A 57,671-nucleotide genomic window follows, 5' to 3' on the forward strand; every position below is an offset into this window, starting at 1 on the left:
AAACCCAACCCCAATCTACAAGAGCGCAATAAGTAAGTTAATTATCTAAATCATATCATCATTAAAGGAAAATGTGCCCTACAATTATCTACGAGTCGTTGAACACATACATCACGATGAGATCCTTTTGAACGCTAAGAACACATAATTCGATTCCTAATGATAGGATGATAGGGATGCTGATGATGTTCGATCACATAAAGAATAAAATCCTCATAGCCAGTCGAATACAAGTCCGTGCAAATTTTAACGTAAATTTCCTCTTGCTTCTTATCCAGACTTCCATAATTCGTGCCCATACCACTAAGTTACATGTATATCGCCCCTTGACCAAGTGGTTAGTACATCAAATAATGTTTGCAGAACGAAAAAGTCCTTGAAAATCAAGGACTTTTCCTATTAATGTACTTTTGACACTTTTTCAATGGAAATCTCTTTCTCCAGCAGATTCATTTAAGGCGTTCAGCAGAGCAAGAGCCTCAACATGTTCAGGCTCCAGTACCAGTGCCTTTCGCAAGAAATTCGTAGTCTCTTCAGCCAATCCAAGTTCGTAGCTGCATATAGCTAGACAATAGAAGACAGTCGGGACCGACTCTTCTTCATCATTACGTAAAGATAAAGATGTTTCCAAGAACATCTTTGCATCTTCATACATGTCCATCTCGAACAGAAGTAGCCCAGCATCCATAGCTAAATCATAGCGCTGCTTCATCTCGTAGTATGAAGCCCACATAATGTGTATGCTTCTCTGGATATCCAGCCTTTCTTCATCATTCATCTCTGGTAGCAAGTCCGAAAGGTGTTTTGCGCTCTGGATGAAAAACTCCGCATCATATCCGCCCAAACGCCAAAAAGCCAGAATTTGCTGTATTCCCATTGTGTCGAGCCGCCGGTCTACCCATTCCTTCATACTAAAAAATTCATCCGGCCCAAAACGTTCGATAAATCGCCGGTAAGCCAATCTAGTGTTGGCATAACTCATTGGCGATTCCATCATGAATATACATCCGACATTTAAATTTTTATAATGATGCGTGGTGAAGAGTGACTTTGCACCTCTTTGCTCATACACATATTGAATCGCATGATAGTTTACCGTTAATGAGAAACTACCATGATGAATGAACTGGGGTGGCTCCGCAAATTTCCAGTTCTCCAGCCGGTGGTCGCCTTTATCCGCTGTGATCAGCAGAAAGCCTGCCTGAGACAGCTGATTCAGCCGCTCCAAGCATGTTAATCCTGCCATTGGAAACAGGATATACGAATCCTCAAGCTCTTGCATATAAAGCTTGATCAGATTGTGATATTGGTAATTTTCTTCTTCATATTCAATCGCTCTGCGACGCTCGTATTTCAATGTCATTTTTTCCATTACTTCTGACGGCTTTAGTTGCTTGGAATTGTTCGGAAGCTCGGCTAAAACATCGCATTCAAATATTTTACCGTCATCCACATGAATTAACTCTTGCGGAATACTGTCAAAAAAATAATTTGCCACAATCAGCAGCGGCTGCTTCAGATCACCCGGCCGGATGCTTGCTTGAGAAACGACCAAATTTAACTCCGTGTCGTGCACGGCATCAAATACTGCGAAATCCAGCAGTCCCTCTCGAATAAAAGATTGCATTGCAGGGTGTTTTTCCCAAACCTTAACATTTTTTAAAACCAGATCGGTCATAACATAACGAAAAGGAGGCAGAGCAATACCCGCGTAATCTCTCAGTTTACGAAGCTCATGTAATACATGAAATGCGAGACGGCCAGCTCCCGCACCCAGTTCTAGGATGATAACGGGATCAGAATTTTCTCCTCTATGGGATTGGTCTTGAAGAAATCCGAAAATCATTTCTGCGTATGCTGTAGCAATCATGGGATTGCTTGTTATATATTGCGGAACCTGGTCATTACTCCAAGCGTTTAGTCCTTGTTCTTCAAAATAATTGCGCTGTAAATCCCAGAGGGGTGATTCGCTGAAGCGAAATCTTTGTTGTCCATTCTCTGCCATTCATAATAAACCTGCTTTCTGTCATCATTTGCGACAGTCTTTTATCACATAGGATGTTATTACAACATCCGACAGCCACCAAAGAGATGTCTTTTGAATCGTACCACAAGAGTCCCTTATACTGCAGCCCAGGCCGAAAAAATGGTCGTGGTCGGTCGTAAATACGTCTATTGTTTTGTGGTCATTCCCACCTAGCTCTAGCTTGACGTGCGCATGAAACGGATTATTCGGGCACCGGCTCATCCTTCTCCAGAAGCCGTTTCAACCGGCGTCTGAGCCGTTTTTCCTCAGCCCGTCGTATTTTATCCTCTTCCCGCAGCGATTTCAGCAGCGAAACGCACATGCCGAGCAAAATAGCCGCAAAAGGCAGTGCCGCCGCGATCGAAGCCGTTTGTAGACCGCTGAGTCCTCCGCTTAGAAGCAGCACAACGGCGATGGCCGATTGCAGCACGCCCCATGTGATTTTGATGCCGGTTCCCGGGTTCAGATTCCCTTTCGAGGTAAACATGCCGAGAACAAAGGTCGCCGAATCGGCGGAAGTGATAAAAAACATAATAATGAGCAGCGTCGCAATCGAGACAATCACTGTACCGAGCGGCAGCTGCTTCAGTGCTACAAATAGCGCCGTCGTCATATCCTGCTTGACGGAATCAGCTAATTCCAGCCTGTCGAACAGCTCCAGATGCAAGCCCGTGCCTCCGAACACGGAAAACCAGATAAACCCGAAGGCGCTCGGTACCAGCAGCACGCCGAGTATAAACTCTTTAATCGTCCTGCCTTTCGATACGCGAGCGATAAAACTGCCCACGAAAGGAGCCCAGGCAATCCACCAGGCCCAATAAAACAGCGTCCATTCTCCGACCCAGGTACCCTTGGAGAACGGTGTCAGCCTGAGACTCATATTGATCACATTTTGCAAATAGCTGCCCAGCGTCGTAGTTAACGTATCGAAGATAAACGCGGAAGGACCGGTAACCCATACAAAAAGCATCAGGACAACCGCAACGATCAGGTTGGAATTGCTAAGCGTCTTAATCCCCCTGTCCAGGCCGGTCGTTGCCGATACCAGGAACAGAACCGTTACGACCGCTATAATTAATATCTGGACGGAGACGGTATTCGGGATTCCGAACAGGAACCTCAAGCCACCGTTGATTTGCAGGGCTCCAAGCCCTAGTGAGGTCGCGACACCGAAAACGGTTGCGATGACGGCCAGCATATCGATCGCTTGCCCGGCGATTCCCTTGACGGCCCTCTCTCCAAGCAAAGGAACGAATGCCGAGCTGATCAGGCCTTTATATCCTTTACGAAACTGAAAATAAGCGAGCGTCAAAGCGATAACCGTATATACAGCCCAAGGATGCAGTCCCCAGTGAAAAAACGAATATCGCATCGCCAGCCGCGCCGCCTCCGTTGTACGGCCTGCGACCCCTTCGGGCGGAGTCAAATAATGGGACAGCGGTTCGGCTACTCCCCAGAAAATCAGTCCGATTCCCATCCCGGCGCTGAACAGCATCGCGAACCAGGAGATCAGCGAATATTCCGGTTCATCGTCATCGTCTCCAAGTCGAATGTTACCGAATTTGCTGAAGGCTAGGTATAGCGAAAACACAAGAAAAAATAACGTTGCCATCAAGTAAAACCAGCCGAAATTTTGAATCGAAAACTGATAGGCCTGATTGGCGAATGCCGCCAACTGTTCCGGAGCAGCCGTTCCCCAGACGGCAAACAATACGATGACGACGATTGTTGCAATGAAGACCACACGTGTCCCTCCATTCCCTGGGAGTTATACCCGCAGGTCTTCATTATGCGCGTGCCACCGGTCCGTTATACAGCCCAACTTCCATCGTCCGCCGGCTTCTTTGCTATTCGCCCTTTTTTTGCTCCCGGCTTTGCTGCGCCCAGTCATCCTGAACGCTTTTTTTCCATAAGGGGACGCCGGTCCGGTAAGCGGCTCTGCCGTTCAGATGACCCGCTACAGGGGCGGTAACAAATACGAACAAAATGCCCAGCAGCAGCTTGGCGCTTACATGGTCCAAATAAAAGGCAAAGTATAGAAACACGCCGATCAGGATAAGCAAAACTCCAAGTGTCGCACTTTTGGTGGCCGCATGTGAGCGCAAATACACGTCCGGGAGCCGGATCAGGCCGAAGGCGCTCAATGCGCTGATCAAGGCGCCGGCCAATATGAGGATGCCGATCAATGTTTCACCGAGTAGACTCATCGTCTCCGCTTTCAAGGACACCCCCCCTTTCCATGTAACGGGCAAAGGCCGCGGTGCCGATAAACGTAAGAATGCCGATTACCAAAATAATGTCGAAATAAACACTCGTTCTGAGCAGGATACTTATTATCGCGATCATCGAAAGCAGCAGGACGCCGATGAGATCCAGCGAAGCGATCCGGTCGGGGACGGAAGGTCCCTTCAGCAGCCGGTAAATGCAACCGATGATGGCAAGAGCCATCAGTGCTAGCGACAATAGCAGCAGACTGGTTATCAAGGCCGGGTCACCTCCAAAATCGCTTTTTCAAACGTTTCTTTGATTTGTTTGGAAAGCTCGTCTGCGTCCTCGATATCCATCGCGTGAATATACAGGATTTGTCCGTCCTTCGACACATCGAGCGTCAAAGTGCCTGGAGTCAGACAAATCAGACAGGACAAAATCGTAATCTCCCAATCCGACTTCAGCTCCGTCTTTAACGCGAAGATGCCCGGACGAATCGAAAGGCGGGGCTTGACGATTTGTACCATAACTGCAAAGCTGGAGATCAGCAGTTCTTTAACAAATAAGAGCAGCAGCTTTACGATTGCCCACAGACGTTTCATATAAAACTCGTGCGGCCAAAACCGGTGGAGCAGACCGATCAGCAGCACACCGAGCAGATACCCGACAAGGAGCCGCTGGAACGACCAGTCGTTAAACAGGAACATCCAGACGAAGGCAATGATCAGGTTTAATAAAAGCTGCAAGGCCATCTCATCTACTCCTTCAAGACCGAATGAATATACGTATTAGGATGCAGCAGCGTGTCCGAGGCGTCCGTCGCGAACCGGTACACCCATTCCGATCCGATTCCCATCGCGATCATGACGACGAGCAGGAGTGCCGTCGAGACGTAAGCCGTTCGGGGTGAACCCGCAGCGGGAGCCGCAGCGGGCCGCTTCTCCTCCCCCCAGAAAGCCGCCATGAACATACGCACCAGCGAATACAGCACGACAAGACTGGTTAGCAGGGAAATCCCGGTTAACCAGAACGCGTGATCTTTCAGTCCGCCCTGGACGATCAGCAACTTCCCTGTAAATCCGCTTAGAGGAGGGATACCCGCGACGGACAAAGCGGTAATGAAAAACATCCAGCCGATCGCGGGACGGCGCCTGATCAGCCCTCCCATCTGCTCCAGCCGGCTCGTGCCTGCCGCGGCGATCAGCAGCCCCCCTAGCATAAACAGCAGCGCTTTCGCTATCATATCGTGAAGCAAATAAATAACGACCCCGTTCAAGGCTTCCCCGTTCGAAACGGACAAACCGAATCCGATAAATCCGACCGACAAAATGACGTTGTAATTCAAAATCCGGTAAACGTCGGTATAAGCGATCGCCCCTATGGCGCCAAGCAGCATCGTAGCGGCGGACATCCACCCCAGCCACTGATGCGTGATGCCCGGATCGTGATGAAAAATAAGCGTGAACATCCGCAGCAGCGCGTAAAGACCCACTTTCGTCAGCAATGCGCCGAACAAGGCGGATACGGCAGCCGGCGGAACGCTGTAGGAACCCGGCAGCCAAAAAAACAAAAACAAGCCGGCCTTCAGCGAGAATACGATCAAAAACAAAACGGCGATGACAGTTATAATTCCCGATTGTCCGATTTCCGCCACACGAAGCGACAGGTCCGCCATATTTAACGTGCCCACCGTCCCGTACAGATAGGCTACCGCTGCGACGAACAAGGTAGAGGACAGGATGTTGATCATCATGTACTTCAACGTTTCCCGCAGCTGCCGTTTCGTTCCCCCAAGCACGATCAGCGCGTATGAGGCGATCAGCATGACCTCGAAGCAGACGAACAGGTTAAATATATCGCCGGTCAGAAACGATCCGTTCACGCCGACAAGCAGAAACTGAAACAGGGGATAGTAATAATAACGCTCGCGCTGCTCCCCGACCGTACCGAAGGAGTACAACAGGCAAAAGGCAGCGGCGACGGTTGCGGCCAGTACGAGCAAGGCCGCGGTCATATCGGCGACGAATACGATCCCGTAAGGCGGGCTCCAGCCGCCCATATACAGCGTCTGGATACCTTCCTTCCTCACCTGTACGAGCAAAATCGCCGCCGAACCGGTGGTCGCCGATAAACTGACCGCGCTCAGCCATCGTTGAACGAAGATGTTGTTTTTGAAAAAGATGAGTACGGCCGCTGTGCACAAAGGGATCAGTAAGGGCCAGATCAGCAAGTTATTCATGCTCGTCCCCCTTCAACTGTTCCATATCGTCCGTTCCCAGCCTCTGATAAGCTTTGTACGCCAGCACGAAGAAAAAGGAGGTCACGCCGAAGCTGATGACAATCGAAGTCAGTATCAGTGCCTGCGGCAGAGGATCAACGTATACTTCCGCCTTTTGGCCGAGCAGCGGGGCCGCTCCCGTTTTTAACCGGGACATGGTGAGGAGCAGCAAGTGAACGCCGTGCGTCAGCAAAGCCGTTCCAAGTATGATCCGCAGCAGGCTTCGGGTCAGGATCATATAGACGCCTACGGTAAACAACACGCCGATCGCTATAGCCATATAAAGTTCCATAGTTTACCTGTCCCTCCCTATAGCCAAAATAATCGTCATCGTAATCCCCACTACGGTTAAATACACTCCAAGATCGAACAGCATCGCCGTTGCCAGCTCGGCATGCCCGAGCAGAGGCAGATCGAAGTAACCGAACGTATGGCTGAGAAACGGAGCGCCGAACAAGAAGGAGCCGATGCCCGTAAACAGCGCAACCAGGATCCCGATGGCGCTGACGAGCCGGAAATCGATCGGGATCACTTCCTTGATCGTACGCATTCCGAACGCCATCGTAAACAGCACTAGCGCCCCCGCCGTCATCAGTCCGCCGATAAAACCGCCGCCCGGCTCGTTGTGACCCGAGAAGAACAAAAATAACGAGAAAGTCAGAATGATAAAAATAACCAGCTTGGCGATCGTTTTAAAGATCACGTCGTTGCTCCGGATCAGCGTGAGGCTGCGTCCTTCCCGCTGTCCGGCGGGAACCGGGATAGCTTCATCGTCACGCTTCAACCGGATCAGGGCATAGATCCCGTACGATGCGATGCCCAGCACGGTGATCTCCAGCAGCGTGTCGAAGCCGCGGAAATCGACCAGGATGACGTTTACGACATTTTTCCCGCCTCCCAGATTGTAGCTTTCTTTAAGGAAAAAGTCGGAGATTGATTCGAACGAACGGCCGCCCGCAGCAAACAGAGCGATGAGCGTCATCGTGACTCCTACGCCCAGAGCGATCAGGAAATTGGGCAGCCGGAAACGCAATGACTCCAGTTCTTTTTTCAGCTTGGGCAGATGATAAAAACATAATAAAAACAGCGTTACGGATACCGTCTCCACGATCATTTGGGTCAGCGCCAAGTCAGGGGCGCGGAAAATAACGAAAAACAAGGTGACGATATAACCGACCGTCCCGGTCAAAATAATCGCCATCATCCGCGATCGGGCAAACGGCACGGCAATAACGGCCACGATGAGTGCGAAAATGATGACCGCCTCATACAGCGACATCGGGGCGAAGCCGGTAAAATCCCATCTCAAATCGGTAGACCGCGCCATCGTTATTCCGAGTGAACCGATCAGAAAGACAAAAATGTAAATCAGGTATTGACGAATCGAACCGGTCATATATCGGTCGGTCAGCCGCTTCGCGCCGGATACAGCCCCTCTCAACCCACCATCATATACCCCGTTCAGGCTGATCTTTTCGAACAAAGGCTGATGCAGCACTTTCGTACGGCCATGCAAGCGATACAGCAGTGTGCCCACTGCGATTACGCCAACCGTCATCGCGATCTCGGGCGTCCACCCGTGCCAGAGATGGATCGAAACTTCGAATTGCCCCCCTTCTGCAAGCAGCGCCGGATGAATGGCCGCCATGGCGGGCGCGATGAGCGTATACGACAGCAGATTCGGGAACAGCCCGAACACAACCGCAAGTGAGGCGAGTATGACCGCCGGAACGAGCATCCCAAGCGGAGCTTCATGCGGCTGCTTCGCGAGCTTCTCGAACTGTCTTTTCCCCGCGAATGTCCGGAATACGAGCAGCATGCTGTAGACAAATGTGAATATGCTGGCGATCCACGCAACCACAGGGAATATCGCCCCCAATTGCTGCATATTCCAGACGTCCAGCTTCAAGACGCTCAAGACGGCGGTAAAAAACATTTCCTTGCTTAAGAAACCGTTAAACGGCGGCATACCCGCCATCGAGAAAGCTCCGATCAGCGCGATCGTAAAGGTGACAGGCATAACGGACATGAGCCCGCCGAGCTTGCGGATATCCCTCGTGCCGGTTTCATGGTCGACGATGCCGACGACCATAAACAGCGCGCCTTTAAATATCGCATGGTTGATCAAGTGAAAGACGGCGGCCGTCGTCGCCTTGACATACAGCAGCGATTCGCCGGTTTGCGAGTAAAAGGCCGCGGCCGAGCCAATGCCAAGCAGACTCATGATTAGTCCCAGCTGGCTGATCGTGGAGAATGCGAGCATCGCCTTCAGATCCGTTTGCTTCAGCGCCCGGTACGCCCCGTAGATCAGCGTCGCGATACCAGTCCCCGACACAAGCCAAAACCAGACAGGCTCCCCGGCAAAAACCGGGCTGAGACGTGCCGCCAAGTAGATGCCGGCTTTGACCATCGTCGCCGAATGGAGGTAGGCGCTAACAGGAGTAGGTGCCTCCATCGCATCCGGCAGCCAAATATGGAACGGAAACTGGGCCGATTTCGTAAAAGCGCCCAGCAGCACGAGAAGCATGGCAGGGATGAACAACTCCTGCCCGCTTATTACGTCCACGTTCGCTACGAGTTCACGGATACTGAACGTACCCGTCATCATATAGAGCAGCACGAATCCGGCCAGCATCGCCAAGCCGCCGAACACCGTAATGAGCATGGACTTCAATGCGCCGTAAAGCGATCTTTCTCTGCGATGCCAATAGGCAATCAGCAGAAACGAAGATATGCTGGTCAACTCCCAGAAGCCGTACAGCGCTATTAAATTATCGGACAGCACAACGCCGAGCATCGCTCCCATAAACAGCAGCAAGTAGATGTAAAACGGCCCGAGCGCTTCCTTTTGCTTATCCATATAAAAGATCGAATATAGCACGACCAGGGAGCCTATTCCGGATATGAGCAGAGCGAACAATAAGCTGAGTCCGTCCAAATAAACGGTAAAATAAATGTGTAAGGAAGGAATCCATGGCAGTGCGGCGAGCGTGTAGGATTGGTTCCCGATTTCGCTTATTTGTCCGATAAAATAGGCGAAGAGCACAGCCGGCAACGGAATAATCAACCAGCCAACATGCAACCGCCTTGTCCATTTACGCATAAGCGGAACGGCGGCCGCCCACAAAAATGGAATAAGTACAACCACGTGCAAAACAGACAACTTCCATCCTCCTCTTTGTTGAATTGTCTACCCCATCCAGCATCTCCAACTATCCGTCACCAATAGACCTGCAACCGTAAAAAAAGCAAAGAGGAGCCTGCGTTGACAGGCTCCTCCGGTTGAATCCTCATATTCAATTACAACTTGCACCGCTTTACAGTATAGCTTGCCGGGACACGGTTGTCAAAACAAGAATAAGCTGCCCGGACTGTGGGGATAACTTTTAAAAAAGAAAGGAGACGGCCCCCCTTGTTAAAGCGGAAAATTACGATCTCGTTGCTTCTGTTCGCGCTGCTTCTAGCTGCGGGATGGCTAGGGAACGCCAATCTGGCCGGTCCGCGCAGCCATAGCCACAGCGGCGGCTCTTCAACGGTACCGTATACGAATCTCTCGACAATGGAAGCACCGCAAACGCCAAATCGCCACTTGCCTTTTTTCCCGAGAGAGTATGTGAGGATCATCAAATTGAATTCCCCGGCCCCTCCTCTCCCTAAATCCGATTAGGTGCCCGGAATGTCCAAATTTGGGATTATTCCTTCACAAGCAGGCGCATATCCCGTACAATGGAACGTACAATTATATGGGGGGTGGGGGCATGAGTTGGTTAACCGAGCAACCGGAACAGCTGGCCAAGCTGTTGACCTGGGAGTTTTGGTCGTCATTGACGGGGCTGCTCCTTAACAAGTCATTTATGATTGTGTTTATTATCGGACTGACCTGGCTGGCGCTGAAAGTGCGGCAGTTGCTAATCAACCGGGTTTTCCGCATCGCCCGGCTGGAAGAAAAGCAGCGCAATACGCTGGAATCGCTGCTGATGTCGTTTACCCGGTATGTGCTGTTTATTTTGGCCTTTATGATGTGTTTGAGCAATTTAGGACTTGAGGTCGGGCCGATCATAGCGGGAGCCGGGGTGATCGGACTTGCCGTCGGTTTTGGCGCCCAGACGCTCGTCAAAGATTTGATTACCGGATTTTTTATCATTTTCGAAGATCAGTTTTCGGTCGGCGACTATGTCTCGATCAACAACGGGCAAATTAACGGCACTGTAGTCAGCGTCGGGCTTCGCGCGACGAAAATCCGCACATGGGCTCAGCATGTCGTTGTCATCCAAAATTCGGAAATCCGCATCAGTCAAAACTTCAACCGGGAACGTATGCGAGCGATCGTGAATATCACCGTTCCTTATGAACGCGATCCTGCGGAAATCGAGTTTGCCGTGCAAACCGTCTCCTCGCAGATGGTCCAGGAGTGGCCGCAGTTGTTTCTCAAGGACGATAAGGGAGAGCCGGTAGAGCCTCCTCAGCTGTATGGGATTACCGACGTAGAAAACAACGCCCTCGGGGCTAAATATACAATTACGAGCCTGGTTAAGGACGAGCATTACTGGACAGCCTGCAAAGAAATCCGCAAAGCTCTTGTCCGCGAGCTGAGGGGAAAGGGCATCCAAATTTCTTATCCGCGCCGAATCGAGCGCAGAGATCCGGACGTCGGCTACGAATCGGTCACGACCTCGGGATAAGCGGCGCGTGATCCCCACGGCTCCGCTGCTCCGGCAAAGTGCCGGCATGGATAAAAAGTGAACTTTTAGATAAACCGTCCGCTAAAACCACCCGGAGACAATTGCTTGGTCTTCAAACCCCTACGTTGTCGGAGGAAACGGGTAGTAGCTCCAACCGCCGTTGAAGTCGTGTATCTTCATCCCGTGGTATGGCTAACGAACCCAGCATTCGTTATTAGAGCCGAATGAGGACGTTTGAATTTGTAACGAACTCTTGGATCGTTATTCCAGCAAATCGTATCGTTTTTTTCCACTTTCTGCTCGATAACGTTACCCAGATTCGTTAGCCTGCAAAAACGTCGTTTTTCAGCCCATAAGCACAATACGATTCGTTAGTGTTTCGGTGCGTCAGATGGGATTTGGCATGGACAAAAAGCGGTTCGCCTCCTTAGAGGCGTCCGCTTTTTGTCATTAATCGCACAGGTTCCGATCAGGTCCGACTCCTTTCTCCCTCCGTTTCCCCGCCTGTAGTGTTCTGATTCCGTTTCCTATATTCCCCCGGCGTCATACCGGCAATCCGTTTAAACACCCGGATGAAATTTTGCGAGTTGTTGTAGTTCATCCGCTCCGCGATGTCAGCCACCTTCATCTCTGTGGAGCGAAGCAGCTCCTTGGCTTTCTCTACACGGAACGAGATCAAATAATCGGTAAAAGTAAGGCCAACCTCCCGTTTGAATAGCTGGCTCAGCTGCGTCTCCGGCATACCGGTCAACTCGGCCAGCATGCCGAGAGAAAGCTCCCGGTCGTAATGATGCTGCACATATGCGATCGTCTGCCGGATGACATCGTCCTTCACCCCCTCGCGCATCCGTCTCTCCCGCGTTACCTGCTCCACAATCCGGACGAATAATTCCCCCTCCAGCCAACCGGTGATCTCTTCAACCGTTCTAAAGCTCTTCAACCGCTCGTAGCCGTTGTAGGGGAGCAATGAGAGAGCGGGAAGGCTGTTTCCATCAAACAACAGACGCAGAATGGATGCCAGCAGCATCGCAAAAGCCTGATTGGCCTGCCTCTCGTCGATCGTCGGTGCGGCAAGCAATGTATCGACAAAGTCCCTCAGCGCTTGCGCCGCCTTCTCCCGGTCGCCCAGCTTCAACTGCGCCACGATCATTTTCTCCTGCTCAAACGGGTATTCAAGCGGCTCTGCTGTCCGCCTATCCAGCCCGTAGAGAAACAGCTTCCGCTCGGGATCGACCAGCCGCTGTCGGAGCGCACGCTGCGCTTCGTCAAAAGAACCGCTTACGTCCGCAGCCGCTTCCTTTGTTTTCCCGATCCCAACAGATATGGTCGCCAAAGCTTCCAATTCCACGTACGCCAACAGCTCTGCTCCCCAATTTTCCGAAGCCCACTCCGTTGCCGAGTCCGCATCGGTTCGTTGTATCAGTACGCCTGCGATTCGGTCATTTCCCATCCGGATGTAGTGTCCCGACACTTGTTCCGTATTCAACCGCCGCAACAAATCAAGCAGTTGGCCGGAACGGATGCCAGCTTCGATCTCGCCGCAGTCCCTGAGTTCGTCCGCTTCCAGACAAACGGCGGTGAACCGGCGGCTGTATAGTTCAATCCCTAGCCCTTCCAGATGACCGCCAATGTCAGACCCGAACGGTTCATGCAGCCATCTCTGTACCCAATAGGCTCTCAGTTCCGGCTCCGTCTCTCCGATCCGGCGCTCCAATACGGTGTTCTCGAATTGCAGGCGCTCGATTACCCGTCGTACCCGATTGTACAAATTCGTCGTCAGCAGCAATATCGTAACCAGCGAGATTGAAGCCAGTGCAATGCAGATGACCGTTACAATTCGTCTCACCGTCCCTATAGAACGGGTCAGTTCCTCGAACGGAACGACGGACATATAGGTCCATCCTGATTCTGCGGATTTTCGGGCATGCACCAGCCAGTCGCGTCCTCCGACCGTCTCCAGCGAATCCGCGGTTACGCCGTCATTCAGCTTAGCCGAGAGCCACTGCTTAAGCTCCTCCGGCGGAAGGTGCTCCCCGATAAACGTCTGCGTCTCGTCATCGGCATACACATTCCCAGCCGGACTGACGGCCAGCATGCCCCACGCCTGACCGGCATCGGCATCCTCGAGCACATCAAACATCGCCTGTTCCCGAAGCAGCACGACAAAATAGCCGAGCGGAGACGAAAAGGAGGACGGCAGCCGCCTGGCGTAGCCGATGCTTTGAATGACGCCGTAACTGCCCGGATCGGCGGGTGCCGTCAGTCTGTCATGCCAGAACGACAGTTCCTTGTTGCTCTCCATCGCCTGATACAAGGAAGCCCCAAGCGTCCGCTCCGGCAGAGAGTCGATCCCGTCCGAGGTCACAAGCACTTCTTCCTCCGGGACGAATAAATATACCGCTTCCGCATGATCGATCAGCGTCTCCATCGCGGATAAAGCCGTTTTCACCTGTCCCAGCTCGTATTCGTTGCTCAGCAGCGTGCCGTCCTTCAGCAATACGGTCAGCGCGTCGTCCATTACATGCTGCATCACGGCCCGGTCGACCGTTTCCATCATCTTGTCCGTACGCTGCTGCACCTGCTTCATCAGCATATGATTGTAGTTCTCCACCTCGCGGACGAGACTGCCTCTGGCCGCCGTATAGGCGGTCCAGCCGACAACAAGAACGGGAACGATCGCGATCATCGCCGCGAGCATGACGATTTTAAGCCGCATCGCGGTTTTGGCGGACAACCGCTTGTCACCTGTCCGCACCCTGATTGCCGCTTCTAACCGCCGATTACTATCCGCCATCCCGTCTGCCCTGTTCTCCGTTCGACCGGTAGGTTCGATACCATTCATTTACTTCCTGTGTCGCCTCCTTCCCACCTCGATCGAGCCATTCCCGCCGAAACCATGAGAAATCTTGCACCGGCACGTTTCCTTTGACGAAATCGGTTTCGAATCGCTGGATTTTTTTCGTATAAATACTGGCAACCGACAATCCGGTGTTCGGCATAAAGCCTTCCGCCGGATTCGGGATTCCTTTATCCCGTACCAGATCGAGCATCGCTCTTTGCTTCTCCTGCACGTATTCGGGCGCACTCGTGGATACGTAATAATACGGATCGTACGGATTCATTAGCAGCAGCGACCCGAGATCCTCCACCTGCAGCGATTCCCGGTTAATCTGCAGCGTCCCGTCTTCCTTTATGGTATGATGAACGCCCTCCAGACCGAATTTGCGAATCCGGTTCGCTTCTTCGCCGCTTTGCCAGTCCAGCAACTCGACGATCCGTTTTACTTTTTCCTCCGGCACCCGTTTCGGAATAAGAAACAGACCGTAATACCCCGGCCGCTCGCCGAACCCCGATATGCCTTCCGGACCGACAGGCGGCCCCAGCATCAGCAGTTCCGCCTTCGGGTTTGCACTGGCCAGCCTTGCCCGGAACCGCTCGTAATCGGCGATGGGAGCGACGATAATGCCGGTTTTGCCGGAGGTAAACCGGTCCCATACTTGCGACTGCTGCAGCGAAGAGAAGCTTTGGTCGATTCCCCTCTCGGCATAAAGCTTGCGGAGCCACAGCAGCCCCGATTCGCGTTCGGGAGATACCTTGCTCGCTTCCAGCGAACCGTCGGCCCGCAAAATCCAAGAGTTGCCCGCTCCGAACGCCGGAAGCAGGTTGTGCAAAAAGTTCAACCCTTCTCCCGCCGCGAACCCGTATGTATCCTTCCTGCCGTTGCCGTCGGGGTCCGACTGCCCGAACTTGACCGCCGTGTTATAGTAATCGTCGATCGTTTCCGGAACAGGCAGCCGAAGGGCCTCAAGCCAGTCCTTGCGGATCATGACAGCCTGATCGACTTCGGCGCGCGGACGCGGAATCCCGTAATAGCTCCCGTTCAGCTTCACCCGGTTCCAGATGCGCTGCGGAATCGCCGTTTTCAAATTCGCCGAATTCCCGATATATGGCGTTAAGTCGTGAAACAACCCGCTTTCGATAAAATTGATCAGTTCCGACATAAAAGACGTCCACAGAACGATATCCGGAGGTTTCCCCGAAGAAACCGCCATCATCAGCTTCGTGCTGTAGGAAGCAGCCGGTATGGAGACGGGTTCGTAACGAATGTTGAACTTGTTCTCCAGAAGGTCCCAGACTTCCGATCTCTGCGGCTTCCGGTCGTACATCGGCTGCATGATAGAAACGGTCAACCGGTCCGAAGCCTCGCCCGGTCCGGCACTGCCGTGCAGCCGGTATCCCGGCTGGCCCAGAAGCACGGCCGTTGCAGCCAAACCCGCCGCGGCAAGCAGGGCTGTCAATCCTGCCGCCCAGAACCCTCTTCTCATGGTGGTGCCCCCCGTCGACGAATAATCCCCTCATTTCCTATATTATACATACATCACACTTGAATTGTCTCCCGTCGAATACGGCAAACCCCGGCAAACGATGGTTCGCCGGGGTTCGCCAAGTTTATAACAGTCCGAACGCTTGCGCAATATTCATGATGATTTGCGCCGCTTGGGCGCGGGTAATATCGGAATGAGGGTCATACCGTCCGTCGGGATAGCCGTTCACGAGTCCCCGACCGCTCAAATGCCGGACGGCTTCCCCGGCCCACGGCGACAGGAGCTCCTCATCAGCGTATGTTACTGTCTGCCTGCCTCCGCTGGTTGCAGCACCGTTGGCACCGGCAGCCGGACTGCCGGTGCCGGTTTCCGGTACGTGAAGCTTGCCGATGATCCGGTAAGCGATAACGGCAGCTTCTTCCCGGGTTGCCGGGTCGTTCGGCCGAAGCTTCGTGCCGCTGCCTTCGAGCAGACCGATTTGAACGGCGCGCTCCAGCACGGGTGCATACCATGCCGATGTGTCCGCATCGCTGTACCGTTCGAGTGCGGGATAGCCGCCTCCGCTTGAGGCGCCGGAATCCAAGCCGTTGCCCGTAGCAGCACCGCCGGCGAGATCCAGAAGACGGATCAGGAATGCGGCCAGCTCGGCACGCGTCACCGGAAGATCGGGAGCAAAAACCCCCTCGTCTACTCCATTCGTCAACTGCCTCGAGGCCAGCAGGCGGACTGTCTGCTCCGACCAATGTCCGGCCAGGTCAGCGAAGGAAGGGGCAAAGGCCATAACCGCATATACCCCTGGCTGCCCGATGACCGCTTCAAGCCGGCCGCTGTCCGGATCCCATCTCCCGCCTGCATAGTGCCACGTACCCGGCTTATCCGGATCAGCCCGGTATATGGCAAGCAAACGCCGGTCGAGCTGCTGCCATTTCTCTTCATCGATAGACATCCGTATCCGCAAGAATCGTTCGGAATGGGCCGGCCAATCGCCGGATATACCCAGTTCGAAAGCTCCGGCTGCATGAATGAATCGTATATCTGCAGGCCAGCGAACGTCGGAAGCTTCCCGGACCGCAAGTTCGTAATTGCCGGCGGAGGACGTCTGCGGGCCTTCGGCGCGAAGCAGCAGCCTGCCGCCAAGCGCCGGATAATACGTATCGCCTAGAAAGAGATCCCGCCATTTTATCGTCTCTGCTCCATCCGTTACAGCAGGCGGAGTCCCGGGAGGCGTTCCGGCTCCCGGTCCCGTATTCGGATACGATCCGCCTGGATTCGTCCCGGTATCGGAGCCGCTTGTCGCAGTTGTCAGCACAACGGCTTCCGAGCGATTGCCCGATTCGTCGTCCGCCATCAGCCGGATTTCGTACGTCCTTCCCGGCTGCAAACCTATTATCGTATAGCGCTGCTGTCCTTTCACAACCGTTGCGCCACCGCCGTCTTCGGCTTTCCCCCGCTCCCGCCAGTTGACGAGCACTCCGTTCAGATCCGGATCCGCCGGATCGCTCCAGGCTAGCGTAATCTGATCGGTTCCCGCAGCGGCGCTGGCCCCTACGACAGCCGACGGACCGATATGATCGGTTTTTCCCGCCGATAGCCCCGGCTTCTCCCGCAATGCTACGCCGTCGGATCGATTCCCCGCGGCATCGACCGCAACGAGCCGGATATCGTAATCCGTCCACGCTTGGAGGTAATCAAGCTCCGCCAGACCAACGCCCTTGCCGACCGTAAGCTGCCGGTAGCCGGTGCCTGACGTTTCCTTCCATTCGATCAGCATCGATTCAAGATCGTCGCCTTTCGGATCGTTCCATGTGACGATCAGCTTGCGGTGGCCCGGCGTAACCCGCACATTCGTTGCGGGGTCCGGCGGAGTGCGGTCGTCTGCCATCACTTCAATCAGGAACGTCTGATCGTACGCCGTAGCAAGCCCGTTGTAACTAGGCGCTCCCGCCTTCACCGTCACTTCCAGCCGATCTCCGGCGGCAAGACCAGCGCCCGGTTCAGGCTCGAACGACCAGAGCTTTGCGAGAGCACCGTCCGCTGCCGGGGCAACCGGCTTCAGAACGCCGGCAATCAGCGCCCCCCCTCTCTTCACTTGAACGGCAGCCGCGGGAAAACCGTCCGTTCTCATATGCTTGGAAAAGACGATGTCGACCGACCGGCCTCCGTTCTCCGATCGCACTCCGGATACGACTGGCGCAGTAGTGGACGTCATCGCGATATTGACATCAAAATGCGGCGGCAACACGGTCATTTCATGGCTGTATACCGTTTCGTAGCCGTCCTTCTCGTAGCGGACCTTCCATCTGCCCGGCGGCACGTCCCAGCGGTATTTGCCGCTTCGGTCCGTAACTTGCGGATTTTGTTGCAAGAACCATTCCGCGTCCCAATCCGTCCAGGCTGAAGCGGCTTCGTCCCACTGCATAACCGTCGCCTTTACGCCCTCCAGCCTCTCTTCGGGGACGGCCTCATATACATACCCGCTCGGATCGTACAGCCAGGTCGGCTTGGCGATAATGCGAAAGCCTTCGCTTGTTTTCCCGCTCTCCGAGTGCGGATCCTTCGGCTCGCATTCGATATCGCGATCCACGGCACGGTCAATCTCGGCCAGCTCATACGACATCTCCTTGTCGATCACTTTTCCGAGACCTTGCCCGGCTACGGCGGTCAGACCCGCGATCAGCGTTCCCGGACCCGGAGCTCCCGCCCCGATGGCGAACAGCCCCAGACTTGCGACCCATTTCGCCGACTCCGCAGCCATCATGTCGCCCATTATGTCCTCGTAGGCGTTATGATATCTATGGGCGGAATGCGAGCTGCATCGGGCGTAAGCGGACTTGATGCGCTCCTGAATGCTGTCCAGCGTCGATTCGAAGCCTCCGCTTCCTTCCAGCGTCAGCCCCATATCGATGCCCTCGACCAGAATCTGAGTGCCCGTCTTGGCAATCTCGGTCGGAGCCGACAATATTTTAACGTTCCCGCCGCCGGCCTGCTCATAGCGGACGTAAGCGGAAAACTCGGCGACCAGACTCATGTTTTTCGCCTGACCGCTGCGGATGAACGACCTGACCATTCCCGCCGAGTCGCGGTATCCGGTGGGCGCGGACGGAAACGGCTTCGGAGAACCCGGAGCGAGCTTCGCCGATCCGGAAGCTCCATACAGCGTCCGGCCGTTTACGCTCATCCGCGGCTTGCCCGCGGGATCGTAGACGACTGAGGTCTCCCCATACAAGCTCAGCTCGGCCCGCGCTCCCGAACCGAGGAGCGAAGGCAGATCATAGCTCACGCTGTAGGTTTCTTTGCCGCTTCCGTCCCGGACCGTCTCCACCTCGTACGGCTGCGGGACGTCGGCGTCGCGCAGCCACCACGCCAGCGTTTGCCTCAATTCTGTCTCGGTTCTGGGAGCGATGCCGCTGTCGGCCGGAACTTCATGGTAAGACACATACAAAGGACCGGTGATCTCCTCCATGTTGACCACCTTGATCAGCGACCTGTATACGCCGCTTTCAGTCCGGTAGGCTCCCTCCCTATGGAATCCGAGACTCACAACCGCCTCGGAGACGGCGTCCGGTTCGTCAAATTCCAGATCGATGAACATGTTCCCCGGCTCCAGCATAAACGGAAACTTGGCAATTCCCTTGTTCGGGTCAAAGCTGTGGTAAAACCCCCAATCGTTGCTAAGCGTTACTTTCGTAAGCCTCGGTCCAACGGACGTGTAAATCACCTCTCGGGCATCCGACGCCCGGGACAGGCCGTTGATCTCGGCTGCCGCCGACAGCTGGTAGCTGTAATTCATGCCCCGGTCCGGCAGCTCGACAGTGTACTGCCAAGCTCCGGAATCGGCGGTTCTCGTCTGGCCGAGCAATTGCTCGCTTTCATATATCAAAATATCGCTTCCTGCCGCGGCACGCCCTTGCAGAAGCAGCTCCCGGGTTTTCGTCCGGTCCGGCGCCTCCAGCGTGACCGGCGCGACGGATATCGTCCGTTGGCCAAGCGAAAGCGTGCCGCTCTCGGACCCTGCGGTGTACCGGAGTGTACCGGCCAAGACGGCGGTGCGGTCGGGATAGTCGAACGGCAGTTGAACTGTCGCCCGGACGAGCTTGCGCCCGTAATAAAAGGAGATGGAGCCCGTCTGCACGACAAGCTTGCCGTCCTGTACGGTCCACAACGAGCTTGCCAGCGGTTTCTCATCCACGAGCACGCTTCCCGGCACTACAGAGGCGCCGGCAGGAAGCGCGATTTCAAATGTCGTTCCGGTAAGCGAAGTGACGGGCGGTCCAACATCCGGAGACCTTGTATACTCGGCCCTGACATCGATCGAATCCCCCAAAACCGCGTCCAGCGAGTTAACGGCGAAGCTGGCTCCACTGGTCGCGGGATTCATCCGCTCCCTGAATAAATCGATGCGGATCGCCCGATCGGCCCTTTCGCCTCCGCTCACCGTAAACGTACGGCTGTAGCTGTCCGCCAGTCCCGTCCCGGCATGAAAAATTTGCACCGTGTATTCGCCGGCAGGGAGAAATTCCATGAAATCAAAAAAGGGCGGATAAGGGAAAAAGCTCACTTCGTCATATCGGCCGTCAGCCGACATAACCCGGTACATCCATCCCGAGTTCCACGGCGCGCCGAACTCCGGCATCAAATACGGATCGAAGATCCAATGCACCATCCCGCCGTTCGCCGGAATTTCGAGCTCCGCAGTCACTTCGCGGTTATCGTCCAGTGTAACCGTCTGGCAGCGATAATCCATTTTGTAAGGTTCATAGCGCATGCATAACCGGAATTCGTCTCCCGGCTTGCCGGACACGTTAAACGGATAGTACCTTGAATCGATCCGCTGACCGTTGGATACGTAAGTGAGAACGGGCTCATAGGATTGCATCGTATACGAGGCTATCCCCGACTCGCCGTGAACGATCCAAGATCCGTCGACATTTTGCCGCTTGACCGACACACGAATGGTGCCCGGCCTTTTTTCGACCGGCGTCAGATTTTGCTCGATGTTAGTATCCCCCACCGCCACCGCGAGCGGCGCGAGCGACGCATGGTCGTTATAGCCGCTAATCCGCAGCTCCACACCGGCGAAAACCTGAACCGCATAACGGCCGTTTGCGTCGGTTTGCAATTGACGCACATACCCTTTGTTGTCCTGATTGCCGCTGTAAGGCGACACTGTCAGATGAAAGCCTTCGATCGGCCCGGTATGCCGGGTTACCTGACCGGATAACATAACGAGCTTGCGCCTTTCCAGCGTAACGATCTCCTCGTTTAACCCTTCGGTTAACGTTAAATGCCGCTCGTCAAGCAATTCCTTCAAGTGCAGAGGGATTCGGCTCAGCTTCACGCTGACCGGATCACCCTTCGCCACCCCCTCGCGAATGCGAAGCCGGCCGGTGTCGTCCGTAATCGCCGAACGCCACTCCTTTTCTGCGATCCGGTAATAGGTTCGGACCCCCGGTACGGGTACGCCGGCATCGTCCTGTACCGTAATACGAAGCTCCGTCGATTCCGTATCTACGTTCATCGGCTCGCGTACCGTCTGCGATCCCTTCACTTGAACAGAGCGATCCGGCAGCAGAGAAACGCCGCTGACTTTGTCCTTGAGCTGAACGGTCGCCATACCCGGAAACAGCTGTGTGAACGAGTAGGAGCCAGGACCGGGAATGTCCAGATAAAACGCCGACATATTGGAAGGCGACACCCAAACGAACGCATTCGACACGTCGCCCTCTATGTCGAGCTTCAAATTTCCGGTTACGTAAGGGCTGCCGCTGCCTTGCGCATTGATATCCCCGAAGGCAACGGGCGATGATATTACCGTCCCGCTCCGCTTCAACACGGCTACCGCCTGCTCGATCCGTTCTATGCCGAGCGATTCGGCCACGATCCAATCGGCCGTATACAATCCCGGTTCAGCCGGCGATTCGGTCAGGCCGACCTCCAGCTCTCGTTTCACCAGATCCGGCTGAAGATCGCCGTTCCTGTCGATCCAGCTGTCGTATCGGATCGATACGGACGCCTCGTAACCGCTGTTCGTCGTTTGCAGCGAGATGCCGAGCGGCTCCCCCGCTTTTAGGGCCATCTTCCCGTAAACACCTACCGATTGCGGCGAAAAATCCAGCTTCAGGACACCTTGCTCCAGTGCCAGCGGCTCGCTTTCCCGTCCGGCCCCGTCGACGGCTTTTACCGAAACGCTGACCCGGTCCCCGGCTGCAAGCCCGGCTTCCAGACCGAACGTAAATTTCGTACGGTCCCGGCAAACCTCCGGAAACCCTTCGCACTGTACAGCCGCAAGCGTCTGTTCGACCGGCGCTCCGCCGTTTTTCGCCCAGCTCAGCTTGTATTGGGTGACGCCACCCGATGCTTTCGGCCAGTTAACCGAAAATCCTTCCTGCGACAGATCGCTTACCGATAAGGATGCGCCTGCTGGCCACTTGGGGGACAAAGGCACAGCCTCTCCCACGCGCTGCGAAAGCAGCAGCGGCGCACTAGCGGCATAAGTTGAGCCGACAACCGTCATCGCCACATCTACCAAATCTCCACGGGATAAGCCGGTGAATGTATAACCGCGCGGCAAAATCCCCAGCATCCGGCTGACGGGAGCCCCGCCGTTGACCACATAAGAAAGCCCGTAGGCGGCGACGTCCCCGGTTCCTTGCGGCCATTCGATCGTAAACCCATTGTCGGTCAGCCCGCTGACCGTTAATTGGGCGTCCGGCGGCCATAACGGGCTGCCCGCTCCTCCCGGAACCGTTATCCGGGTCTCCAGAAGCTCGATGTTGTAAGCCGCGTCGAAGGCGGCCAGCTGTAAGTCGTAGCTTTGCCCCGGCTGAAGGCCGGATACGCTGTAATCGTAGCCCGGTGCCCCCGGCGTATGGGCGATATCATCGCTGAACGACCATTCTCCTCCCGCCGTTCCTACCTTTCGGACAACAAGGGAATATACGGTCGTTTGCGGCCTTACGCTGGGCTTCCAGTGCAGCTTCATTCTTTTCGTCTGATTCGTCTCCTCCTCATACGAGACGGCGAGCTCCGCGTAATATTGGAACGTATCCTGCAAACGGATCGTCCCGCTTTTCGTACCGAGGATGTCGGTTTCTCCTTCCTTGCGCGCCATAACCCTGACCTCGTATTCGACAGCAGGGTCCAGACCGGTCTGAATCCACCTCGTCGATATAAACGTTCCCGGATCCTCCCATTGTTCGGGAGATGAGAAATACCCCGGCGCGCCAAGCGGCTCAAGCCCCGGCCTGCTGTAGAACTTCACCTCATAACTGAAGCGCTGCTCATAGTCCTCGGTGTCATAAGGCGGATCCCAATACACCTGGACCTGGTTGCCCTCCATCGGTGCGAAATTCGGTGCGGAATTCCAGTAGAAAGCGGCGTTCGCCTTCCCGATCACGCCGTTCAGCCCCGGCCAGCCTGCCATCTGTACGAGCATCGCAATTAGGAGCAGCACGGAAATTTTCCGCCTGACCTTCAGCTTTCCCATCAACTTGACGCCTCCTGCCCATGCATAGTAATGGGCTCATGGTAGCACGCGCCGTGTCCTCCGATAAATAATCATTTATAATGATTACTCTGCCTGCGGCTGAACAACTTGAAAAACGCGATAACCAGCCGGACGGCTTCATTATCGCGTTGCATAAAGTACTATCATCGCTCGCACAGTAGCAAGTTCCAAAAAACTCCGCCCGAAATTCAGCTGACGAAATCGGCGGTACCCGCCCGCAGCCTATTTCGCAAACGTGGTGCAATCCGGCTTATCCGAGGAACAGCGTTCCTTCCATACCACTTGATCGCCGTATTCTTTTCCCCAGCTGTACATCATTTGCAAGATCGGCATTAAGCTTTCCCCGTAAGAGGTAAGCGTATATTCGACACGCGGCGGAACCTCCGCATACACTTTCCGGGCTACCAGCTGATCCTCTTCCAGCTCACGCAATTGATTGGTTAACATTTTTTGCGTAATAGACGGGATGCGCTTTTTCAGCTCGCTAAATCGTTTCGTTCCTTCCAGCCCCAGGTGCCATAAAATAATCAGCTTCCATTTCCCGCCGATCACAGCAAGCGTCAGTTCCTTCTCACAGTTGATCTCTTTCAGATTAATCCGCTCTTTCAACACATTCGCCATGCTCTCACTCCTCGTCAATTCATACGAACTTGCCTATCGCAGAAGTCCCTGTACCCCCAAGTTTAACATCCGCTGCGTTCTTGATAAACGTCCAATAGTATCCTTACGGTAACTACCCCACTTTAAAGTGCGTACTTCCTCAATTGAAACTCAACAATTAGAATAAATCGTGTTACGAGAAATTACAACCCTTGCCGTCCGGCTCTGCGCAGCCATTGAAGCCACCCGAGGCAAGCTTACTAAATTGAAATAAGGAGCGATTATCCCTATGGAATTGCAATTAGCGTTGGATCTGGTCAACATCCCGGAAGCTATAGAAGTCGTGAAAGAAGTCGAAGCTTACATCGATATCGTCGAGATCGGCACACCGGTCGTGATCAATGAAGGACTGCGGGCCGTAAAAGAAATGAAAGAGGCTTTCCCGAATCTGAAAGTTCTGGCCGATCTGAAAATTATGGACGCCGGCGGCTACGAAGTTATGAAAGCTTCCGAAGCCGGTGCGGATATTATTACCGTACTGGGCGTTTCGGACGATTCGACCATTCGCGGCGCTGTGGAAGAAGCCCGCAAACAAGGCCGGAAAATTATGGTTGACATGATCAATGTGAAGCATATGGAAGAGCGGGCTCAAGAAATCGATGCGATGGGCGTCGACTACATCTGTGTGCATTCCGGATACGATCATCAAGCGGCGGGCAAAAACTCGTTCGAGGAGCTTACAGCGATCAAGCGCGTCGTCAAACATGCAAAAACCGCCATTGCTGGCGGCATTAAACTGGACACCTTGCCGGAGGTCGTCAAAGCGAACCCCGATCTGGTTATCGTAGGCGGCGGAATTACCGGACAGCAAGACAAAAAATCGGTAGCCTCCGAAATGCGCGAGCTGGTCGCTCAAGGACAATAATCCATGACAACACTGACCGAAATCCCTGCACTCACCCGCAGCATCCTACATGAGCTGGAGCGGACCGTCAAGTCGATCCCGGTGGAAGAGATCGAGCGGCTGGTCGGGCAAATTGCCGAGACAGGTGCCCGGGCAGGCCGCATCTTCGTCGCCGGTGCAGGCCGCTCCGGCCTGATGTTGCGCGCCTTTGCCATGCGCCTGATGCATGCGGGATTCCATGCTTATGTAGTTGGGGAGGCGGTCACACCCGGACTACAAGCAGGCGATCTGCTGATTATCGGCTCCGGCTCCGGTGAAACCGGCAGTCTGGTCAACATGGCGGCCAAGGCCAAAAAGCTGGGCGCCAGCGTGGCGCTCGCCACCGTCCGTCCGGATTCCACAATCGGACAAATGGCCGACACCGTCATTGCCGTTCCGGCTGCGGCCAAAGAAAGAAATGACGGCAGTGCGACCACGACGATTCAGCCGATGGGCTCCTTGTTCGAGCAGAGCCTCCTGCTCCTTCTCGATACGGTTGTCTTATGCTGCATGGACAGGCTTGGCATCGATTCCGCAGCTATGTTCGGCAGACATGCGAACCTGGAATAGTCCGAATCGGCAGCCAAGCGAGCCTGATGAGCAGTTGAAGAACTGCAATCCTCTAAAAGCCGCAGAGACCCAGAATCTGCGGCTTTTTAACTTTTACACGCTCACAGGCAGTACGACTTCCACCGTCGTTCCTTTGCCGATCACACTGGTGACCGCGATTTTCCCTCCGTGATCGCCAATGATTTTATAACACATCATCAGCCCGAGTCCCGTCCCCTTTTCCTTTGTCGTATAAAACGGCTCCCCCAGCCTGCGGATCTGTTCCTCCGTAATGCCGCCGCCCTGGTCTATAATCCGGATACGCACATGCTGATGAGGCTGCGCCGAAGCAACGACACGAATCGCTCCGCCGTTTGGCATCGCCTCAATCGCATTTTTAAGCAGGTTAATAAAGACCTGCTTGATCTCCACCTCCGAGCATCTGATGAACGGGAGCGCTCCCTCCGATTCGAAAACGATTTGGATATTGCTTATAGCGGCCTGCGATTCCAGTAAGTTGATAACGTTCGGCACAATCACCGCCAGATCGTGTGTGCGAAGACTGGTTACGTGCGGCTTGGCAATAAGGATCAGCTCGCTGACCATACTGTTGATCCGATCCAATTCGGAAATTAAAATATCGTAATATACCAGCTTCCCGCTGCCGCTTGAATGCATCAGCTGCAGCAGCCCGCGCAGCGTTGTTAACGGGTTGCGGATCTCGTGAGCCAATCCGGCGGCCAATTGGCCGACCACATTCAATTTATCGGCTTTTTGCAGAAAGTCCTCCGCTTTTTTTTGTTCCGATATATCTCTCGTAATCCCGGCCATAGCAATCACTTTGCCTGTCCCATCTTTAAGCGGCGATATGGTGTTGCAGACATGGAGCAATTCGCCGTCTTTCCGCTGCCGGACCGCGTGCTGATTGACGATATGATTTCCAGATTGAAGCATGGTGCAAATGACGCCCAGCTCATGCTTTAAATAATCGGGGTAGATCGGCAGCTCCCGCCCAACCAATTCTTCTTCCGTCCACCCGTACATGTTCAGGTAAGCGGCATTTACCCGGATCACTTTGCCCGCCGTGTCCGTCACGCATATGCCGTCTGCGGAATTTCGGAACAGCGAATCCAGCAGTTCCTTGGTCGCTCTTAATTCTTCCTCCGCGCGTTTCCGCTCCGTAATATCGACACAGGAAGCGACTACCTCGACGATCTTGCCGGACACTCGAATCGGTCTCAGCGAGGCGAGATAAGAGACTCCGCCGATTTCCCCCTCGTAGGTCACATTTTCTTCACCTTCCCAGGCGCGCGCGTAAAACGTTTCTTTCCGGATCGCGATCTGGGCCGGATAAAACTCGATAAGCTCCCTGCCCACCACCTCTTCCGGCGTTAAACCCAGCTTCAGCAGCAGCCTTCCGGTGCAATACGTATGGATAAACTTGCCCCCCGTCTTGTAAAAACGGAACGTCATCCCTTGTTGTTCCCGTAACGTTTCTTCGAGCTCCAGCTGCACCAGCTGCTGGTCCCCCTCGCCGTCTAGAGTGCTCATTTTAACCATTCACCTCGGTTAGTCAAGTTAGGTTTCGACGATTCTCGAACGAAAACTGTTCTTGCCGTTACAGCCTCACCTGCGGCGGACAAAATGCTCTATTCTACATGTAAAATTATCATTAATCATCCGTTTTGATCAATGGATAGTTTCCGGCTTTTCGAAGCAGACGCCAAAAAAGCAAAAAAGCCGGCAGACGAACGCTGCCTGGCTCCTTTGCTTCTTGATCTGTGCGGTTTTGGTTTCTCTGCCTCAGTCGTCTCCCGGACCGGGTTCCTGTATGGGAGACCGGCTCCGGCATTCTAGTTCAGGTTGATGATTCTGCCTGTAATAACGCCCTGCTCGTCTTTATGAAACTGCATGGCTTTATACGTATCCTCCGACCCGCTGAACTGGACGGAGTCCGAGAAGCCCGTCTGGCCTTCCGCGAACAAGATGCCGGGGGCCAGCGTAACGCGCCAACCATCATGCTCATAGTGAATATATCCTTTTGGGTCGATGGTCGCCGCTTTGACGGATTCGGGTACGACTTTGCCTTCGGGAACCTTTTTCTTCCATTCTTCCAGACGTTTGGCAAGCTCCGCTGTGGCCTCATCGGCAGACGCCGCCCGGCCGGAAGCGCTGGCGGCGGAGTCCGGTTCCTTCAACAACTTCTGCAGATATGCCTCGGCCTTGGCGGGGTCGGCCTTGGCTTTATTCAGAGGCAGGTCGAACAAGATCGAGCTTCCTGCAAAGTCGGCTCTCGGTTTTATTTCGCCCGTACTTTCCTCATAGGCAAACGCTTCGTTGGAATAAAACGTGCTGCCGCCAATAATCGCCAAATACACTCCCCGGTCGGCGAACATTTCCACACCGTCGCATTCGATCAGCCTGTACATCGTTCCGTCGACCACCGCTTCGCTATAACCGCCGTTCATCGTAACGATGTTTACTTGCCAGGGCTTCTGGCCTTTAATCAGAGGCGAAACGAAAAACGGGACTTTGCCGTATTCCGGATCGCTTGTCGCCGGCATCGGGCTGCCATCTTGTCTGGCGATCGAAACGACGGCATACGTTCTGTCGGGATTCAAACGCTGCGAAGTGCTGTCAAATTCCGTTAGTCCCGCACCGGAGACGATCCCGTGCAAGGTGAACGTATAGTCGCCGGCGGCGGCGGATTGATTGATTTCGATCGCGTCGGCGCTTTCGAAAGCTTTGGCCAATAGTTGCTGGCCCAGACGCTCGGCCACCTGTTTGGAGCTGAATAGCTGCGTGGCGGCGATCGCCGTTATCGACATGACAATCGTGAAGACGGCAGCCAAGACGCCGGCGGAAATTCTTTTTCTATAACCTCGCTTCATCACGGTTCTCTCCTTATACAAATGGATAATGCTTTCGTTCAGGCTTTCGTCCGGTTCCTCCGCCGATGCGAGTGCTTGCTTGAACATCCGGTCCCATTTCGTGGAATCGCTCATGAGGGCTCCACCTCCAATATTTGTTTCATCGCTTTGCGGGCATGGTATAGCCTGCTCTTGACCGTACCTGAGGGAATCTTCAATGCCGATGCGATCTCATCGACGGACATGTCCGCGGTATAGTACATATAAATCGGTATTTTCAGCTTATCGTCCAGCCTGTCGGCGGCGGCTTGAATCATTTGGCGCAGCTCGTCAGACAGCACGGCTTGTTCCGGTGTCACCCGGTCTTCGGACCCGCATGCCTGATCCACAGCCTCATTAAGCCCGGCCGTAGGGGCAATCCGTTGTCTCCAGGCGAATTTCCGGCGTTTGTTTTTGCGCAATCGGATCGCGATGGAGATGAGAAATGCTTTCGGATTTTGATTCACGTCCATTTTATGACGCATCTCCATCGCCTTCAGGAACGTTTCCTGGTAAAGATCGTCCGTATCCGCCTGATTGCCTGCAAGCTTGTAGCAAAATCCGTAGATCGCTTTCCCATGCTCCTTGATCAGATCGCTCAACTCTTCGATATCCAAGAGCCTGCTCCTTTCTGAATGGCCATTCGCCTATATATTGTCATAACCTCGGCGCCGGTTCATTACTTTCAGGAAAATTTTCTAACTTCGTGTACGGACCCGGAGCCGGGACCGCTTACGGCATGCAAAAAAACGCCCCTCGTTGATAACACGAAGGGCGTCGCTTACGGCTACAGACTCCGACTACGATTCGGAATCCCTGTCGTCCCGCTTGAACCGGCAGGCTGAATCGGCCGGTCATTTGAGGCGCGACAACAAACAGGTTTCGTTGTAGAATCGTTAAGAACCGTTTGGATTGTTAATGTAAGTTTGAAAGCCCTTCCAATATAATGAATCCAGTAGACCACATATACAAGGAAGGGGACATTGTACACATGAGGAACAGGAAACTAGGCATAACGATTATACTGCTTGCAGCTGTGTCGGCGGCCGGCTGCGGCGGCAATACCGGGGGTTCGGACGACCCGGCAGCAGAGAAGGCTGAAGGGAAAGCGTTTAACTATGGGCAGTCCGCTACATTGACGTTTTACAATAACATCGGGGTTCCGGATTCGTATTTTACAGACTATATCGAACCTCACATGAAGAAGAAGTTTCCCAACGTATCGCTTACCTACATCAGCAGCGCGGTCAAAGAAAATACGATGGAAAACTTTGTGACGGCCGGTACGGTGCCCGATATTATATTGACTACAGACAGTTCCCTGATCCGCTATATGGATCTTGGTGTCATGCAAAATCTCGATCCGGTCGCCAAAACGAACAGCATCGATCTGAACGTATTTCGCGACGATATGATCCAGACGCTTCGCGGTTATTCCGACAAGGGCGAGCTGTATGTGCTTCCCTGGACATTCGGCACGTATGCGCTCTTCTACAACAAAGATATATTCGATAAATTCGGGGTCGCTTACCCGAAAGACGGCATGACCTGGGATTCGCCGGAATTAAAAGCGATTGTCGAGAAATTAAGCCGGACGGACGGCGGCGTTCCGTATCGTGGACTGGAAATCAATATGGGCGGGTTAATCGGACAAAATCAGCTCTCCCTCCCGTTGGTGAATGCCCAGACGGATAAAGCCGCCGTGAATACGGACGAATGGAAGAAATTGATCGAAACGTATAAGGCGTTTTACGAGATTTCCGGCAATCAAAAGCCCGATTCGGCCACCTTTGACGGTGCGAAAGCGTTCATCGAGGAGCGTTCGGCCGCGATGTGGGTCGGCAACGCGGTATATCCCCGCCTGATCGATCTGGAGAAGAAAGGGGACGGCTTTAACTGGGACATCGTTTCCGTGCCGACATTCAAGCAGGCTCCGAATACGACCATTCAGTACGGCGGAGCGTTGTACGGCATTTCTTCCATGGGTGTCAACAAAGATTTGGCCATGCATATCATTTCCATGCTGACATCCGCCGAAGTTCAAACCGAGGGAGGCCGTCTGCTGAGATATCCGACGCTGAAAGCGGTGGACGTCAAGGAAGCATTCGGCAAGGGCGAAAGCTTCCTCGATCAGAAAAATATGAAATCGCTGCATCTGACGAAAATTGCATCGTCGCCGAAACCGACGAAATACGACTCGATTGCGAGATCCGTGCTAAGCGGAAAAGTGAACGAAATTTTAAAGGGTGTCAAGGATACGAACACGGCGCTCCGGGAAGCCGAGGAAGAAATCAATAAAAAGATCGCGGAACAAAAAGCGGCGGGCAAATGATTTCGGGGCCCCCGCCCTATCCCTATAGCTGCTTTCTTCGCTTCACCATGGCAGACGGCGGCTCGCCGCACCATTTTTTAAACATCCGGTTGAAGTAGGTAGGGTCGCAATAACCAAGGTAATCGGATATTTCGGCCACATTCATACTGGTGTGCAGCAGCAAATCCTGGGCGGTCGTCGTGCGCATCTGATGGACGTATTCGATCGGCGTTTGTCCGGTCACTTCTTTAAAAATCGTACTCACATAATTCGGGGTCCGGCTGACATGCCGGGCCAGCTGTTCGATTTTGATCTCCTCTCTGAAGCGGGCCAATATATAATTTTCCATTTCCTTGACCACCATCCATTTATGGGGGGCGATATTTTGCTTTCGAATATCGTCCAGCACCGCTCCGACCAGTTCCATCGCTATGCCGGTGCTCGTCACTTCGCGGAATGTCGTCTGGGTTCGCCATGCGCGGTACAACGTGGCCATCCGCTGCCTGAAATATTCGAAACGCCGCAATTTGACCGGCGTGTTCGCAATCCGGTTGATTTCCTTGGCGAGCGAAGGTTCGGCGGAACTGTCCATTCTGAAATGAGCGGAATATTTTCGATGCGGGGGAAACTGGCCGTTGGTGCCGATCCGATTGGTCCGATCGCGAATAAACATGATTTCCCCTTTGTTCATTTGGACGGTGGCTGAATTAAGCGAATACAAAAACTGGCCTTCCGCAGCCAACAGAAAGATGTAGTTTTCGTTCTGCGGGCGCGTTACATGCCAGTTCGGGATAAGATCATCGTAATAAACGCCATCCAGTACTATCGACACGGCAACGCCCTCCCAGTCTCGTAACGAATGATTTCACTTCGCAGAAGCATAATCCTTCCACCACTTACGGACCGATAAACGTCCCGCTCGGCCGGATTCGAAGAGACTGACTGAAAGCGGACCGCCGCATCGTCAGTCTCTTCCTCCTATTAACGTCTGACCGCCTCACCGGAAGGAATGGTTAAGCCAGCTTGAACAATGTTCTGGCGTTTTCGCTTAATATTTTTTTTCGTTTCTCCACCGGAAGCTGCTTCAAAATTTTCATCGGGTCGTCGAAATCCCAATGCGGATAATCGCTGGAGAACAGCAGCATGTTTTCGGCATCGAACATTTCGAACATCATGGCCAGATGTTTCGGGTTATCCGGCTCCTCGATCGGCTGTGTCGTCATGAAGCAGTGGTCCCGGACGTATTCGCTCGGCATCCGTTTCAGCCATGGATTGGACGAGCGCAGCGCCTTGAAGTTTTTGTCCAGTCTCCACAGCAGCGGAGGAAGCCACGAGACCCCGCCCTCGCTGAGCACAAGCTTGAAATTAGGAAACTTCTCGAATACGCCCTCGCATACAAAGCTGACCAGATGCGCCATATAAGTCTGCGGCAGGCACGTATGCCACTCCAGGTAGTTCGACACATAACCGACGGCGGTCGGCGGATTGAAGATACCGGACCCTTCCGCCCCGGGATGAATTACTAGCGGCAGATCGTTGCGCTGGCATGCCTCATAGATCGGATGAAAGAAACGTTGCCCGTACGGCATTCGCGATCCGCCAACAATCGAGACGCCGACGATGTCAGGATGGGGACCGATCCGGTCGATCTCTTTCGCCGCCTGAAGCGGATCTTGCGTAGCTACGCACAAAAACCCTTTAAATTTAGGACTATACGACAGCCACTCGGCAATTTGGTAATCGTTATAGGCACGGCATAGGGCCGCCGCGTAGTCCGCATCCGCAAAAGCCGATACCGCGATAATCCCATCCGAGCACAGCAGCGCGTAATCCATGTTGTAAGGCTCGATCAAGTGTTGGATCATATACTCCGGGTCCGCTCCGACCGGCAAGCCGCTGGGCGGATTCGCATCTTTGCGCTTATTGCCGATCGGGGTCGCGTAAGGCAGCCCGCCTCCGCGCAGTACCGCCTGACTTTTCCATGTATCCTCCAGATAGGGATAGAGATCCTTGCCGGTGCGAAATTGGTTGTGCACATCGCAATCAATGACCCGTAATACTTCTTCTTTTTCCTTATGCATCTTCTGTTCTCCTCCTTATTGGCCGATCATTATACACACTTGGCCATCTGTAATCTGGACCGGATACTTTCTCGCGCGGACCTTGTCGCTGAACAGCGATTTGCCCGTCTTCAAGTCAAACTCCCATCCATGCCAAGGACAGCGGACAATCTCCTGATCCCGGCCGTATATAAATTCATAAACGTCCGATTCAAGCGTCGTGCCGCACACGGGCCCCCTGCACAGCTCCGCGCCTTGATGGGGACAGTAATTGTGAATGGCAAAAAACTCCCCATGCACATTGTAAATGCCGATCGAACGGCCTTCGACCTCGACGACTCTTCTCGTCCCGACCGGTATTTCGCTTGCGGCCGCTACTGGGAACAATCTCATCCTGCTCCCCTCCTCCTAGGACTCATAACGAACCGGTCTACCGGAAGTTCGTTATTGGCTTTCATTATAAAATGAATGACTTGGAACAGCGATAAACAATACCTCCGGATCTGAACGATTCTACGATTCATTTAAAAAAAGGTCATAAAAAGATCGCCCACCACTGGCAATAAGCCATCAAGGGAGCGATCGCATTATACATCTATAGGTAACTCGTACAATTCGTGTAATTCGTACAATTCGTCCATACCGTCCCGAGGAACTCACCCCCGAACTTGTCGAAGATATCCTTGTAACCGAACAAGTAACACGGAGAGATAAATCGGCTACTTCGTATACCTCAACGATACAATGTGATTGATTCCGATTTTGTTTGCCCGTTTCATTGGAATTTGTTTGCGTTTGTATTCTTCAAAACCTAATTTTTGATATAGTTTCATGGCTGGAATATTGGTATCGGCGACTTCTTCAATCAAGTAAACCTTATAAGGTGTATGCTCGAGGATATGACGAATCAATTGGGAAGCCACGCCTTGCCCCCTGAATTCGGCGGCCGTCCCCACAAATTCGATGGAGCCTGACTCGTGTAAAGGATGAACAAAGGAGGTTTCAAACTCTTTTTTCAAGAAAATACCGGCCATTGTGCCTTTATAAAAGCCTAAATGTTTGCAAAGTTCCTTGTTATCCAGTTTTACCGAAAGTGAAGTTCCGTCTGTGCAGGCCGCCATTCCGACCACTTGCCCCTTGTGCAAAGCCACATAAAATTGATCCAAAACGAAGATGTGGGCGAACGCTTCAGCAATCTTTTTCGGATCCTTGGAGAAAAACCCAAGCCACTGGGTGAATCCCTCTGCGAATATTTCAGATATCCCTCGCCTCACATCAAACTCAGCCTGATCGGCTCTAACCACGTTAAGCACACAGGGTCACTCCCTTCCATTAAATAGAAATGCGGTAAGGACGGATGGCGAAGGCATGGTAAAGTTACTCTTCAGCAATACTTTCATCTCAGCCAAACCCTGAATCGATGCGTATAAAAAAACGGCCATCTCCTGCGCATCACCCGAGCAAATTTCTCCAAGCTGCTGCCCCTTACGAATGAGCTGTGCCGTAGTGTCCAGCAGCCTGGCATTTACCTGAAGGATCTCTTCATATGATTTAGAGGCTGTGGCAGCGCCAGCTAATAGCGCTTGATTGATAAGGATCAGCAGATGGGCCAGTTCCTCCCCATGGATCATGTCGGAGTAGACTTCGTCTACAAACTGTGTCAACAATGTTTTAGGGGATTGACCGGATTCGAAGAAGGCAATATTACGTTTCAATCCTTCAACTGCGTAGGCAACCAATTCTTGAAATAACTGATCCTTCGTTTTGTAATGACGATACAACAAACCGATACTAATACCGGCTTTATCCGCGATATCCTGAACATTCGTTGAACCGAAACCTTGATGCACAAATAACTGCATTGCAGCTGAATGGATTTTTTCCCTGGTGGCCTTGCGCATTTCTTCAAACTGTTCCTTGCTGCGTGGCAAACAAACCGCCCCTTTTTTATGAGTGAATTTTTACTCATTATAAATTAAAAAAAACAGAATAACAAGACTCAATTCCATTTGCGTAGTCTGATCTCCAGGCTCGGCGTATGTTGAACAAAATAATCTCCATGGCAACTCTCCACTACATTCTACTTAACCATGGAAGATATTTAATTCAACTTGAAGTCAAAAGCGGCAGAAATGCCGCCTTTGTCTCTGAAGGAATAGCCTTCGGAATCCCTACACTCTCCCAATGGTGCTATTCCTCCTGTTGCGCACATGAAAAGTTACCCTTGTCCCTGTGCCTGACTCACTTTTGATATGAAGTCCTGTTCCGAAATGCCGTTTTAATCGCAGATCCGTATTTATCAATCCGACACCCGACCTGCTATCTACTTTTCTCTCCAGTATTCGTTGCAATTGATCTTCGTCCATTCCCACCCCATCGTCTTCAACGGTTATCTCTGCATGCGTTTCATAGACAGAAATCCGAATAAAGATCTTTCCCCCGCGAGCGCGTTTCATAATGCCATGTCTTATCGCATTTTCAACCAGAGGCTGGATCGTAAGAAAGGGGACTCTCAATTCCTCGCAGCCGTCTGTCTCCCAAATAACCTGCAGCCTTTCTTCAAACCGGACCTGCTCAATGTATAAATAAGAGCGCACTAGACTTAGTTCCTCATCGATCGAAACAAGTTCATCCATATTTTGAAACTTGAATTTATTTCGCAAAAAATTGCCGAACTCATCAAGCAAATTACGCATCTTATCCAGATTAATGGTACTTAAAGCTGTGACTGCATTCATTGCATTAAATAAAAAATGAGGCTGGATTTGCGCCTGCAGCCATGCAGCTTCTAGCCGCAGCTGTTCCCGGACGGATTGTTTAATCGTAGTTAGCGCCTCTATCCGCGATTTTATTTCAATTGCTTCCACCGGTTTAGTTACATAATCGTTTGCTCCCGTAATAAAACCTCTTTGAATATCATGCGGTTGGCTTCTTGCGGTAAGGAGCAAAACAGGGAGCTCCGTAAGTGTAAACCGCTCACGAATCAAACGCGTCAGCTCGTAACCAGACATTTGCGGCATCATAATATCAGTGATGACCAGATCCCATTCCTTTGTATCCAGTACAGCCAACGCTTCTTTACCGCTCGTTACCATCGTTACATCATATTCGTCCGGCGGCAGTATAGCTTCAAGCACTTGAAGGTTGACCGGATCATCATCCACAATTAATAGGAGCGGCCGGTCCCGGTTCATTTCCAATAAAGTAATTGGTTTCGTAGGCGGGGGGATATCCGCCTCTTCCATAGTGATCGGGACTTTTTCCTGAATCGGTATAGATGGCGAGACTCCCTGTTCCAACGGGCTAGCGGCATCCTCCTCGTCCTCCGCTTGCAAACTTGCCAGCTTTAACGAAAATGTAAAAGTTGAACCTTCTCCTAATACAGAGGACACATCCAATCGGCCTCCATGAAGCTCAACCAATTGCCTGCTTATACTCAAACCTAACCCAAAGCCGCCTTCAATCAGAGTCTCACTCGTGCTGGCTTGCTCATACGGACGGAACACGCGCTTAAGCATGTCTTCATCCATCCCGATCCCGGTATCCGAAATGACGATATAAGCTCGTTCGTCCTTTGCATAAGCTTGAATCGAAATGATCCCTTCGTTCGTAAATTTCACAGCATTATGAAGCAGATTGAATACGATTTGAATTACCCGGTTTTCATCCGCATGTACTGGAGGACAATCTTCAGGAATCTGATTTACGATGATTACAGATTTCACTTCTGCATTTAATTGCAGCATATCAATTACGCCGGTCACGATCGGCTGAATAAGGAAGGCTTTTTTCTGTAGACGCGGATTGCCTTCCCGTAAACTCATCACATCTATCAGATCGTCTAATATCAAGGTCAGCCGGCGTCCTACGGTTAAAACCGTTTCAAGCTCTTTGACACTTCTTTCCTGCAGCAAATGCCGTTCCCTTTTTAAAACGGATTGTGACATGTTAAGAATGCTATGAAGCGGATTTTTAAATTCATGAGAAGTATTTGCCAGAAATTGATCCTTATGGTCATTCATTCTTTGCAAGGTTGTAGCAATCTCTTTCGTGTTGGCATGCATGATAAAATAACCCTTAAACCATACAGAGGCTAAACACCCCATCGAAATAATCAGATCAAACGGATAGTAGACAAGACTCCATCCGCTTTCCCGCCAGAATAACGACCAAAGAAAATGGTGAATCAGAGCAAGAATAGAAATAAGCAGTAATAGATTGCTCTTTATATCCTTGATTACTTTTTTTAAGATCGCAATCATCGTGATAACTGCAGCAATACCGCCCCACAGCAAATAAACCGGAAAGAGCATGATCACCTGATGGGGATCTAAAAACAACGTAATGCCGGCAGTCCCTAAAGTCAGCACCCTATATACCGGGTATATCCTGCTCCAATAAGGAAGTTCGCGATGGTTCGTACACTCGAGCAATGCATAAGCTCCAATAACTAGAGCCGCATTAGCCAGCCGAAAATCCCAATCGCTGCCCATGTAAAATAATTGGTGGAACAACTTCTCATCATTACTCAACACATTAGTAAGGGTTATACATAAAGCGAGCAAAGAAAAATAAAGCAGCTTCTTTTCCTTATCTCCCAGTACGAACAAAATAAGCGCATAGGCAGAATGCATAAGGAATATAATCGCTGCCAGAAGCTGCATAGAAACGGAGGCTTTCATTTCCTTCGCAATTGCTTCTTCTGAACCGAATTTAATAGACCGGACGATGCCGCTGCTTCGACTATCCACATAATTGGCCGCCTGAATCACTAGTTCGATGACGCCGTTTTCGTTTGCCGTAAAAGCTGCAGAATAAGGCAGGTTCTTCGCCGTATATTCATCCTTCGATTCCGCCACACGTCCGGATTTGGCAAGCAATCGGCCATTTACATATAATTCCGACGAGGTTCGTACGCTGGGTACACGTATACTATAATTCAGATCCTTTTCGGGATTTACATAAAGACGCAATCGATAAGAAGCAAATCCGTATGGAGTTGATTTTTCGGCATGCAGAGCTTCGTTCCATCTACCCGGAACCTGAATAAATGTCGGCTCATTCCCCCCTTGCCGTTCGCCAACCATCAACCATTGCGAGGGATACAACTCCCATTCCCCATCAAGTAAGAGAATGTCGCCATCTTCGGCATTCCAGTCGCGCAAATTTAACTGCCCGTTTTTAATGGGCTCCAGTTTTTGATCGCGAAACGATTCCATCCACAAAAAACGAAAACCGGATAAAATAACTAATAATATCCCTATTCCTATTAGAATATGGCTCTTTTTCATTTGGAATTTTGGTGCATGATAGGCCAAGACGTATTCCTCTCCTAGTCATGGATAGAGAAGTCCATTCGTCTATTATACAGCTATACCTAGCCGAGGAAGTAGTTTCTTCTATTTTAATGCAGCCCAAGCAGCCGGAATCATCATTCAATCGCGGGGAAGAAGCAGGCGGACCGTCATGTTTTGCTCTCCCCTCCTGTCGTGCACCGTAGGGGCACGAAGCGATCCGCCACTCAGCCGGACACCCCCCTCTGCATGCGTCGGTATTGAACAGGAGACAGATGAACCATCTCTTTGAACACGCGACCGAAATACGCGATGCTGTCGAAGCCGACTTGCTCGGCGATGCGCAGCACTTTCCATTCCGTTTCCCGCAAAAGCCGCTTCGCCTCATTCATCCGGACGTGATTGACTCCGCTTCGTGCATAAAACATCCCGCATGAAATGAATAATAATAGCGGAGTTATTATTTTCCGGGATGGTGGCCTCATGTCTCTCTTTTCTCGTTTATGGCGAATATTCAAATCAACAAGGCGTCAGCCGAAATCTGTGGAACGTCGAGCCCACAACAAGCTTTCCCTTCAACATACACTTGAAGAATTTAAGGATTGTGCGGATTTGACGACACGCCGCTATCCGGAAATCGATATTGTAACTCTTTATTTCGAGCATCTGGTAGATACGCAGAAGTTGATCCAGGATGTGTTCATTCCGCTTTCGCATGCCAAAGCCGACACCGTATCCGAAATACTGAGACGGTCGCAGTACAAAAAGGTGCGCGATTCAAAAGAAATGATAATCGGCGTTTTAAGCGGCAATGTCGCCATATTTCACGGCAGCGTTCCTTATCTCATCGATCTGTACGGTCCCGCTGCGCGTTCGATCGAGCAATCCGAATCGGAAACCGTCATTTCCGGCCCGCATGATGCTTTTACCGAACAGGCAGGGTCCAATATCTCATTAATCCGAAGCCGATTAAAAAGCTCACATCTGAAAATCTTAAAACTATCCGTCGGTGAAATTACGAAAACGCACGCATACGTCCTCTACATCCAAAATATTGTGAACATGGACTACGTACGGGAAACGATATCGAGAATTAAAAACATCGAAACCGACGCCGTTTATGATGCGCATATGCTGATTCAGGAGATCGACGACAATCCGAATTCGATCTTTCCGCAATTTCTGACGACAGAGCGGCCGGATGCGGCCGTATCCAAATTAACGGCCGGTAAAGTCCTCTGCATCCTTGACGGAAGCCCGGCAGTCATTAGCCTGCCTACTTCCTTTTTTGAATTTTTCACCTCATCGGACGACTATTACCAGCGTTGGGCGATCGGGAGCGCCACGCGGCTGTTGCGGTTTATTGCTTTTGTTATTACGATCACTTTCACAGCCACTTACGTGTCTATCACCACGTTTCATTATGAAATGATCCCGGAAAATTTATTGCTTTCCTTGACGGAATCCAGAAACAGGGTTCCTTTTCCGCCGTTATATGAAGCGTTACTCATGGAAACGACCATTGAACTGTTGCGAGAAGCGGGGGCTCGTCTGCCTACGAAAATCGGACAAACCATCGGTATCGTAGGCGGTATCGTAATCGGGCAATCGGCTGTTCAAGCCGGCTTTACGAGCAACATTCTGGTTATCGCCGTCGCTTCTTCGGCTATTGCTTCGTTTGTCATTCCAAGCTACATGATGAGCGCTTCCATCCGTCTCATCCGTTTCGGGCTTATCATTTTGTCCGGATGGTTAGGGAATTTCGGACTTGCCCTTGGCATTGCGGCAGTCGTTATTCATTTAAGCGGCTTGACCAGTCTGGGAACCTCGTATATAACGCCTATAGCGCCGCTACGATTAAGCGATTGGAAGGACGTATTTATAAGGGCCCCTTTCTGGTTCATCCGGAAAAGACCGACACAAAACGCTTCCCCTAACCAGACTCGAAACAAAATGCGGAAATAGGTGGATCCCTCATGAAAGAGAAGCTAAGCTTTTTTCATACGACCATCCTGATCTATATGTTTCAGTCGGGAATCGCAATTTTAAGTATGCCGCGACTGCTCGCCCAATACTTCGGCACGAACGGTTGGGTGGCCATTCTGATCGTGTCTCTGATCGTTAACGTCAACATTGTGCTCATTGCTGTTGTATATCGCCTCGGTGAGGGGAGATCGGTATTCGATATTTTGGATCAATCGATTCCGAAGTTTGTTCTGGCTCCGGTCTATCTGACGTTAGCTGTCCTGTGGGCCATACTGGGATGTCTCGTATCGAAGGAATACGTGCTAATTTTTCAGATGTTCGCTTTTCCGACGGCGTCGCCGATGGCTTTAAAGCTGATGATGGATTTCCTTGCGTTTATGTTAATCCGTAAAGGGATTTATGTCATTGCAAAAGCTTCGACCGTTTTCTTCTGGCTGATTATTTGGATGCTGCTTCTGCTCGTATATTTCTTCGACGATTTCGAGTGGGCACGGCTGACGCCGTTTCTTTTTAAGGATGGCGAAAATATGACGCTGGGGATTCTGAATCTCTTCTTCGGTTTCCTCGGTTACGAGCTCAGCATGTTCATTTTTCCTTATGCCGACCGGAAGACGAAGGTCATAAAAGCCGTATTTATCGGCAATCTGATGATTACTTTCGTTTATTTGGCTACCAATCTGGTCTGCTTCGGTTTTTACAGCCTCGATCAATTAAAAACGGTTCTGTTCCCCATCATCGATACGATGTCTTTCATTAAGCTTCCTTTTATCCAGCGTGTTGAAAATTTATTTTACGGTTTTTTTATGTTTACGACGATTTTCTCGACGATTATGTACATGTGGGCTGCCAAGGAAGCTTGCCAGCGTGTATTCAAAAAGGCGAAACCTCATACGATCGAGCTGTCGATTTTTTCGGTCGCCTACTTGATCGCCTTTATTCCCGAAGTGATGAGCGAGGTCAGACAATGGCTGCAGACACTCGGCTATTTCGAAATCGGAGTCGCGTTTGTGCTTCCCCTTGTTCTTATTGTGGTATTGCTGGCTCAACGAATGAAAGGGGATGGACGCGTGGGTAAAATCGGACGGGTTCTGTTGACGTTCTTCGCCTTAGGGGTAATAACCGGCTGCGGAAATATACGTGCGCTGGAGAGATTGGGATTTATCGAAACTCAGGGGTTCGATTTGTTGCCTGACGGGACCATGCGGATTACGAGCAGTATCCCGATTGCCGACCCCGAAGCCAATGTGGCGAGGAAAGTGTTGTCGGCTGAAGTGAAAAGCAGCAAGGAAGCCAAAATCAAGTTTTCCAGGCAAACCAGCTTGAATTTGGTCAGCGGCCAATTACGGAACATCTTATACGGACAGTCACTGGCGAAATTAGGCTTGTGGGATGAATTTGATACGTTCGGCAGAGATCCCTCTATCTCTCCTCAAGTCAAAATTTCGATCGTGAATGGGAGCGCAAGCAGCTTATTGGAGAAAAACTTCGAGCAGCACCCGAGAACGGATAAATACATCGATCGTTTATTAACCAAAGAAGCGAACGAACACGCCATCCCCAGAGTTACTTTATATGAATTTACAAGGGACTACTATGATGACGGGATCGATCCGGTCGCCCCGATCCTTCGGGAAGAAGCGGACAATATCGTTCTGGATGGCATCGGCCTGTTCAAGGACACCAGGTATATCAATAAGATCATGCCCGATGACACGTTAATCTTCGGGTTTCTGCGCGGAAGTTTCCGACGCGGTCAAATTAGCTGCGATATCGGAAAAGGCCAGGAACGCAAGGAACTCGTCATGTTTAATTCTTTGACTTCCAAAAGAAAGGTAACCGTAAGTCAAACCGAATCCGGTAACCATAAAGCTGTTATTGAAGTGAAAGTAAAAGGATCGCTTCTGGAGTACGTCGGCGATTTGAATTTGACAGAAAAAGCGGACCTGAGGCAACTGGAAAACAGGGTCTCCGCCCATCTTTCGGAGAGGGCTAACAAGATGATCCGATTTATGCAGCAAAACCGCGTCGATTCCGTCGGAATCGGCATGTATGTGAGGAACAGCATGAGCTATAGTGCCTGGAAGCAGCTCGATTGGGACCGGGAATATCCGGAAATGAATGTAACCTGCAAGATCATCTTTAAAATTAAAGATATCGGGAGATCCAAATGAAAAAAGAAGGCCCGCAGCAAAACCCACGGTTCTGTCCTTAGACTGTTTGCTTTGCTACTGATTATCGATCCGGATCAACTTAGTGTAATCCAAATTGGTTCCGATGCCGCCGTCCAGACTGGAGTTCGACATCTCGAGCGTATGACTCCCTTGCACTAAAGAGAACACCAATGATTGTCCGTCCGGAAATGTTACCTCCCCGCTGGTCGCCGGGCATTGGAGCAGCTCGGGCTGAGCGCCCCTTCCCCGAACATAAATAAAAAACGGAGCCCGCACATCTGCGTCTCTCCGTTTCTGTTTGCTTCACCGATTGCCCTATCCCGTTATTCTATACTTTTTAAGGATTCGATCATATTAATTTGGGTTACCTTTCTCCTGAGCAGCAAATTGGCCAGTATGGTAAGTACAAATGCAAAGCAAACAGCTGCCGCCACTATGAAAATGTTGAGTTGATCCGGGATTTGTTGATGGGCGCTAGAGAGCGCCTTTACAATAAGCGTGTACATATAGCCGCTAATCGGTAATGCAACTAGTACCGCAAATGTCGTTAGGATGATGTTTTCAAAAAAGAGGAGTCTGTTAATTTTATTTTTGGGATAGCCTAGTACCTTCAGTGTGGCAAGCTCCCGATTCCTTTCATACATGTTGATGGAAGATATCGTATAGATGGCGCCAAAGGAGAGTATGACGGCACAAATGATAAACATGATAAAAACAAAGCTGTTTTGCTTCAGAATATATTGAGCTGATTTCTTCAGATCCTCCTTATCCGTAATCTTGTCTACGCGAGGATCTTGCTCAAAAAAGGTACGAATGTTTACAAGATCTGCAGCGCTGCCCGCTTCAATCATAAGCGAGGTTGGATTGTAGTTGATGCCAAAGCTCTTTAAGTAGGCTGGCGTGCTATAAAACGACGGATTCGAATATTGGGTAGATATATGTAAGACCTTCATCTCGATCCTCTTCTTATTAAATTCAGGTGCTGTAAACTTGATCTGGATGAGATCCCCCTCCACAATATGGTATTTGTCGGCATAAGATTGGGGCACCAGAACGCCATGGTCTTCCAAAAAAAGTTTATTTTTATGTTCATCAAAGAAAGAAATGAGATTGTTTTCCTTGGCAGTAACCGTTAAAGTGGCCTTTTCTTTTTTATCCTCTTTGATAAGTTCAACAGGAAAAGCGGATACATCATATTTTTGTTTTATTCCGGAAGGGAGTTTGGACGCATCGGGAGATGCTCCCAGCTCATAATCCACTCTTAAATCATAAGCGTAAACCTCTTCAACCTGATTAGCTACTTGCAGCAAGGCCGCTTGCGTGCTGAAGGCATTTATTAATAAAACCGTGCTTGCCACAACACCAACCGAGCTCACGACAGCTTTTTGTTTATTCAATAAAATATTTCTCAAAATGAGTTTGTAACTGAAGGAAATACGACTCCAAATCCCCGGAATTCGTTCTATAAGAAGTGTTTTCATCTTCTTGGGCGGTTTAGGCCGCATAGCTTGAGCCGCACGTTCCTTTAATACGGTTCTCCCGCTTAAGTAACACGACAAGAGTCCAAAAGCACTGGAGAAGACAATGGGGGGAAGGATCGAGTAAAACGAAAGGACAAACTGAATGTCCGGCAACGAGTACGACCTTGAGCTCGACCCCGTTACTAAAGGAATAAATACAATATTGGCTACGAAGCAGCCTAGTAGGGAGCCTGTAATCCCCGCCAGCAAAGGGTAGCCCATGTAATGAAGCATAATCGTTCTGTCCTTTGCACCCAACGCCTTCATCATACCTACCTGATTTCTTTGCGAATCTATAATCCTCGACATGGTAAGGAATAGGATAACAGCTCCTATCAAAAAGAGAACCAAAGGGATAACCTTGCTCATCCTATTATTATTATGTATCGTTTCCTTTAGTTTCGAATAACTGAACGTCCTTTCTTTACTTACCTGGTCTACATAGGAAAGCGGTTTGGATTGTGCTTCAATGGATTTGCCTAATTGGTCCAGATCATAACCTTCTTTGGCATCGATCAGAACTTCATTATAGGAGAAGCCGTATCCCATTTCAGGCATCGTCTCTTCAGCCACATAAGCTACTCCGAAGTTTTTATGGTCTTGTATTTCATTCTTTTTGACATATTCAACATTCTCACCCAAACCGCTAATGGTAAAGGTGTAGTCTTTATTATTTGAGCTTATCCGGATTATATCGCCGACACGATACTGATGCTCTTTGGCATAATGGGAATCTAACAAAATCTCCCCTTTCTTCGACGGGACCCGGCCCTCCATCATAGCAGGCGTATTGATTTCATTCTTCACCGGTATTGAATGGATTTTTATGGAAGCTTTATACCCTTCAAACGCTTGCGTGGCGTCCAGCGTATAACGTCCTTCTATTTTCTGTATCCCTTCTATTTCGCTTAAACGAGCCACGTCCTGCTTGGATAGTTGACTGTAATACACATTCAAATCGCTTAAATTATGTGCTTTAAAATAAGCCTTCGCATAAGCATCAAGGGTACCGCTGTACGTGACCAGTCCCGCATAGAAAAAAGCTCCTACTGCAAGTACCACAACAATGGCTATGAACTGCCCTATAGATTGTCTAATATCCCTTACTAGTTTTAATGATAATTTCATCATTACCACTCAATCCCTTCCACGCTTTGCTTGACCTCATTGATCGCAACACTTTCTATCCTTCCGCTTTTGACTTTAATAATTTTGTCCGCCATCGGGGCAATGGCTGAATTATGCGTGACCAGGACGACGCACTTTTTCGTTTCCCTGTTTACATCTTGAAGAAGCTTTAGAACGGATTTGCCGGTCACGTAATCCAGAGCTCCTGTCGGTTCATCACAGAGTAAAAGTAAAGGGTTTTTGGCGACAGCTCTGGCGATTGCCACTCTTTGCTGTTCTCCGCCAGAGAGCTGGGAAGGGAAGTTTTTGATTCGATCCTTTAATCCGACTTTGTGTAAAATATCTTGAGCATCCAGATGGTTTTTACATACTTCAGCGGCAAATTCGACGTTTTCCAATGCGTTTAAATTCGGAATCAAATTGTAAAATTGAAACACAAAACCGATCTTCTCGCCGCGATACCTGGTTAATTGTTTTTCGTTGAGCCTTGTTATTTCTTGTCCGCCGACAAACACTTGGCCTGAGGTAGCCGTATCCATACCGCCAAGGATATTCAAAATCGTACTCTTGCCGGCACCGCTGGCGCCCAAAATAACGACGAATTCTCCCTCTGCTATCGAAAAATCAACACCGGCAAGCGCTTGAATGGGCACTTCTCCTATTTTGTATTCTTTCGTTACTTGCTTGAATTCGATTAACTCTCTCACTTGTACCCTCTCCCCGAATCGCAATGATCGAACCTTTTCCTAATGATCAACTTTCGTAAGTTCCCGTTTTGCCTAGCATTTCTTTTCTTGGCATGTTAGTATGTTACTCATGTAGCACACTATAATTCATGCTCCAACAACTGTCAATAACCGATCATACGTTCGATGAACGACCGGTATTGACAATTGATTGCCTATCCATTATGGTATGTTGGATCGATAACATACCGATATACTGAAGGTGGGGCAATGAACATCACTTTCGACGATAAGCAGCCGATTTTTCAGCAGGTAGCCTACATCATTGAGGACGATATTTTGAACGGCACTTTCCGTGTGGACGAGCAAATTCTTTCTGTGGCTCAGTTTTCTCAACTGTTTCATATTAATCCGGCGACTGTCGTGAAGGGGATCGGCCTGCTCGTCAATGAAGGTATTCTGTACAAAAAAAGAGGGCTTGGCATGTATGTCGCGATAGATGCAAAACAGAAGATTCAGATGAAGCGAAGAGATCGCTTCTACAAGGAATTGTTGTCCAATCTGCTGAATGAGGCCGACAAAATCGGGCTGACAACCGAAGATATCATTAACATGATCAAACAGTTGAGGAAGGAATGAACGAACCGTGAGCATAGTATTGACTTGCGACAAGGTAAACAAATCATACGGTCGAACTTATGCTTTGCGGAACCTGAATCTGCAGTTGGAGGAAAACGTCATTTACGGCTTGCTCGGGCGAAACGGCGCTGGCAAATCGACGCTGCTTAACCTGATCGCAGGGGGAATCTCCCCGAACAGCGGCTCCATCGAGGTACGAGGAACAAAGCTGGGCAAAGGAGAACTTCCGAACGATTTTTGTTTCGTACGTGAGAAAGCCAAACATTTCGGAGGAGCGCGGGTTATCGAGGTTTTGCAGTTTGCTGCGAGTTTTCATCCGAACTGGGACTGGACGTTCGCTCATGAGTTGATCCAAACGTTTCGGCTCGATCCGCACAAAAAACTCAGACAGCTATCCCGAGGCATGGAATCGCTCGTAGGAAACATCATCGGTCTGGCCAGCCGGGCGCCGCTGACGTTATACGACGAGCCGGTGCTCGGCCTCGATGTCCTGATGCGGGAACGGTTTTACAAGGCGCTTCTGGAGGATTACGCCCACCACCCTCGCACGATTTTACTGTCTACGCATCTGATCGACGAAATCGCCACGGTCGCCGAAAAGGTGTACATCATCGAAGCGGGCTCCCTCCTGCTTCATGATGAGATCGATCGCATACGTACGGCCGCTCATCTGATCCGGGGACATGCGGAAGCGGTGGCTTCGTTCACAGCCGGAAAACGGGTCTTACATACGGAACCCTACGGCCGCGGGACTCTTGCCGCTATTTACGAAACGTTAGACGATGTGGACATACAGCAGGCGCGCGAGCTGGACATTTCGATTGAGAATTTGTCACTTCAAAAGTTTTTCTCGTATTTGATCGAAGGAGGTCATTAAATTGGGCGCATGGGCCGTTCATTTTAAGGCAACCTATTTGCAAATGAGGATTTACATCTGGGGCGTCATTATTCTTATCCTTCTTGGAAGGCTGGCGGAATTCATTGTTAGCCGCTTTACAGACAGCCAAAGCAACATCCTTTCGGACGGCAACATCCTGATTCTCATCTTGCTCCTGACCGCTATTGTACTGCCGCTCCGTTATTACAAACGCATCGTGCATTTGGGCGCAAGCCGAGAGCGATATTTTATGGCCCTTCAATTCGTCTTTGCCGTCTGGGCGGCAGCCATCGCTTTGTTCAATTGTTTATGGTATGAGCTTGAAGTGGGCGTGCTCCGGAATTACACGAATACTATTGATCTGATTGAAGTCTTCCATTGGGTTGATTTCGGCTTCGCAGGTTCATTTGTGTACCAAGCCGCCTTTTATTTAATGGTAATGGCGCTATTAAGCATGCTGGTCTCCGGTTATTACCACCCTGTCGGTTGGTTGCTGTGGGTGATACTCCTCACGGCAATCCCGGTCGGAACGGCGATTCCTTCGCTGCGCGTTCATGTCGGTCATTTTTTCGAAGCCCTGTTATTCAACGGCTCGCTGCTGATTGGTGCCGGATATAACCTGCTGCTTTATTTCGTCTTCGTGGCCGGCGGCTGGTTGTTTACGCGGGGAAGAACGCACTAATAAATTCGTTAATAAGCATCCAAATCCGGACACCAAAAGAAAAGGCACAAACATTCACCCCTGCGCTCTTGTGAATGTTTGTGCCTTTTATCCGGTGGAGCACCGAACAAAGGTCTGCTGCGAGGTATCATTCTAAACGAAGCCTTTTCTACGACGAATGCCCCTATGTAAGAGGTTGCTTTTTGAGGGTTCAAAATGTCGTAGTTCGCTTTATTGCTTTAGCAAACTTTGATCAGTTGAGGAATACAACGGAAAAGACCAAAAACAGCACTACGCCAATAATTTCGATCATTCCCACCTTCATTGGCCGCATCGCCTTTCCCGCGTAGACAAATGCCCGGATCGAGGCGAACAGATACGCTATGGCCATAAGCGGATAGCCGACCGCCAAGGGTACGAGTAGCACCAGCCCGTGGTAGATCTTGGCATACATCAACCACCGTTTGCTTGTCCTTTCGCGAAATACGGTCTTCACGAACAAAGCGCTTCCGGTAAAGTACAAAAAGCTGAACAGTACGACAACCGCCATAGTCTTGTCCCACTGCCCACCACCGAACAAATAAGCTGCCGCCCCGCCGAGGGAGAAAATCAGTATCGCGCACAGGTCGTTTAGGATCTCTCTCTCCGCTCTGATCTTGGAATGCCATATATTGACGAGCAGCAGCAGGACGAGCGGAATGCCGAAGTACAGCAGCTGCGGGCAATACAGGATGGATGGAATCAAGCACAACAAGGCGGCTAAAGCATACCCGGTTCCCCACTGCATCCAAACCTTTCGGTTGGAGCTTCTCTTGACAGCCTGAAGAAACGGATAGGACGACAAATTAAAGAAACAGCCAAGCCAGAAAAAGGACAACATGCATGCCCTTCGGCGTTCCAGACATCACTCCCATGATATACGGAACGCTGACCATCGCCCAGCCTCCATGCTCGTGAGGAATAACAATCTTCCGGTCTTTCATGGAAACCTCGCTCCTTCAATGAATTCGACTAAGAAAATCTGGATAGTCGGCAGCTTTCCAATTCATCCGCCAGCACGTTGTCTATAATCTCGTTTGCAGCCAAGCGGCTAACAACAGGGGCTAGTGTAATAGCTGAATGCATGACTGCCAGGTAAAGACCCTCGATTTGATCATGACATCCAATAATAGGGTAACCGTCTTCGGGCATAGGCCGCATTCCTACCTTGATACTTTCCAGCTCCAAATACTCCCCTCCTTTTAAATGGTGACGAATGATTTCAAACGCTCGTTTTCCAATTGCCTCCGGCCCGTTTTCTTCAGACTCGTCCATATAATCTTCCGCTGCGATTAGCGTATCGCTGGTAAGCTGTCTCGCTTCAAACTTTGAATTAGAAATCAAGGTGCGGATTAACGTTTCTTTTGATTTCATGCGAACGATAATGGAAGGCGAAGGAGCGACAGGAACATTGAAGCCCAATGGCTTACAAAGCTCGGGCAAAGCTGTACCGGTTGCCAGTACAAGTACATCAGATTCAATAAAACCATTCGAGGTGTATACGCCGACAACCTTAGCGCCTTCCACTTTTAGTTGCATAACTTCCGTATCAAATAGTCTGGTTGCTCCATGTTCTTCCGCTTTCTTCACCAAAAGTTTAGTTATCCGGACAGGATCAACTGCTCCTTCTTCGTAAGCAAAGTTGGCTTCCTCCGGATATTCCCTCAAATTAGGTTCTAATGCTAGGATCTGCTGCCGATTCAGTTTTTGTATACGAGACTCCTCCATATTTGCAGGAACTCCCCATGATAGCGCTCCGTGCCAATTTATATTTAGTTCAGGCAGCTCTTTCTCTAACTCGTAATATTCGGCTAACGCTGCATCATATAGATGCCGAAATTGGTTTAAGACTCGACCGGACAGATTAATCCAAGCGAAAGATTTCTCGGTTACTTCACACGCTGCCGTTGAATTACGTTCGATCAAAGTGACATCCTGCTTCCGCTTGGATAAGTAATAAGCCATGGATGCACCAACGATACCTGCGCCAACGACTACAATTTTTTGTTTTCCGATGATGTACGCCTCCTGTAAACCTATTTAGAAATATCTTTCAACTGAATATAACCTATCGCAGGCCATATGGGGAAGTATCCTAAGTGTGGCAGTAAAAAGTTGGGATGATGGACACTGATGCCAGTGATTTTTATGTGTTAGAATAACCAGAAAAGATAGAGAGAGCAATTAACAGGTATAGGAAGAGAGGATGAAACTTATGTATGAGCGCTTGGCTGACAAGCTGAGGACTACCTCCGCTTTAAAATGGTTTACTGACCACGGGGCGGAAGAGAGCTGGATCGTGGAAGTGGAAGAGGAATTAGGATTCAGCCTGCCTCCGTCTTACCGCTGGTGGCTGGTTCATTACGGAAATGCCCGGTTGAACGGCGGGGATATTCTGACGATCTCTGCTCCGGAACATAGAGAGTATGCCGACACCGACCTTCTTTATATACATAGGTTGAATAAAGCCGAGGAGTGGTGGGTAGCCCGGTTTCCCCACAGATTGGACTTGTTCGTTCCGGATAGTGACGAGCTTTATTTTTTTGATACGTCTGCCAGAGATGAGCAGGGTGAGTTTCCTGTTATGTGTTATGATCTGATGAATGGAATAATCGATACTTATGCCTTGACGTTTGCGGAGTTTTTAGAACAGTTGATCGACGAGCGTTCATAAATAAAATAAGCCGCAGTATTTTTCGAGTATTCCCCATAAACCGCAGCCACGATCATTTACTTCCATCCATGATTTCGGGCGTACACGAAACACGCCACAGAAGGAACCTCCTGTGACGTGTTTTCGTTATCCAATCATTCCATTCTTCACTCATCGGCTACGGGCACATCTCCGGTTCGGGCGATTACGGGTATCATCATGCACTGTCGAACCATAACGGCATTTTGATGACCGTTCGCTTATCCCTAGCATTCAAGCTTTATTACTTCGTCGTCGCTTTTAGTTCATCGAGCTTTTTATTGATTGACTCCTCCATATTTCTGAGACCGGTATTTGGATCGACCGCTCCGGTAAATACCTGGAGGAGCGGCGTCCAAAGATTGGCTTGAACGCTGCCCGAATGCTTCGATAACGGAGCCGGACCGGCCGGTTTCGTCGGCAATGCGGCCTTGGCGTTTTTGCCCTTGAGCTCGGGTATATCCGCGCCGAACACGTCATTAACGGCGGGGTCCTGCAGCGAAGACATCGTTCCCGATCGCGACAGCATCGTCTGGAATTCACTCGACAACAAATACTCGATTGCCCGGAAAGCTTCTTTATGATGCTTCGTGCTGGATGTCAAGCCGATATACGTCGACGGAGATTGCGATCCTACGCCCGGCTTGGAAGGGAACGAAGGAAGTTGGGCGTAATCCATATCGAACAACCCTTTGATGGCCGAAGGCGGATAAAAGGTCGTACCGTTCATGGCCGTTATGCCCTGCTCTCCGAAGCGCTTCCAATCCATAACATCTTTCGCCTCTTCGGTTCCCACTTCATTCCCGGTGATTTGATAAAACCGCGCAAAGTTTCGGACCAGATCCCCCCACTGGTCCGTGTTAACGCTTGCACGTTCCGTTTTCGGATCGACCGTGCCAAGAGACAGCTGATTGTAATCGATAATATGAGCCGAGAAGTCGATCCCCCTGTACTTCACGCCGTTTTCCTGACGCGTCATTTTGCGTGCAAGCTCGTACACTTCATCCCAAGTCATTCCGTCTCTCGGCGGCGTTACCCCGAACTTGTTGAACAAGTCCTTGTTGTAATGGAGTACGACGTTTCTCATCGACAACGGCAAACCGGTTATGCCCATGTTGAATGTATCCTTCATTACCTGAATCGGTCCGGGATGCAGCCGGCTAACGTCAAATTTGAATTCGTTGATTAAGGCGGACATATCGTAGGCAAGACCGAACTGCGCCAAATCCCGAGGGTAAGCGACTGGATCGCTGAAAAAGATATCGATCGGCATGCCGGTAGTGACGATATTGGCTGCCGTCATGTTGCCGTATACTTTAAAGCTCATATGCGGATATTTTTTTTGCAGATGTTTCCCGTAAGTCTCCATGAACTGCTCCTCGGAAACATAACGCCCGCCGTAAATCGTCAATTCGACCGGTTCCAATTTTTCTTCGGCGGGTGCGGGCGCCGCTCCCTTCGTGTTGTCTCCGGCGCCTTCGCCGCCTGACGAACAAGCCGATACGCCAGCCGCTAATATCAGTGCGGCTATCGGTAAGGAAAACCTTGCTTTTCTGTTTTTCATCCCCTGTAATCTCCTTTGTCAGTCGGTGATTTGTTCCCATTTATCGTTTACAAAATTCCGTATGGATTGGCTCTCTGTACTTGATCCCACCGGCCAGGCGTCCTCTAAAGCGGTGATTGCGGATACCTCCCCCTTTTCTATATAATAATCTCACCACAAGGAAAGCATATGTGGCTATATAAACAGAGTAATAGAAGTGAGCAGTCAAAACGTCACTTTTTGTTTGTTTGATGTTCGATTTTTTTAGTATTTTGTTTATTTTTGTTCGATTCTTAGTGTTCCGATCAAGGGAGGGAACTGCAGTGTCGCGTTTTCCGGAATTTCAGGACGGGCTAAAGTTCAACAAGTTCGGCAAAGACGATCTGCCTCTCTATGTCGTGATCAGCCGGTTGACGAAAAACTACCGACTTCATTACCATAACTTTGCCGAGCTTTCGCTTGTGATCGGAGGCAGCGGAGAAGAAATTTTGAACGGCAAAAGCCACGACTTGACGCTGGGAACCGTATCGTTCTTGCTGCCGAACCATATTCACGAAATTATCATTCCTCCCGGAACCGTTCTTACGAAGTATTGCTGTATGTTCGATATCAATATCGTGTTGTCCGACACGCACGATCCCGGAATCCTCAACAAAATTCTCATGATCGGAAGCGAACTGCCGTCGCGCTTCGACTTGGCCGAGGAACAAAGGGAGCATTTTACAAAGCTTATCGAGGATATTTTCCGGGAATATCACTCGAACCGTCTGGGCAAAAACACCGTCATTAAATCGAAGCTGTCGGAAGCCTGCGTGTTTTTGCTGCGCACGGTTCAAGAGCAGGAGCAGCCCCATGTCGTATTGAATAAGGACAAGACCGGCACCGTCATGGAAATGCTTAAATACATTCATCTCCACTATACCGAGGAATTATCGCTGTCCCAGCTATCCGAATTGCTGGACCGCAATCCGAGCTACTTGAGCAGTATTTTCAAACGCCACGTCGGTCAATCTTTTGTCGGATACGTGCACGCTCTCCGGATTGGCCGGGCGGCCAGCTTGATCGTCACGACGCCGATGACCATTTCCGAGATCGCCCTGGAGGTCGGGTTTGACAACTTCCGCACGTTCTCGAAAGTATTTAAAGAAATAAAAGGCGTCTCCCCGCAAGATTTCCGTCGTCAATCCGCTCCTTTGTAAAAGGGGCTGTCTCAATAAAAGGACCTCAGCCCCCACTTTACAGTGGAATTTGAGGTCCTTTCGGTTGGACATTTTCACAAAGAGAGTTACTACGAAATATGAGCTATTGCGTCAATTTGTACCATGAAGCCCATATTATTGGCAGGCGCAATTGTTCTTGCGGGATACGGTTGCGAAAAATATTCTTTATAGATTTCGTTGAAAGGATCGAATTCCGCACCTTCACTAAGAAATACGGTTACTTTGACTACGTCGGATAACTTCGCTCCGGATGCCTCTAAAATTGCTTTAAGATTGTCGAGAGTTCTTCTTGCTTGTACCTCCAGAGTATTTCCAACTCTCTTACCCGTTTCAGGATCAAACGGTCCTTGCCCAGCCACATACACTACATGGCCAACCTTTATTGCTTGAGAATATGGCATGCCTCCGGGTATTTGCGCTTCATTTGTGAATATTACTTCTTTCATCGATTACCCTCCTCATTTCATTATTTGGGGATCTTAATTAAATCAGATAACTCGATTTCATCTAAAGAATTTACTCGCAAGTCATATTGCTGAAAAGTTAATCTTTTAGTAACTTCATTTGGAACTATCACACAATAGATCCCAGCTCTTTTTGCAGCTATTAATCCCGTCGGTGAATCCTCAATCGCAATGACATGAGAAGGTTCTAATTTCATTTTCTCTAAAACATGTAAATATAGATCAGGATTCGGCTTCACATGATCCACATCTTCTGCAGTTGCAAGATGTGTAAAATAGTGGATGATTTCAAATCTTTTTAAAAGATCTACTATTCTTTTTCGAGGTGAACTAGAAGCCAATCCAATCTGGATGTTCATTTTTTTTGCGGATTCTAAATAGGAATAAACTCCGGGAAGCAAGTTTTCATTTCCTATTTTTTTCTCATACCTAATCTTTTTATGTTTTTTAAGTTCGATTTTATCAATTTTGCACTGTGTATATTCAATAAGATAATCATAGGGATCAAAATTGTTTTTGTTACCACCGATTCTTCTTTCCCACATTTCAAGTGGCAGTTTAACTCCGTATTCTTCAAATATATCTTCAAAAACCCTGAATTCTATAGTTTCCGTATCAAGAATTACACCATCAAAATCAAATATGATTCCCTTTATCATACGAAGCGCCTGCTTTCTCATATCAGGTAAAAAAAGGATTCACTCGGATGCATTATCCATATTTTAACACAAATCATTCCTGCTATCTCGCACTTTGTAGTATTTAAAAAGTAATTGGATTGTACGATGTATCGTTTTTCTGTTTTAATCCGTTTATAGAGTATAAGATCCATTAAAAATCGAAGGGAGGAAAATGAAGATGAAGATATTAAATCGAATCAACACCTGTTTCATTCATTTGAAGGACTTCAATACAACGAAGGAATGGTACAAGATGGTGTTTCCTTTTGAGATAGCAGCAGAAGGTGAGGATTTCCTTGAGTTCAAGATGGTAGGAACGGGCCTGATCTTGTTACAGGCGGATCATAAGGACATAACACCGCTGCCGTATTCAGTCTTTTTCTTTGAAACACCCGATGTGGATCAAGCCTTTCAGGAGTTAACCCGAAAAGGTGTGAAAACAGACGGAATCAAACCGTTTCCAGATGGGATGCGGGGTTGCAATATCTACGATCCTGAGGGCAATATGCTGCTGATTTGCACGCCGCCTAGCGATTAAGATCATACATCATTTGAACCCGTAGCTGCGTTAAACTGCTTCGTGAATTAAACAAAGGCAACCGATCATTCTGGCCGGCTGCCTTCGTGTTGTCTTATGTAGATTATTCTTTGTCAAAGTAATCATCCGGCAAATTCAATTCTTTCAAACAACCTATAAATTTTTCACTGAAATTAGTATTGTTCTTATATTCCGGCCAGGCCGCCTTATAAATAGGCAATAACTGCTCATGAGGGATAACGCCCCAAAATAAAATCGAGTTTTTCAAAATCTCCTTGTCGCCCGCCATTAACATCTGTTCAATGATCTCCCAACTTTCCGATTTGTTATTGCAATAACGTGTGGCATAGATTGCGGCAGTTTGTATATTCGAGTCGGTGTGGCACAAAAAGCGCGCGAAGTTTTGGAGTGTAATCTCACCGGTAGATTCCAAGACATACCCCACATGGCGTAACGTTTCCGGGTCGTGGACCTTGTCAAGATTTTGCAATATCACTTTAATAAATTCCGCAATATCAAAAGATTTACCATACCAGTTCAAAATCATTAAAGCTTGTAGAGAATCCTCATTTCTTTCAGAATGCAACAGTTCTAAAAGAAAGTCTCTTCCCTCGTCAAAAGAGGTTTTGCAGATTAGTTGAATGGCTTTGGTACGCTCATTTTGTCTTTGCTCAGCAACGCTTTTTAAAAAATCAATGGTCGGCTGCGAAATTTTCTTAAATTTGAACATACTATCAAGCGCTTTTAATTTGACTTCTTCGTTTGGGACATTTTGATAAACCTGTAACAACGCCTTTTCATCGCCTGGCATTCTGCTGCCAAACCACGAGATGTCATAATCCAGAATCATTTCCTCCAGCCAGCGCTCATACCAGTCCAGAAAGTTATCTTCATAAACAAAGAAAAAGGGATGATCCGGATAAAAATCCGAAGTGTAAACGATTTTCCCCCTGTGTTTTCCTTCAAGTACGAGATACATATCGTATTCGCAACCTTGTGTGCCAATGCACAACATGCCACCTAGTACTCTATCGCGGGCGGCGTCGTATTCCAGGTCGGAGATGTCCTCATCCTGGATCAGGGGCTCGATCAGATGGTTCCATTCCGCTTTTGTCATTCCGGGGTGCAGAACGCATTTTGTTGGGAGTGCATTTTTATCGGTATAGGAAGTTGCCTTTTCAAGCGAGTATATCCCGTAATACGGCCCGGCACCTCCATTGCCGACTTTCGTTAAAAACTGCGTAAAAGGCTCCGGGAGTGTGACTTGATTTTTTGCTTGCCAGTCCGCAAGCTCTTTTACCGCAAGCTTTTCATTAACCCTGTATTGGTGTGAGGATGATCCAAACACCAAAAAATCCGTATCTTTGCGCATGGCCTTTTCGAGTTTGTTTTTTATTCGATCGAGCTGCGTTTCTTTTTTCCAAAACACCATCTTGAATCCCCTCCGTTGATTATAGCCGGGCTTCCTTCGTTTGCTTATCCAGCAATCTCAGCAGATACGGAAACCGGTATTCACCGTACATACTCTGTATGTGCTCGGCGGCGACTTCTAGCTCCATGCCGACAGAGGATATATACAAAGGCTTGGAGCTGTTGCCTCGGTAAACCTTTTTGACAAAGGTTTCGTTGTCGTGAAAGGCACTTTTTGCAACACCGATCACTGGAATTGTTCCTGAAAAATGGGTGTACACATAGTGTCCAAGCCCGGGCTTTTTCTCATTGTTCAAGTAAACGTAGCCATCCACAACAATCGTATGGATTCGGTTTATATCCGTAAATTTCAACAATTCCTGTATGCAAGGAAGCTCTCGTTTATAGAAAAATCCCGTTTCGTATTCTTGAGGATTTTCCGTATATGACGTGATGATTTCGAGTGGATTAGAGTCTTCCCAGCTATAAAAAATAACCCCCACAGATTTCGCTTTATTTTCCTCATAATACACATCGACAGCGATGATCATGGATAGCGATTCCTTCCTTGAAGCACATTTTAAGCTATAGATTAGATTGCCATTATATCACATCGAATTTTTCTGCCGCAGACGTAACACAGAAAAAATCTCCACCCATGCAAAAAACCGGCTGCTCCAGGGCAACCGGATGCTACAATATTCGATTCCACTATCCAGAGACTTTCTTTGACTGTGACATAATCCGGTTTTGTATCATGGAACTATTTCAAAAATGGTACCTTGGTTATAGTCCGTCACTTTCATAGAGCCATATACGCCTAAATAGAGTCTGGTTTGATCCAGATTCGTTCCCAAACTAACATAATAAGCGGATTGAGATCCAAAATTATAATCGGTATCAATAACACTTAAATCACTTAGCTTACAATCTGGTCTTACCCTGGTATAAGCTAAAACCCCTCTAACCGGAGGTTGAGACCCATCATTCCGGGCAAGATCGGTAAACACACAACTTCCCGTCAAATCGGGGATTCCATTCCCCATATACGCCTGGACTCCTGTAAGTGCAGTCCCTCCAAATTTATCCGGACGGGGATCTTTATGAAAATAACTGGTTAAAGGCTGAAGACGTCCTACTGAAGTTTTTACGGCGTCATCGTAATAAGCAATTGTTTTCTCATCCAAAGTCGGATTTGCAGAGCAAGCCTTAATAATGGAAGTAGGAAAGGCACCTTCCCATCCTCGCCAGCCCAAGTTAATAAATCCTTCTTGGTCGGGTTCAGAGTTCATTATAGAAGCTTGAATAAACTGAGTAACCGGTATGGGTTTATAAGGAACGAACGAATAAATCGATTCTACCAAATCCTGTCCGACATTCCCCACATACTTGATATATTGATCATAAACCTTTTGAAATGAAATACCTGGTATATTGCGAACCCCTTTGGCAATAACCGTAAGCGTTTCCTGAATAGGTGCGGGAAGTTCATTAAAACGCGTGACTACGGGCGGGTTAATAAACATTGTATTCTTAGCTACATCAATCTCAATTATTTTACCGGCGATTTCCATGTCGTCCTGGCTTAAATGAAATGGATCATAGCCTGATCCCCCATCTCCGGTCGTTACAACAAGGTTTCCTGTTTCAGGTGAAAAGTTTAAGCTGTTGACACCGTTATGATTTAAAAACGGTCTTCTTAAGTTAAGCAATGTTCGTCGTCTT

Annotated in this window: 43 protein-coding genes and 1 pseudogene (1 of these 44 running past the window's edge); 12 read left to right on the forward strand and 32 right to left on the reverse strand. The window is 50.1% G+C overall.

Features of this window, described 5'->3' with window-relative positions:
* Nucleotides 1-421 precede the first annotated feature (421 nt).
* From AC3Y2E_RS11700 to AC3Y2E_RS11735, 8 genes are all read right to left on the reverse strand, one after another.
* Nucleotides 422-2,005 carry an SAM-dependent methyltransferase gene (locus AC3Y2E_RS11700; RefSeq protein ID WP_379210345.1) on the reverse strand — a complete coding sequence of 528 codons (1,584 nt, stop codon included), beginning with the start codon at nucleotides 2,003-2,005 and terminating at the stop codon, nucleotides 422-424.
* Between the two features lie 223 nt (nucleotides 2,006-2,228).
* Nucleotides 2,229-3,770 carry a glycine betaine uptake BCCT transporter gene (locus tag AC3Y2E_RS11705; protein ID WP_379210347.1) on the reverse strand — a complete coding sequence of 514 codons (1,542 nt, stop codon included), beginning with the start codon at nucleotides 3,768-3,770 and terminating at the stop codon, nucleotides 2,229-2,231.
* A 103-nt stretch (nucleotides 3,771-3,873) separates the two neighbouring features.
* The gene (gene mnhG / locus AC3Y2E_RS11710; protein ID WP_379210745.1) at nucleotides 3,874-4,233 is read right to left on the reverse strand and encodes a monovalent cation/H(+) antiporter subunit G; all 360 of its coding nucleotides are present in this window, start codon (nucleotides 4,231-4,233) and stop codon (nucleotides 3,874-3,876) included.
* Nucleotides 4,217-4,510 carry a Na(+)/H(+) antiporter subunit F1 gene (locus AC3Y2E_RS11715; RefSeq protein WP_379210349.1) on the reverse strand — a complete coding sequence of 98 codons (294 nt, stop codon included), beginning with the start codon at nucleotides 4,508-4,510 and terminating at the stop codon, nucleotides 4,217-4,219. The genes mnhG and AC3Y2E_RS11715 overlap by 17 nt, the downstream gene beginning before the upstream one ends.
* On the reverse strand, nucleotides 4,507-4,986 hold the full coding sequence (locus tag AC3Y2E_RS11720; RefSeq protein WP_190927096.1) for a Na+/H+ antiporter subunit E: 480 nt from the start codon (nucleotides 4,984-4,986) through the stop codon (nucleotides 4,507-4,509). The genes AC3Y2E_RS11715 and AC3Y2E_RS11720 overlap by 4 nt, the downstream gene beginning before the upstream one ends.
* A gap of 5 nt (nucleotides 4,987-4,991) precedes the next feature.
* Nucleotides 4,992-6,473, reverse strand: coding sequence for a Na+/H+ antiporter subunit D (locus tag AC3Y2E_RS11725; RefSeq protein WP_379210352.1), 1,482 nt, complete (start codon nucleotides 6,471-6,473; stop codon nucleotides 4,992-4,994).
* Complete coding sequence (locus AC3Y2E_RS11730) at nucleotides 6,466-6,804, reverse strand: Na(+)/H(+) antiporter subunit C (protein ID WP_332074748.1); 339 nt, start codon at nucleotides 6,802-6,804, stop codon at nucleotides 6,466-6,468. The genes AC3Y2E_RS11725 and AC3Y2E_RS11730 overlap by 8 nt, the downstream gene beginning before the upstream one ends.
* A gap of 3 nt (nucleotides 6,805-6,807) precedes the next feature.
* A complete protein-coding gene (locus tag AC3Y2E_RS11735; RefSeq protein ID WP_379210354.1) occupies nucleotides 6,808-9,675 on the reverse strand; it encodes a Na+/H+ antiporter subunit A in 2,868 nt (955 codons plus the stop codon).
* Between the two features lie 595 nt (nucleotides 9,676-10,270).
* On the opposite strand from AC3Y2E_RS11735, the gene AC3Y2E_RS11740 reads away from it, so the two are divergent.
* Nucleotides 10,271-11,194 carry a mechanosensitive ion channel family protein gene (locus tag AC3Y2E_RS11740; RefSeq protein WP_332074751.1) on the forward strand — a complete coding sequence of 308 codons (924 nt, stop codon included), beginning with the start codon at nucleotides 10,271-10,273 and terminating at the stop codon, nucleotides 11,192-11,194.
* A 469-nt stretch (nucleotides 11,195-11,663) separates the two neighbouring features.
* On the opposite strand, the gene AC3Y2E_RS11745 is transcribed toward AC3Y2E_RS11740, so the two are convergent.
* The 4 genes from AC3Y2E_RS11745 to AC3Y2E_RS11760 all read right to left on the reverse strand — a co-directional run bounded on the left by AC3Y2E_RS11745 (nucleotide 11,664) and on the right by AC3Y2E_RS11760 (nucleotide 23,647).
* Complete coding sequence (locus AC3Y2E_RS11745) at nucleotides 11,664-13,949, reverse strand: helix-turn-helix domain-containing protein (RefSeq protein WP_379210357.1); 2,286 nt, start codon at nucleotides 13,947-13,949, stop codon at nucleotides 11,664-11,666.
* A gap of 28 nt (nucleotides 13,950-13,977) precedes the next feature.
* Nucleotides 13,978-15,519 carry an extracellular solute-binding protein gene (locus tag AC3Y2E_RS11750; protein ID WP_379210359.1) on the reverse strand — a complete coding sequence of 514 codons (1,542 nt, stop codon included), beginning with the start codon at nucleotides 15,517-15,519 and terminating at the stop codon, nucleotides 13,978-13,980.
* Between the two features lie 124 nt (nucleotides 15,520-15,643).
* Nucleotides 15,644-23,005 carry a fibronectin type III domain-containing protein gene (locus tag AC3Y2E_RS11755; protein WP_379210361.1) on the reverse strand — a complete coding sequence of 2,454 codons (7,362 nt, stop codon included), beginning with the start codon at nucleotides 23,003-23,005 and terminating at the stop codon, nucleotides 15,644-15,646.
* A gap of 243 nt (nucleotides 23,006-23,248) precedes the next feature.
* Nucleotides 23,249-23,647 (reverse strand): winged helix-turn-helix transcriptional regulator, encoded by a 399-nt coding sequence (locus tag AC3Y2E_RS11760; protein WP_379210363.1) that lies wholly within the window; start codon nucleotides 23,645-23,647, stop codon nucleotides 23,249-23,251.
* Nucleotides 23,648-23,915: 268 nt separating this feature from the next.
* Between AC3Y2E_RS11760 and hxlA the strand changes: the two genes are divergently transcribed.
* Both hxlA and hxlB read left to right on the forward strand, forming a co-directional pair.
* The gene (gene hxlA, locus AC3Y2E_RS11765) at nucleotides 23,916-24,551 is read left to right on the forward strand and encodes a 3-hexulose-6-phosphate synthase (RefSeq protein WP_379210365.1); all 636 of its coding nucleotides are present in this window, start codon (nucleotides 23,916-23,918) and stop codon (nucleotides 24,549-24,551) included.
* Nucleotides 24,552-24,554: 3 nt separating this feature from the next.
* Entirely contained in the window at nucleotides 24,555-25,139 is a 585-nt protein-coding gene (gene hxlB / locus AC3Y2E_RS11770) for a 6-phospho-3-hexuloisomerase (RefSeq protein WP_379210368.1), read from the forward strand.
* 93 nt (nucleotides 25,140-25,232) lie between these two features.
* Here hxlB and AC3Y2E_RS11775 read toward each other — a convergent pair whose 3' ends face one another.
* The 3 genes from AC3Y2E_RS11775 to AC3Y2E_RS11785 all read right to left on the reverse strand — a co-directional run bounded on the left by AC3Y2E_RS11775 (nucleotide 25,233) and on the right by AC3Y2E_RS11785 (nucleotide 28,644).
* A complete protein-coding gene (locus tag AC3Y2E_RS11775) occupies nucleotides 25,233-26,669 on the reverse strand; it encodes a PAS domain S-box protein (protein ID WP_379210370.1) in 1,437 nt (478 codons plus the stop codon).
* A 302-nt stretch (nucleotides 26,670-26,971) separates the two neighbouring features.
* Nucleotides 26,972-28,123, reverse strand: a complete 1,152-nt coding sequence (locus AC3Y2E_RS11780; RefSeq protein WP_379210372.1) for a hypothetical protein — start codon at nucleotides 28,121-28,123, stop codon at nucleotides 26,972-26,974.
* Nucleotides 28,120-28,644: an RNA polymerase sigma factor gene (locus AC3Y2E_RS11785; protein WP_379210374.1), complete on the reverse strand. Its 525-nt coding sequence runs from the start codon at nucleotides 28,642-28,644 to the stop codon at nucleotides 28,120-28,122. Before AC3Y2E_RS11785 ends, AC3Y2E_RS11780 begins: the two co-directional genes overlap by 4 nt.
* Before the next feature lie 374 nt (nucleotides 28,645-29,018).
* On the opposite strand from AC3Y2E_RS11785, the gene AC3Y2E_RS11790 reads away from it, so the two are divergent.
* Nucleotides 29,019-30,359, forward strand: a complete 1,341-nt coding sequence (locus AC3Y2E_RS11790) for an ABC transporter substrate-binding protein (RefSeq protein ID WP_379210376.1) — start codon at nucleotides 29,019-29,021, stop codon at nucleotides 30,357-30,359.
* 22 nt (nucleotides 30,360-30,381) lie between these two features.
* Here the strand turns inward: AC3Y2E_RS11790 and AC3Y2E_RS11795 are convergent, their stop codons facing one another.
* The 7 genes from AC3Y2E_RS11795 to AC3Y2E_RS11825 form a co-directional block, all read right to left on the reverse strand.
* The gene (locus AC3Y2E_RS11795; RefSeq protein WP_190927127.1) at nucleotides 30,382-31,170 is read right to left on the reverse strand and encodes a helix-turn-helix domain-containing protein; all 789 of its coding nucleotides are present in this window, start codon (nucleotides 31,168-31,170) and stop codon (nucleotides 30,382-30,384) included.
* Nucleotides 31,171-31,351: 181 nt separating this feature from the next.
* Nucleotides 31,352-32,419 (reverse strand): amidohydrolase family protein, encoded by a 1,068-nt coding sequence (locus AC3Y2E_RS11800; protein ID WP_379210379.1) that lies wholly within the window; start codon nucleotides 32,417-32,419, stop codon nucleotides 31,352-31,354.
* Between the two features lie 15 nt (nucleotides 32,420-32,434).
* Nucleotides 32,435-32,791 carry a Rieske (2Fe-2S) protein gene (locus AC3Y2E_RS11805; protein WP_379210381.1) on the reverse strand — a complete coding sequence of 119 codons (357 nt, stop codon included), beginning with the start codon at nucleotides 32,789-32,791 and terminating at the stop codon, nucleotides 32,435-32,437.
* 326 nt (nucleotides 32,792-33,117) lie between these two features.
* A complete protein-coding gene (locus AC3Y2E_RS11810) occupies nucleotides 33,118-33,711 on the reverse strand; it encodes a GNAT family N-acetyltransferase (protein WP_379210383.1) in 594 nt (197 codons plus the stop codon).
* A 6-nt stretch (nucleotides 33,712-33,717) separates the two neighbouring features.
* Nucleotides 33,718-34,329 (reverse strand): TetR/AcrR family transcriptional regulator, encoded by a 612-nt coding sequence (locus tag AC3Y2E_RS11815; protein WP_379210385.1) that lies wholly within the window; start codon nucleotides 34,327-34,329, stop codon nucleotides 33,718-33,720.
* A gap of 240 nt (nucleotides 34,330-34,569) precedes the next feature.
* Entirely contained in the window at nucleotides 34,570-37,716 is a 3,147-nt protein-coding gene (locus AC3Y2E_RS11820; RefSeq protein ID WP_379210387.1) for a hybrid sensor histidine kinase/response regulator, read from the reverse strand.
* Between the two features lie 203 nt (nucleotides 37,717-37,919).
* Nucleotides 37,920-38,177 carry a helix-turn-helix transcriptional regulator gene (locus tag AC3Y2E_RS11825; RefSeq protein ID WP_379210390.1) on the reverse strand — a complete coding sequence of 86 codons (258 nt, stop codon included), beginning with the start codon at nucleotides 38,175-38,177 and terminating at the stop codon, nucleotides 37,920-37,922.
* Between AC3Y2E_RS11825 and AC3Y2E_RS11830 the strand changes: the two genes are divergently transcribed.
* Both AC3Y2E_RS11830 and AC3Y2E_RS11835 read left to right on the forward strand, forming a co-directional pair.
* Nucleotides 38,176-39,657, forward strand: a complete 1,482-nt coding sequence (locus AC3Y2E_RS11830; RefSeq protein WP_379210392.1) for a spore germination protein — start codon at nucleotides 38,176-38,178, stop codon at nucleotides 39,655-39,657. The genes AC3Y2E_RS11825 and AC3Y2E_RS11830 overlap by 2 nt on opposite strands.
* Nucleotides 39,658-39,668: 11 nt before the next feature.
* Nucleotides 39,669-41,849, forward strand: a complete 2,181-nt coding sequence (locus tag AC3Y2E_RS11835) for a Ger(x)C family spore germination protein (protein WP_379210394.1) — start codon at nucleotides 39,669-39,671, stop codon at nucleotides 41,847-41,849.
* A 323-nt stretch (nucleotides 41,850-42,172) separates the two neighbouring features.
* Here AC3Y2E_RS11835 and AC3Y2E_RS11840 read toward each other — a convergent pair whose 3' ends face one another.
* Together AC3Y2E_RS11840 and AC3Y2E_RS11845 are read right to left on the reverse strand one after the other, a co-directional pair.
* Nucleotides 42,173-44,500, reverse strand: a complete 2,328-nt coding sequence (locus AC3Y2E_RS11840; RefSeq protein ID WP_379210396.1) for an ABC transporter permease — start codon at nucleotides 44,498-44,500, stop codon at nucleotides 42,173-42,175.
* Nucleotides 44,500-45,204, reverse strand: a complete 705-nt coding sequence (locus tag AC3Y2E_RS11845; protein ID WP_379210398.1) for an ABC transporter ATP-binding protein — start codon at nucleotides 45,202-45,204, stop codon at nucleotides 44,500-44,502. The genes AC3Y2E_RS11840 and AC3Y2E_RS11845 overlap by 1 nt, the downstream gene beginning before the upstream one ends.
* Before the next feature lie 249 nt (nucleotides 45,205-45,453).
* Between AC3Y2E_RS11845 and AC3Y2E_RS11850 the strand changes: the two genes are divergently transcribed.
* From AC3Y2E_RS11850 to AC3Y2E_RS11860, 3 genes are read left to right on the forward strand one after another with little or no spacing between them, the layout of a single operon-like run.
* Nucleotides 45,454-45,822, forward strand: a complete 369-nt coding sequence (locus AC3Y2E_RS11850; protein WP_332073087.1) for a GntR family transcriptional regulator — start codon at nucleotides 45,454-45,456, stop codon at nucleotides 45,820-45,822.
* Nucleotides 45,823-45,829: 7 nt separating this feature from the next.
* Nucleotides 45,830-46,699: an ABC transporter ATP-binding protein gene (locus AC3Y2E_RS11855; protein WP_332073088.1), complete on the forward strand. Its 870-nt coding sequence runs from the start codon at nucleotides 45,830-45,832 to the stop codon at nucleotides 46,697-46,699.
* 1 nt (nucleotide 46,700) lies between these two features.
* Nucleotides 46,701-47,381: a hypothetical protein gene (locus tag AC3Y2E_RS11860; protein WP_332073089.1), complete on the forward strand. Its 681-nt coding sequence runs from the start codon at nucleotides 46,701-46,703 to the stop codon at nucleotides 47,379-47,381.
* 232 nt (nucleotides 47,382-47,613) lie between these two features.
* On the opposite strand, the pseudogene AC3Y2E_RS11865 reads toward AC3Y2E_RS11860, so the two are convergent.
* Both AC3Y2E_RS11865 and AC3Y2E_RS11870 read right to left on the reverse strand, forming a co-directional pair.
* Nucleotides 47,614-48,343 (reverse strand): annotated as a pseudogene (locus AC3Y2E_RS11865) (YwiC-like family protein).
* 28 nt (nucleotides 48,344-48,371) lie between these two features.
* A complete protein-coding gene (locus tag AC3Y2E_RS11870) occupies nucleotides 48,372-49,439 on the reverse strand; it encodes an NAD(P)/FAD-dependent oxidoreductase (protein ID WP_379210747.1) in 1,068 nt (355 codons plus the stop codon).
* A 175-nt stretch (nucleotides 49,440-49,614) separates the two neighbouring features.
* On the opposite strand from AC3Y2E_RS11870, the gene AC3Y2E_RS11875 reads away from it, so the two are divergent.
* A complete protein-coding gene (locus AC3Y2E_RS11875; protein WP_379210749.1) occupies nucleotides 49,615-50,073 on the forward strand; it encodes an SMI1/KNR4 family protein in 459 nt (152 codons plus the stop codon).
* A 262-nt stretch (nucleotides 50,074-50,335) separates the two neighbouring features.
* Here the strand turns inward: AC3Y2E_RS11875 and AC3Y2E_RS11880 are convergent, their stop codons facing one another.
* Entirely contained in the window at nucleotides 50,336-51,655 is a 1,320-nt protein-coding gene (locus AC3Y2E_RS11880) for an ABC transporter substrate-binding protein (protein WP_379210402.1), read from the reverse strand.
* Nucleotides 51,656-51,957: 302 nt separating this feature from the next.
* Here AC3Y2E_RS11880 and AC3Y2E_RS11885 point away from each other — a divergent pair, with 302 nt between their 5' ends.
* Nucleotides 51,958-52,833, forward strand: a complete 876-nt coding sequence (locus AC3Y2E_RS11885; RefSeq protein ID WP_379210404.1) for an AraC family transcriptional regulator — start codon at nucleotides 51,958-51,960, stop codon at nucleotides 52,831-52,833.
* Between the two features lie 89 nt (nucleotides 52,834-52,922).
* On the opposite strand, the gene AC3Y2E_RS11890 is transcribed toward AC3Y2E_RS11885, so the two are convergent.
* Both AC3Y2E_RS11890 and AC3Y2E_RS11895 read right to left on the reverse strand, forming a co-directional pair.
* The gene (locus AC3Y2E_RS11890; protein WP_379210406.1) at nucleotides 52,923-53,300 is read right to left on the reverse strand and encodes a RidA family protein; all 378 of its coding nucleotides are present in this window, start codon (nucleotides 53,298-53,300) and stop codon (nucleotides 52,923-52,925) included.
* A 20-nt stretch (nucleotides 53,301-53,320) separates the two neighbouring features.
* A complete protein-coding gene (locus tag AC3Y2E_RS11895; RefSeq protein ID WP_379210408.1) occupies nucleotides 53,321-53,977 on the reverse strand; it encodes an HAD family hydrolase in 657 nt (218 codons plus the stop codon).
* 199 nt (nucleotides 53,978-54,176) lie between these two features.
* Here AC3Y2E_RS11895 and AC3Y2E_RS11900 point away from each other — a divergent pair, with 199 nt between their 5' ends.
* Nucleotides 54,177-54,536: a VOC family protein gene (locus AC3Y2E_RS11900; protein ID WP_379210410.1), complete on the forward strand. Its 360-nt coding sequence runs from the start codon at nucleotides 54,177-54,179 to the stop codon at nucleotides 54,534-54,536.
* A gap of 103 nt (nucleotides 54,537-54,639) precedes the next feature.
* Here the strand turns inward: AC3Y2E_RS11900 and AC3Y2E_RS11905 are convergent, their stop codons facing one another.
* The 3 genes from AC3Y2E_RS11905 to AC3Y2E_RS11915 form a co-directional block, all read right to left on the reverse strand.
* Entirely contained in the window at nucleotides 54,640-55,968 is a 1,329-nt protein-coding gene (locus AC3Y2E_RS11905; RefSeq protein ID WP_379210412.1) for an SMI1/KNR4 family protein, read from the reverse strand.
* Nucleotides 55,969-55,987: 19 nt separating this feature from the next.
* A complete protein-coding gene (locus tag AC3Y2E_RS11910) occupies nucleotides 55,988-56,539 on the reverse strand; it encodes an endonuclease V (protein ID WP_379210751.1) in 552 nt (183 codons plus the stop codon).
* Between the two features lie 162 nt (nucleotides 56,540-56,701).
* On the reverse strand, nucleotides 56,702-57,671 hold the 3' portion of the coding sequence (locus AC3Y2E_RS11915; RefSeq protein WP_379210414.1) for a PQQ-dependent sugar dehydrogenase. It continues 443 nt past the right edge of the window; only the last 970 of its 1,413 coding nucleotides appear in the window; its start codon lies beyond the right edge, outside the window — the gene reads right to left on this strand; it ends in the stop codon at nucleotides 56,702-56,704.

It is taken from the genome of Paenibacillus sp. MAH-35 (genome assembly GCF_058135425.1).

Excerpts from the sequence above, each read along its gene's own strand:
- AC3Y2E_RS11700 (WP_379210345.1), bottom strand. The coding sequence starts at position 2,005 with ATGGCAGAGAATGGACAACAAAGATTTCGCTTCAGCGAATCACCCCTC.
- mnhG (WP_379210745.1), bottom strand. The coding sequence starts at position 4,233 with ATGAGTCTACTCGGTGAAACATTGATCGGCATCCTCATATTGGCCGGC.
- AC3Y2E_RS11720 (WP_190927096.1), bottom strand. The coding sequence starts at position 4,986 with ATGGCCTTGCAGCTTTTATTAAACCTGATCATTGCCTTCGTCTGGATG.
- AC3Y2E_RS11725 (WP_379210352.1), bottom strand. The coding sequence starts at position 6,473 with ATGAATAACTTGCTGATCTGGCCCTTACTGATCCCTTTGTGCACAGCG.
- AC3Y2E_RS11730 (WP_332074748.1), bottom strand. The coding sequence starts at position 6,804 with ATGGAACTTTATATGGCTATAGCGATCGGCGTGTTGTTTACCGTAGGC.
- AC3Y2E_RS11740 (WP_332074751.1), top strand. The coding sequence starts at position 10,271 with ATGAGTTGGTTAACCGAGCAACCGGAACAGCTGGCCAAGCTGTTGACC.
- AC3Y2E_RS11750 (WP_379210359.1), bottom strand. The coding sequence starts at position 15,519 with ATGAGAAGAGGGTTCTGGGCGGCAGGATTGACAGCCCTGCTTGCCGCG.
- AC3Y2E_RS11755 (WP_379210361.1), bottom strand. The coding sequence starts at position 23,005 with ATGGGAAAGCTGAAGGTCAGGCGGAAAATTTCCGTGCTGCTCCTAATT.
- AC3Y2E_RS11760 (WP_379210363.1), bottom strand. The coding sequence starts at position 23,647 with ATGGCGAATGTGTTGAAAGAGCGGATTAATCTGAAAGAGATCAACTGT.
- hxlA (WP_379210365.1), top strand. The coding sequence starts at position 23,916 with ATGGAATTGCAATTAGCGTTGGATCTGGTCAACATCCCGGAAGCTATA.
- hxlB (WP_379210368.1), top strand. The coding sequence starts at position 24,555 with ATGACAACACTGACCGAAATCCCTGCACTCACCCGCAGCATCCTACAT.
- AC3Y2E_RS11775 (WP_379210370.1), bottom strand. The coding sequence starts at position 26,669 with ATGAGCACTCTAGACGGCGAGGGGGACCAGCAGCTGGTGCAGCTGGAG.
- AC3Y2E_RS11780 (WP_379210372.1), bottom strand. The coding sequence starts at position 28,123 with ATGAGCGATTCCACGAAATGGGACCGGATGTTCAAGCAAGCACTCGCA.
- AC3Y2E_RS11790 (WP_379210376.1), top strand. The coding sequence starts at position 29,019 with ATGAGGAACAGGAAACTAGGCATAACGATTATACTGCTTGCAGCTGTG.
- AC3Y2E_RS11800 (WP_379210379.1), bottom strand. The coding sequence starts at position 32,419 with ATGCATAAGGAAAAAGAAGAAGTATTACGGGTCATTGATTGCGATGTG.
- AC3Y2E_RS11805 (WP_379210381.1), bottom strand. The coding sequence starts at position 32,791 with ATGAGATTGTTCCCAGTAGCGGCCGCAAGCGAAATACCGGTCGGGACG.
- AC3Y2E_RS11830 (WP_379210392.1), top strand. The coding sequence starts at position 38,176 with ATGTCTCTCTTTTCTCGTTTATGGCGAATATTCAAATCAACAAGGCGT.
- AC3Y2E_RS11825 (WP_379210390.1), bottom strand. The coding sequence starts at position 38,177 with ATGAGGCCACCATCCCGGAAAATAATAACTCCGCTATTATTATTCATT.
- AC3Y2E_RS11835 (WP_379210394.1), top strand. The coding sequence starts at position 39,669 with ATGAAAGAGAAGCTAAGCTTTTTTCATACGACCATCCTGATCTATATG.
- AC3Y2E_RS11840 (WP_379210396.1), bottom strand. The coding sequence starts at position 44,500 with ATGATGAAATTATCATTAAAACTAGTAAGGGATATTAGACAATCTATA.
- AC3Y2E_RS11850 (WP_332073087.1), top strand. The coding sequence starts at position 45,454 with ATGAACATCACTTTCGACGATAAGCAGCCGATTTTTCAGCAGGTAGCC.
- AC3Y2E_RS11875 (WP_379210749.1), top strand. The coding sequence starts at position 49,615 with ATGTATGAGCGCTTGGCTGACAAGCTGAGGACTACCTCCGCTTTAAAA.
- AC3Y2E_RS11880 (WP_379210402.1), bottom strand. The coding sequence starts at position 51,655 with ATGAAAAACAGAAAAGCAAGGTTTTCCTTACCGATAGCCGCACTGATA.
- AC3Y2E_RS11890 (WP_379210406.1), bottom strand. The coding sequence starts at position 53,300 with ATGAAAGAAGTAATATTCACAAATGAAGCGCAAATACCCGGAGGCATG.
- AC3Y2E_RS11895 (WP_379210408.1), bottom strand. The coding sequence starts at position 53,977 with ATGATAAAGGGAATCATATTTGATTTTGATGGTGTAATTCTTGATACG.
- AC3Y2E_RS11900 (WP_379210410.1), top strand. The coding sequence starts at position 54,177 with ATGAAGATATTAAATCGAATCAACACCTGTTTCATTCATTTGAAGGAC.
- AC3Y2E_RS11905 (WP_379210412.1), bottom strand. The coding sequence starts at position 55,968 with ATGGTGTTTTGGAAAAAAGAAACGCAGCTCGATCGAATAAAAAACAAA.